This window comes from Mesorhizobium silamurunense, from assembly GCF_014843905.1.
Classification (GTDB): domain Bacteria; phylum Pseudomonadota; class Alphaproteobacteria; order Rhizobiales; family Rhizobiaceae; genus Mesorhizobium; species Mesorhizobium silamurunense.
On the sequence record NZ_LPVS01000010.1, the window covers coordinates 112706 to 170376 of the forward strand.

The following is a 57671-nucleotide window of genomic DNA, read 5'->3' on the forward strand; positions in this document are numbered from 1 at the left end:
GTTACTTTTATAGATTGCCATGACTAACTCCCATTGTTTGGCTTTCCGCCTTTTAACATTCCGCATCCAGACCGTGATGTCAAAAGACGGTGTGGAGTGGGAACATGCTAGGGAATGTGCAACTTTGGAATGAGGCCGGTTGGCGTGATAGCGACAGGCTTGACGCAAATTTGTTAGTGCACCGCACATTTCCCAAAAAATCGGCGGGGCGATTAAATCAAGACATTCTAGGCGGATAAGGGCTTCGCGCGCGCGGCAAAAGTCCTCTTGCGCCCGCTGAGGCGAGCACCGCACCGTCAATATTCGCGTTCGTAAAAGACACCGCCCTTGGCTTCGCCCGCGTCGTTGGCCTCGCCGCGCAGCTTCACGCCGCGCCCGACATTGAGGTCGATCGTCGCCTTGCCGGAGCCCGGTTTGTCGCCCTTCTGGATCGTCACATAGGTGCGGTCGTTGAGGTATTTGCCGGCCGAAACCGCGGTGCCGCCCTTCTCGTCCGTCGTCACATCGAGATCGTCGACGCCGATCGCGCTGCGCAGATTGTCGAGCAGCGAGGTCGTGCCGCCGGCGCCGGCCAATTGCGCGGCCGCATCGGCAAGCTGGGCGATTTGCAGCGGCGACAGATTCGACATCGAGCGGCCGAAGATCAGTTGCGCCAGCACCTCGTCTTCGGGCAGCGCCGGCACGGAGGAAAAGTTGAACTTGGGATTGGTCGCTTCTCCGGAGACGACAATGGTGACGGTGGCGCTGCTGGTCGTCGTCGTCGCCGTCAGGTTGAGATAGGGCACCAGCGAACCCTGGAACCCGACCGTGCCCTCGGTAAAGGTCAGCCGCTTGGCGAGGATCGTCAGCCGTCCGCGCTGCAAGGTGAAGGTGCCGACGGCCTGCGGCGCGGATGCCGGACCGGTCAGCTTCAGCGAGCCGCCGAGCTCGGCGTCGACGCCCCTGCCCTGGATGAAGATCTGGTTCGGCGCGTTTACCGTCACGTCGAGGACAAGGCCGCTGCCGCTGTTACCGCTGCCGCTGGATGTCGGCGGGTTCAGCGCCCTGTCCTGCGCGCGAACCGCGCGCGGCGCGTTCTTGTGCTTCACATCCAACGCCGAGAGCGACCCCGGCAGCTTTTCCGGCACGGTGATGACCGTCTTCGCCAGATTGATGGTGCCGGCGATCACCGGCGCCGACACGAGCGGCCCCTTGATGGTCAGGTCGCCGCCGAGGTTGGCGGTCACCACCCTGCCGTCGGTATAGCGACCATCGGTAAGCTTGATCGACAGGTCGGCCGGAAAACCCTGCGCCGGCGTGATGCCGACGGTGCCGCTGGCCGAAAGGCTGCCGCGCGTCGACAACGTGCCGGTCAGTCGGTTGATCCTGGCGACGCCGCCACCGATCGAGACGTCGGCCGCGATATCGTTGACCGCAAGCCCGGAACGCGCGTCGATGAGGCGTGCGCCGGACGTCGTGACTTTGCCGCTTATCACCGGCGCGGATGCAGGACCGCGCACCTGCACATCGACATTGGCGGTGCCGTTGAGCGCAAGGCCTTGCGCGGCGAGTTTCGAGGCAAGGAAGGAGAACGGCACCTTGCCGTTGAAGTCGAGCGCCAGGGTCGGCGTACCCGCTGTCGTCACCGTGCCGCCACCCTTGAGACCTAGGCCGGCGCCGTCGCTGATATTGGCGTCGAAGGCGAGCTTGTTGCCGGCAAAGGTTCCCGACGACGATACATTCATGCCGCCGAGGCCGGCGCCGCGCGTCTGCGAGGTCTGTACGCCGGAAGCGTCGACCTTGAAGGCGACCGCCGGCGTGGCCGACGCGCCGGATACCTTCACAGTGCCGGAGATCGAACCTGCCGCATCGAGGCCGGCCGAGAAACTGTTGGCGAGCGAGACCGGCACCCTGGCCAGATTGGCGTTGATGTCGAGCGTCTGTGCGACCTTGCCCGTCACCGTCGCCGTGCCGCCGCCAAGATTGAGCACCAGCCGGTCGAGCGTCGTCGCGCCGTTGGCAATGGTCACCGTCGAGGCCTGCGCGATCGCCACCTTGATCCCTTGCGCCGTCGCCTGGCCCGACGCGAGCTCGATGGTCGTCGTGCCGTTCGCCACTTTCACCCGGCCGGCCGCCTTCGCCGGAATGTTCTTGACCGTGGCGCCGCCGGAGAAGCCGGTCCAATCGCCGTCGCGCTTCAGGTCGACATCGATGCCGGTGACGGCAGTGCCGCCTGAAGTCACGCTTTCGGCGCGAACCTTGCCGGAGATGACAGGTGCGGCAAGATAATTGGCGATCTGCGCATCGATGGCGACGTTCTTGGCGGAAACGTCGCCGCGCCTGATCGCAGCCGTGCTTGCCTTGATGGCGACGTTCGACCCATTTCCCGCTTTCGAGAATGCGATCGTGCCACGCACGTCGCCTTCCGCTTTTTCCAGCGCAAGTGCGGCCAGTGGCCCGATATCGGGCAGGTCGAGCGACACTGTGCCCACCGGCACGAAGGCCTCGTCCAACGCGAGATCGCCGGAAATCTTGTTCGATCCCAGCGACAGCAAAAGCCCGTTGATCGCGCTCTTGCCGCCGGTGGTGGCGAGCACGGCATTGCCCTGCAGCGGCTGCCCGGCGACATTGCCCGTCAGTTGCACATTAGCCGCCGGATTGGCGGCATCCGCCTTGCCGGTCGCGGTCAGCTTCAGCCCGGTGATTTCGCGCGCCGCCACCGAAAGCCGGTCGCTGTCGACCGTCAGCGACAGATCGGGCCCCATGATCGGACCTTGCGCATTCAGGGCAAAAGCGATGGCGCCCTTGGCGTCTTTCGACAGCAGCGAAACGTCGCTCAATGCGCCTCTGACATCGGCGGCGACCTTGCCGTCGGCAAGGCTCGCCTGTCCGTCGGCGCTCAGCGCGCCCGAATTCAGCTTCAAGCCGTTGACATTGACATTGCCATTCGCATCGCGCTTCAGCCCGGCGCTCAACTGCGCCCTCTCGCCAAGCATGCCACGCACCGCCGCTGGCAGTGCGGACGAAGCAACTTCGGCTTTCAGATTGAGGTCGACGGCACCGTCACCCAGGGATATCCGGCCAGCGACCTGGCTATTGAGCGCATCGCTCTTGAACGAGCCGCTGTTGACGGCGACGGCGTCGGTCGTGAGCCGACCATTGACCTCGGCCGTGACCTTGCCTGCGATCAGCGGCGCGATCATGGGATTGTCGAGGCCTATTCTGTCCACCGAGACCGTGCCGGAAACCGGACCTGCCCGGCCCTTGAGGTCGAACGCATCCGAATGCAGCACCAGCGCCAGACCGTCCACCTTCGCCTGGCTGGCGGCAATGGAAGGTAGTATCGCGGACACATCCAGCCGCGCTTGGGTGCTTTCGCCTGCCATCCTTGCTGACAACGACTGGACCTTGACCTTGACCGGGCTCTCGGCACTGCCGAGTGTCAGCGGCAGACTGGGTCCGGATGAGGTGAGGTCAAGGGAAAAGTCGCTGGCGCCATTGGGATTGATGGTGCCGGCAGCCCTGCCCGAAATCCCGTCACCAGAAAGCGTGGCGTGGTCCAATGCTACACCGCTCCCCAGCGTATAGCTGCCGGCGGCATCGAGATTGAGCGGCCCGAGCCCCGCCTGACGCGTCTGGCTGGTCTCGGCGCCGGCGAGCTTGGCGTTGAACTGAACATCGGGGTTGGACGAAGGACCCGTGACATGCGCCGTGCCTTCCAGCGTTCCGGCTGCGTCGAGGCCGGGCACGAGATCATTGGCGAGCGCCGCCGGCAGGCTGGCGAAATTGGCCGTAAGGTCGAGTGTCTGGCCAGCGCTGCCGGAAACCGTCGCCGTGCCGCCACCGAGATTGAGCGCGAGCTTTTCGACGCTGGTGACGCCGTTCGCGATTGCGAGGCTCGAAGGCTCGGCGATCGCCGCCTTGATGCCGCGCACGGTCGCTTCGCCGGACGCGATCTCGACGCTGGTCTTGCCGTTGGCAATCTTCACGCGACCGGTTGCGGTGGCCGGAATGCCCGACGCCGTCGCGCCGCCGGAAAAATTGGTCCAGTCGCCGTCGCGCTTCAAATCGATGCCGATGCCGCTGATCACCGTGCTGCCGGAAGTCACGCTGTCGGCCTTGATTGTGCCCGAGATCGCCGGACCCTTGAGGTAGTTGGCGATCAGCGCGTCGACGGTGATCGTCTTTGCCGCCAGCTCGCCGCGCGCGATCGAGGTGCTTGCCGCATTGATGGTGACGTTCGGCGCCTCGCCATCCTTGGCGAAGGCGATCGTGCCGTTGATGTCGCCGGTCGCCGCCTGACCGCCGAGCGCCGCCAGCGGCGCGATATCGGGAACGGCCAGCGTCAGCGTACCGAGCGGCAGGAACCGGTCGTCGAGCGCGAGATCGCCCGAAACCTTGTTGTCGCCGAGCGCAAGGCTAAGCCCCCTGATCGAGCGCTTGCCATCGGCGGTCACCAGCGAGGCTCTGATGTCGAGCGGCTGCTCCTCGGCGCTGCCGGTCAGCGAAACGTCGGCCGACGGGTTGGCGATGTCGGCCTTGCCCTTTGCCGAGAGCTTGATGTCCTTCACCGTGCGGCCGGCGGCCGTCAGGCTGGCGCTGTCGGCCGAGACCGAGAAATCCGGCGCCCAGCGCGGGCCGCTTGCGCTCAGCGCGAAATTGATCCCACCGGCGAGCGGCGTGCCCGCCAGCGACGACAGCGCCGATACATCGCCCAGCGTTCCCTTGAGGTTGGCCTGGATGTCGGAGCCTTGCGCGCTGGCGGTGCCGCTGGCGCTGAGCGAGCCGGAGGTGAGTTCCAGCTCATTGGCCGCGAAGGCGCCTTCCGGATCGCGGGTCGCGGTGGCCGAGAATTTCACCCGTTCGCCAAGCAGCGAGCTGATCTGCGGCGGCAGCGCCTTCGATACGGCGTCGGCGTTCATCTTCAGCGTCATCGAGAGATCGGCGAGCGAGACGCCGGCGGTCAGCGCGGCATTCAGCGCGTCGCTGCGCAGCGTGCCATGGTCGACGGTCACGGTCTCGCGGCTGATCGAACCGGAGAGATCGGCGGCGAGCTTGCCCGTCACCAGCGGCGCCAGCGTCGCCACGTCGGTCTTCAGGCCGGTGGCGGCGAGCTTGACGCTGACCGGGCCGCTGCGGTTTTCGACATCGAAGCCGTCGGAGTGGATTTCCCCCGTCACATTGTTGAGCTGCGTGCCGCCGACAGCGATCGAGGCCAACGAGGTGCCGATGTCGACCATCGGCGCCTTGCCATCGCCAAAGGCGCGCGCGGTCGCCTTCCCGACCGCGACCAGGATCGGCACCGCGCTGGTGCCGACATCGATGGTGACGGGCTTGTCCTTGGCGGAAAGCTCGACGGCAAGGTCGCTGGCACCCTTCGGGTCGACATTGCCGGTGGCCGTGCCGTGAACCGTGCCGCTCTCGATAGTGGCGCGCTCGATATCGACGCCGCCGGTCGTGGTCGCCGTCGCGGCCACGTCGAAGTTCGTCTTGCCGGCAAACAGCGACTTGAACTTCTCCGGCAGGAAGCGCTCGAATTCGCCGTCGCCCTTGGCTTCTACGTAGTGCCCCTTGTCGTTCAACTGATGCCGGCCGGTGAGCTGGGTGACGATCTGGCGGTCGACGACGAAGGTGCCGATGCCGCTCCAATTGGCGAGCGGCCCGGTTCCCGAAACGACGATATCGACGGGCGGCGCATCGGGGAGCTTGAGCAGGTTGGCGATGATGCCGCCGGCCGGCTCCGAGGCCTTGAGATCGAGGTCGAGCTTGTTGTCGGCCGGCGCGAAATGGACCTTGGCGTCGACATTGCCTTGCTTGCCGTCATGCCGGGCGACGTTGAGCACCGTGTCGATCGCCAGCGGCGACGGGTCGGCCTTGAGCGAGCCCTTGGCGGCAAGTTCCGCAATGCCGCTGCCGGCGAGTTCCTGCCCGAGCGCGATCTCGGGCAGGTCGATCTCCCTGACGTCGATCGAAACCGGCAGGCCGGTCGAGCCGCCTTGTGACGGCTGCTGGCTGGCTTGCGGCAACCGCGCCAGCTCGATGCGTTCGGCCGCGATGCGGTCGGCGTTGAAATTGCGCGACAAGAGCGCAGTGGGCGACCAGTCGAGCGCCACCTTGCGCGCCACCAGCCAGGGTCCGGCGCGATCCTCCAGCACGACATGGTCCAGCCGCAACGCGCCGGACCATATGCCTTCGATGCCGCTGACGGTGACCTTGCGATCCTCGGTAGAGGCCATTTTCGAGATCAGGCCGGTGAGATTTTGCCGGCCCCCTTCGGTCCCGGTCAGAACAACGAGCGCGCCGATCGCCACCACGAGCAGCAGGAGCAGCGTGTAAAGGCAGATGCGAAGGATGCGCCAGAATATCTTCATCGTCAGAACGCCTGACCGATACCGGCATAGATGCCGAAATGCGGATCGCTCGGATCGCGGTTGAGCGGCACGGCGGCATCGATGCGCAGCGGCCCGAATGGCGTAAGATAGCGCAAACCGACGCCGGCGCCGACCTTGACGTCCGAGAAATCCGGGAAGGATTTCGTCGAGACAGTGCCGGCATCGACGAAAGGCACGATGCCGATCGTGTCGGTGACGGCGATGCGCATCTCGACCGAAGTCTCGAAGAAGGACAGTCCGCCGATCGGCTGGCCGTCGATGTCCTTCGGGCCGATACCCTGATAGGCATAGCCGCGCACCGAGCCGCCGCCACCGGAATAGAAGCGCCGGTCGGCGGGCACGTTCTGCAGCCCGGTGCCGACGATAGAGCCGAGCACGGCGCGCTCCGCGAGCACGAATTTGCTGGCTGTATCGAGCGACTGGTAGGCGGAGCCTTCGCCCTTCAGCTTGAGGAAGGTCGAGCCGTTCAGGATATCGTAGCTCGGCTCGGCATAGGCGAGCGCGCGAAAACCCCTGGTCGGATTGAGCTTGTTGTCGCGGCTGTCATAGACATATTGCAGCGGAACGCTGGCGATCAGATAGGTGTGCTTGCCGAAGGCGTCGGTGATCCGCGAATAGTCGAGGGCGAATTCCGCCGAAACCCTCTGCTTCTTGTCGAGGTCGTAGGAGACGCCGATATTGCCCTTGACCGAGAAATGGTCATAGGCGTCGGGATGCTCGAACACCGTCTTGATGCCGGTGAAGAACTTCGATGTCGGTCCGAGCACGCCCGGCTTTTCGAACATGATGCCGGCATTGTAGTTGAGCGCGGAAATGCTGTTGCTGCCGATGCCGCTGATCGAACCGTCGATCCGCAGCTTCTCCGCCTGGCCGAACAAGTTGCGGTGGCCCCAATAGCCTTCCAGCCCCAGGCCTTCGGTATTCGAAAACGTGCCGCCGATGCCGAAAAAGCGCGGCTTGCGCTCGCTGACCTCAACGTCGATCGGGATATTGCCTTGGGCGTCGAGGCTGTCGCCTTCCTTGAAGGTCACGCTATTGAAGACCTCGAGCCCGAGCAGGCGATCGCGGGCATCGTCAATCTCTTGCGGCGAATATTGCCGGCCCCGCTTCAAGCCGGTCATGTATTCGGTGAAGTCACGGTCGACCTTCTCGGTGCCCTCGACCGTGGTGTCGCCGTAGCCGGCGACCGGACCGGCCGCCACCGTCAGCGTGACATCGAGGGTGGAGGTCGCGTGATCGGCGACGATCTCGCGGTCCGTCACCTTGGCTAGCGGCCTGCCCTCTTCCTTCAGAGCGCGTACGATCGCCGCTTCGGCCTTGAGCACCGCGCCCGATCCTGCATCGCCGCCGGCGATCAGGCCGAAATCGGCGCTTGCCAGGCCCGCGGCATCGCCTTTCAGCCTGATGTCGCCCAGCGTGAATTTCGGCCCGGCGGCGATGCTGACGACCACCGGGATGGGCTGCGGCCCCTTGAACTCGGCATCCGGCGGCAGTTCGTCTAGAGACTTGCCCTGGATGGTGATGGTGACCACGCCTTCGTAGCGAGCGTCGGCGTAAAGCGCGGCAACAAGCTGTTCGCGGTCGCTGCGCGCCTTGGCCATCAGGCCGAGCGACCCCGACACCGGATGCTCCTCGTCATTTTTAAGCGCCGAGGCATTCTCCAGTCTCTTGACCAGATCCTTGTCGGCGTCCGGCGCGTCGATGGTTACGGAATAGCGCAGCGGATCGACGATGTCGGCATCCTCGTCCTTGGATGAACCCCAAAGCTTGATGCCGAAAATCTCGAAGGCAGCCGCCGGGCGCGCTTCGCCGGCGAGCACGGTAGCGCAGACAAGCGCGAAAAGCAGGGCGCGCGGAAGCCCGCGCCCTGGAGCGATCCCTCCTGACATCTGCGTTTCATACGCCGGCATTAACACAACCTAGTCGACAAAACTAAAATTGGAATGAAGTTCTGAAACGCTCGTAAAGGGGCCACAATCCAATTGTCTGAAATAGACCGGGCTTGGAATTCACACCTTTTGCATCTTCGCAAGAAAGTGTGATCCATCTCATAGAGGTTCTGTCGAAATACCGGCCTTTGGCCGGCATGGAAACCGTTGGCAGGTTGAAAACCTGCCGCGTTCCGGCGTTGACAAGCCCGCTTGACGCTTGATCATGCCCGGACGCTGGCAGTGTCTGGAGGGTGATGTGGCAATGCGCGCGGCTCGTGGTCTCTCTTTCCTTCTGCTTCTCTTTTTCGCCCCTATTTTCCTCGCATCGAGCGGCGCGGCACTTGCGGCCGAAGCCCGGCGAATCGTGACGACGGACAATTCCGACTATTTCGGTTTCGACCTCAGGTCCGACCAGAATGTCAGCCTCGACCAATGCACGACGACATGCCTCGGCGACCCCGCCTGCCGCGCCTTCACCTACAACACCAAGGCCAAATGGTGCTTTCTCAAATCCGACTATAATCAGCTGAAACCCTTCAGCGGCGCCATTGCCGGCAAAGTCGCAAACGTCGATGGCGACCCCGATATCGGCGCGCCGCCGGCGCTTGCCTTCTTCCCCAACTGGATGGCCGACCAGGCCCAGCAGTTCCGCAACAAGCTGACCGATCCGGCCTATGACAAGCCGACCGAAGGGCTGGCAGCACTTCAGGCCGCGGCCGAGCAGGCGGCGCTGACTGGCGATCATCGTCTCGCCATGCAGAAATACCAGGCCGCCCTTTCCATCCTGCCGGACGACGGCGCGCTCTGGCTGGCGCTGGCGCGCGAGACGCTCGGCGTGCAGCCGGCTTCCAACACCTCCGAGCCCTCGACCTTGCCGGCAAACGTCACCTCGGCCGCTTTCAACGCCTACAAGCTGGTGCGTACCGCAAAGACCCGCGCCGAGGCGCTGGCGCTGCTTGGCGCCGGCCTCGACAAGCGCGACCTCTTCCGGCCGGCCATTCAGGCCTATGAGGCGAGCCTCGCGCTGGTGAGCTCGCCGGCCGTGCAGGCTGAATATGCCGATCTCAAGGCGCGCAAGGGTTTCCGCGTCATCGATCACTCGGTCGAGGCCGATTCCTCTTCGCCGCGCATCTGCGCCCAGTTTTCCGAGGAACTGGTCAAGACCGGCGTCGATTATTCGCAGTTCGTCACCGTCGACAACGCCGCCCCCAAGGCCGTCGAGGCCAAGGGCAAGCAGATCTGCGTCGAGGGGTTGGAACACGGCCAGCACTATGACGTGACCTTCCGCGCCGGCCTGCCGGCGGCGGTCGGCGAGACTATCGCCGCCCCGGTCGTGCTGTCGATCTATGTCCAGGACCGCGCCCCGTCCGCCCGCTTCACCGGCGACAGCTTCGTGCTGCCGGCCGGCGTCCGCCGCGGCATCCCGGTCGTCACGGTCAACATGACCGCCGCCAAGATGAAGCTCTACCGCATCGGCGACCGTTCGCTGGCGCAGCTTCTGTCCGGCTACCAGTTCCTGCATCAGCTCGACGGCTATGATATTTCCACCATTTCCGACCAGATGGGCGAGCCTGTCTGGGAAGGCACGCTGGACATCGCCAACGACCTCAACAAGGAGGTCACCACCTCGTTCCCGGTCGACCAGGCGATCCCGCAGCGCAAACCCGGCGTCTATGTGCTGACCGCGCAGCCGGTCGACGACAAGGGCGACGACTATGGTTCGCGCGCCACGCAGTGGTTCGTCGTTTCCGATATCGGCTTGTCCACCTATACTGGTCAGGACGGGCTCAATGTCTTTGCCCGCTCGCTCGGCTCCGCCAAGCCGATCGCCGGCGCTGAACTGACGCTGCTTGCCAAGAACAATGATATCCTCGGCACGGCGACATCCGACGCCAAAGGCCACGCCGTGTTCAACCCCGGCCTCACCCGCGGCGAAGGCGGCATGGTGCCGGCCGTGCTGATGGCCAAGCAGGGCGACAACGACTTCGTCTTCCTCGACATGGGCCGCGCCGGCTTCGATCTGTCGGACCGCGGCGTTGCCGGGCGTGCCGCGCCCGGCGCGCTCGACGTCTATGCCTGGACCGAGCGCGGCATCTACCGCGCCGGCGAGGATGTCCATGTCGCGGCCCTTGCACGCGACGGCGCGGCCAAGGCGGTCGACAATCTGCCTCTGACCTTCATCTTCACCCGTCCCGACGGCGTCGAGAACCGCCGCATCGTCACTGACGGCGCCTCCGCTGGCGGCCATGCCGTCGACCTGCCGCTCGAGGCCAACGCCATGCGCGGCACCTGGACGGTGTCGATCTATACCGACCCCAAGCAGGCGTCGGTGGCGAGCCAGATGTTCCTGGTCGAAGACTTCGTGCCGGATCGCATCGAGTTCGACCTGACGGCCGACAAGAAGGAGATCGCCCAGGGCGAGACCGCCAATGTCAGCGTCGACGGCCGCTTCCTTTACGGCGCGCCGGCCGCCGGCCTCGCGCTTGAAGGCGAGATGACGCTGTCGACCACGAGCAGCTGGGACCGGTTCGAGGACTTCACCTTCGGTCTTGCCGACGAGCAGTCGGCCGAGCCTTCCGTGACGCCTTTAGCCAACCTTCCCGTCGTCGGCGATGACGGCAAGGCGACCTTCCCGGTCTCTATCGACCAGTTGCCTTCGACCACCAAGCTGATCAACGCCAAGATCACCGTTCGCATGCGCGAAGCCGGCGGCCGCGCCGTGGAGCGCTCGCTCGATATCGCCGCGCATCCGGAAAAGGAAATGATCGGCATCCGCTCGGATTTCGAAGGCGGCGAGGTTCCGCAAGGCGGGACGGCGAAGTTCAGCATCATCGCCGTCGATCCGAATGGCAAGCGCGGGGAGCTGAAAGGCGCCCAGTGGTCGCTGGTCAAGGTCGAGCGCAACTACCAATGGTACCGCTCGAACAATTCCTGGAACTATGAAGCGGTCAACCTCACCAAGGCCGTCGCCAACGGGCAGATCGACCTCAACGCCGACGGCGAGGCGACCGTGTCGCTGCCCGTCGACTGGGGCCGCTACCGTCTCGAGGTCGAGACGGCAGACCCCGATGGTCCGGCGACCAGCTACGAGTTCGACGCCGGCTGGTATGTCGCCTCGACCACCACCGAGACACCTGACGGCCTGGAGATCGCGCTCGACAAGGACACTTATGCCGCGGGCGAAGTCGCCAAGTTGAAGGTCTCGCCGCATTTTGCCGGCGAACTGCTGGTCACCATCGGTGCGGATAAACTCTTGAAGACCGTCACCGCCTCGGTGCCGGCCGGCGGCAGCACGGTCGATATCCCGGTCGGCGATGACTGGGGCGCCGGTGCCTATATCACGGCAACTTTGTTCAGGCCGGGCGATGCGCAGGTATCGCGCATGCCGGCCCGCGCCATCGGCGTCAAATGGCTGACCGTCGATCCGGGCTCAAAGCAGCTCGCCGTCGCGCTGACGCCGCCTGAAAAGACCGCGCCGCGCCAGCAGCTGTCGATACCGGTTGCCGTCAACGGTGCGCAACCCGGCAGCAATGCTTATGTGATGGTCGCGGCCGTCGACGTCGGCATCCTCAACCTCACCAACTACAAGGCGCCCGACCCGGAGAACTGGTTCTTCGGGCAGCGCATGCTGGGCCTCGATATCCGCGACCTATATGGCCGCCTGATCGACGGCTCGCTCGGCACCACCGGCAAATTGCGGACCGGCGGCGACGGCGCCAGCATGCAGTCGCAGGGCAGCCCGCCGACCGAGAAGCTGGTCGCCTTCTTCTCCGGCCCGGTTGAGCTCGATGCCAATGGCAAGGCGCGGATCGACTTCGACATCCCGCAGTTCAACGGCACCGTGCGCGTCATGGCCGTCGCCTGGACCAAGGAAGCGGTCGGCCATGCTCAAACCGACGTCATCGTGCGCGATCCGGTGGTGATCACCGCCGGCTTGCCGCGCTTCCTGGCGCCGGGCGATGCCGCTACGATGCGCCTCGACATCGCCGACACCGACGGTCCCGCCGGCGATTACAAACTGTCGGTCACCGCGACCGGGGATCTCTCGACCGGCGACAAGCCCCTGCCCGAGAAGCTGACGCTTAGCCAAGGCAAGCGGCAGACGCTCTCCTTCCCGCTAATCGCAGCGACGGCGGGCGATGCTTCGATCACCGTCAAGCTTGCGCATGACAGCGGCACCGAGGTCGAGCAGACGCTCTATCTGCCGGTGCGCCCGGCGCAGCTTCCGATCACCAACCGCATGGTGGTCGACCTGAAACCCAATGGCGGCGCGCTTCGCGTCGACAAGGAGCTGCTCGCCGCAAGCGTGCTCGACGGTGTCTCGGTCAGCGTCGGCGTCTCGCAGACGGCGGCCTTCGACGTGCCTTCGCTCTTGATGACGCTCGACCGCTATCCCTATGGCTGCGCCGAGCAGACGACCAGCCGCGCGATGCCGCTGCTCTATGTCAACGACATGGCCACCAGCATCGGCATGGAGAGCGATCCTGACCTGCACGGGCGCATCCAGGACGCCGTCTACAAGGTGCTGAGCTACCAGGCTTCCAGCGGCAGCTTCGGCCTTTGGGGTCCGGGCTCCGGCGATCTCTGGCTCGACGCCTATGTGACGGAGTTCCTGACCCGGGCGCGCGAGCAGAAATACGACGTGCCGGCGCAGGCGATGAACCAGGCGCTGAACAACCTGCAGAACTCGCTGGGCTACGACCAGGACGTCCAGGACCGCGGCAGCGAGATCGCCTACGCGCTCTATGTACTCGCTCGCAACAAGAAGGCCTCGATCGGCGATCTGCGCTATTATGCCGACACGCAGCTCGAAGCCTTCTCCAGCCCGATGGCCGTCGCGCAACTGGCGGCGAGCCTGGCGCTCTATGGCGACACGCAGCGTTCGGAAGCCACCTTCCAGACGGCGCTGCGGCTGGCCCAGGCGAGCACCGAATATGACTACTACCGCTCCGACTACGGCTCGCCGCTCCGCGATGGCGCTGCGATGCTGGCGCTGGCTGCGGAATCGAAGCCGGTGCCGGGCATCGTGCCGCAGCTGATCAGGTTGGTCGCCAGGGAACGCGCCGACGCCCGCTGGACGAGCACGCAGGACGAATCCTGGATGCTGCTGGCGGCGCGGGCGCTGAAGGAAGGCAACGATTCCATCACGCTTTCCGTCAACGGCGCGCCGCATTCCGGTGGCTATTCCGACCGTGTCTCCGGAAGCGACCTCGAGGGCAGCCCGCTCACCATAGCCAACACCGGCACGACGCCGCTGCAGGCGGTGGTCACCGCGGTGGCCGCGCCAGTCGAGCCGCTGCCGGCCGGCGGCGACGGCTTCACCATCGATCGCACCTACTACAGGCTCGACGGCACCGAGGCCAATATCACCGAGGCCAGGCAGAACGAACGCTACGTGGTCGTGCTCAAGGTCTATGAGCAGAACAACTGGCCATCGCGCCTCTTGGTCACCGACCTGTTGCCGGCTGGCTTCGAGATCGACAATCCGAGCCTGGTCTCCAGCGCGCAATTGTCGAACTTTTCCTGGCTGGCGCAGACCGATGCCGCGCATCTGGAGTTCCGCGATGACCGCTTCGTCGCCGCCTTCAATCCGAACGAAGGCGACGGCGACCGCAACATCACGCTGGCCTATGTCGTGCGCGCCGTGACGCCGGGCACCTATGCCCATCCGGCGGCGACGGTGGAGGACATGTACCGGCCGCAATATTCGGCCCGCACCGCCTCCGGCATGATGGAGGTCAAGGCGGAGTAAGTTGCTCTGACGCTGGCGATCACAAAAATGGCGATTGCGCTGCCCCTCGTCCGCCTGCCCGTCCTCCGCAGCAGCTGCGCTGCAGCTGCGGAGGGTGGACCGGCACCTTCTCCCCGTGAGGAACGGGGAGAAGGAAGAAGCTCCGACGCTGACGCCCCCCTCTCCCCGTTCTTCACGGGGAGAGGGTAAGGGTGTGGGGCAGCGCCATGCTCTCCGGAAAATTCCTCAGGCGAACCGCCCTCGCAGGCATTTCGCTTGCCTGTTTTGCGGCCGCATCCATCGCCGCGCTTTGGGAACTCGACCGCTCCTTCCCGCCGCCTTTGCCGGCAAAGCTGACGGTCTCGACCGAGGTGCAGGACCGCGACGGCCAGCTCTTGCGCGCCTTTGCGACACCGGACGGCTACTGGCGGCTCGGGACCCGGCTCGACCAGGTCGACAAACAATTCGTCGACATGCTCGTCGCCTATGAAGACAAGCGCTTCTGGGACCACCGTGGCGTCGACCTGCTGGCGCTGTGCCGCGCCGCCGGTCAATTCGCCACCAGCGGCCACATCGTCTCCGGCGGCTCGACGCTCTCGATGCAGCTTGCCCGGCTGATCGAGCCGCGCGACAGCCGCAGCCTGGGTTCCAAGTTCAAGCAGATCCTGCGCGCCATCCAGATCGAGCGGCGGTTGTCCAAGCGCGAAATCCTCGAACGCTACCTGACGCTGGCGCCCTATGGCGGCAATCTGGAAGGCGTGCGCGCCGCCTCGCTCGCCTATTTCGGCAAGGAGCCGAAGCGGCTGACCGTGTCGGAGGCGGCCCTGCTGGTCGCACTGCCGCAATTGCCCGAGAAACGCCGGCCCGACCGCAACGTCGACATCGCGCATGCCGCGCGCGACCGCGTGCTCAACCGCATGGTCTCCGCCGGCTTGCTCGGCGAAAAAGAGGCCACGCGCGCCGCCCTCGACGACGTCTCCGGCCTGCGCCGCAAGCTGCCGGCGCTGGCGGCGCATGCGTCCTACGCCATGCTGCCCAAGGCCGAGCCTGGCAAGCCGCTGCAGCTGACCATCCGCAAAAGCGTCCAGCAGGGGCTGGAGCAGGTGGCAAGGGAGGCCGCCAGGAAGCTCGGCCCGAAACTCTCCATTGCCATGGTGATGGCCGATGCCCGCACCGGCGACATTTTTGGCGAGGTCGGATCGGCTGATTTCTTCGACGCCAGCCGCTCGGGCTGGATCGACATGACCAAGGTCGTGCGCTCGCCCGGTTCGACGCTGAAGCCGTTCATCTATGGGCTGGCCTTCGAGCAAGGCCTGATCGCGCAGGAGACGATCATCGAGGACCGCCCCGCCGATTTCGGCGGCTACCGGCCGAAGAATTTCGACATGGGCTACCAGGGCGACGTCAGCATCAGGCAGGCGCTGCAGCTGTCGCTCAACGTGCCGGCGATCCGGGTGCTGGACGCCGTCGGACCGGCGCGGCTCACGGCGCGCTTCCGCCAGGCAGGCGTCAACCTGGTCCTGCCGCTCAACGAGGCGCCCGGCCTGGCGATCGGCCTCGGCGGCGCCGGCGTGACGCTGCGCGATCTCGTGCAGCTCTATACGGGCCTCGCCAATGGCGGCAAGATGCACACGCTGCATGACGGCACCGAGCCGGCCAATGCCGAGCGCACCACCGCCACCATCCTCGACGACCAGGCCGCCTGGCAGATCGACGACATCCTGTCCGGCGTGAAGCCGCCGGAAGGCGCTGCCCAGCGCGGCATCGCTTATAAAACCGGCACCTCCTACGGCTATCGCGATGCCTGGTCGGTCGGTTTCGACGGCCGCTACGTGCTTGGCGTCTGGGTCGGCCGTGCCGACGCCAGCCCCATCCCCGGCCTCTCCGGCTACGTCTCGGCCGCACCGATCCTGTTCGAAGGCTTCGTCCGCTCGGGCCTGGCCAGCGTGCCGCTGTCCGGCCGGCCGCCGGGCGTCTTCAACCCCAAACGCGAGGAATTGCCGGTGACGCTCGCCCGCTTCGGCGCCGGTTCGGACGGGCTGGTGCAGGCAAGGCCGACCGAGCCGGCGCCGACCATCGTCTTCCCGCCGGACGGCGCCCGCGTCGATCTCGGCACAAATTCGGCCGACGCCACGCCGCTGGTGCTGAAGCTGCAAGGCGGCCGCGCGCCGTTTCGCTGGCTCGCCAACGGCAAGCCGCTCGCCGGCATAGACCGCCGCCGCACCGCGACCTGGCAGCCCGACGGCACCGGCTATTCGACGCTGACCGTGATCGACGCCGCCGGACGCGCGGCAAGCGTGAAGGTTTTCGTTGAATAAGATACGGCAAGCGATTCAGCGCATTGCGTTTTGCGCTTTGCTTTCGGCCGCCGCGGCCTTCCCCGCCCATGCCGATCCCCTCCCCGCCGGCTTCGTCCGGCTGGCCGATATCGATCCCAGCATCCGCCAGGACATCCGCTACGCCGGATCCGAAAACTTCCTGCACCGCAAGGCCAATGGCTATGACGCGCCGGTCTGCATCCTGACCGAACAGGCGGCAAAGGCGCTTTCCAGTGTCCAGAAAGCAATGGCCGCCAGGCGCATGACATTGGTCGTCTTCGACTGCTACCGCCCGGCGCGCGCCGTTGCCGATATGGGCGAATGGACGAGGCAAAGCGGCCCACCCGACCCGCGATGGTACCCGACGGTCGAGCGCGGCGACCTCATCGCCAAGGGTTACGTCGGCGAGTTGTCCAGCCATTCGCGCGGCTCGACCGTTGATCTCGCCATCGCTGAGCTTGACAAGAAAAGCGCGGTTCATCCCGCCTGCGGCGCGCCCGACACCGGCACGCTCGACTTCGGCACCGGATTCGACTGTTTCGATCCTGCGAGCGAGACCGCCTACCATGGGCTGAGAATCAAAGCTGCCACCAGCCGCAAGACGCTGGTCGACGCCATGCGTGCCGCCGGCTTCCGCAATTATGTCCGCGAATGGTGGCACTTCACGCTGCAAAACGAACCGTTCGCCAAGCAGCGTTTCGACTTTCCCATCACCGCGCCATAGAAGGCGGATAGACCCCGACACAAATCTCGCCCGCTCCAACCTTGCCGCGACGCCAGCTGTCTCTAGATGGCGTCCGACAGGCGCAGAGTCCGCGCTGGCTAATATGAGGAAAATGTTTCCCGAGTACGGCGATCATCGGCGAAAAATTGCTTCAAGACAGCAAAAAAGGCAACATTGAATGCATCTAAATTCTATCAAATCGGTAGAGTTCGGCCGTCATCAACGGAGGCGGAAATGACCAACCCTCATTTCAGGAAACTGCTCGGCGCGCTGGTCGCCACATCTGTCCAGTTCGGTACGCTCGGTTTCGCGTTTGCCGATACGACCATTCTGAATGTGTCTTACGACCCGACACGTGAACTCTACAAGGCCTATGACGAGGCCTTCGCCGCGCACTGGAAGGCGGAGACCGGCGAAACCGTCACCATCCAGCAGTCGCATGGCGGATCGGGCGCGCAGGCCCGGGCGGTGATCGACGGCCTCGACGCCGATGTCGTCACGCTCGCGCTCGAAGGCGACATCAACGCCATCGCCACGAAGACGAAGAAGATCAATCCGGACTGGCGCACGAAGTTCGAGAACAACTCGGCACCCTACACCTCGACGATCATCTTCCTGGTGCGCAAGGGCAATCCCAAGGGCATCCACGACTGGAACGATCTGGTCAAGGACGGCGTCCAGGTGATCACGCCGAACCCGAAGACCTCCGGCGGCGCGCGCTGGAACTATCTCGCCGCCTGGGCCTATGCCAACGCCAATGACGGCAATGACGAAGCCAAGACCAAGGAATTCGTCGGCAAGCTCTATGCGAATGTCCCGGTGCTCGATACCGGCGCCCGCGGCTCGACGGTGACCTTCGCGCAGAAGGGGCTGGGCGACGTGCTGATCGCCTGGGAGAACGAAGCCTATCTCGCGCTCGACGAATTCGGCGCCGACAATTTCGACATCGTCTACCCGCCGACCTCGATCCTGGCCGAGCCGCCGGTCGCGATCGTCGACGCCAATGTCGACGCCAAGGGCACGCGCAAGGTCGCCGAGGCCTATCTGGGCTGGCTCTATTCCAAGGAAGCCCAGACCATCATCGCCAAGAACCACTATCGTCCGGCCAAGCCCGACCTGGTGCCTGCCGAGGACCTCGCCAAGCTACCGGCCATCAAGCTTGTCACCATCGACGATCCGCAATTCGGCGGTTGGAGGAAGGCGCAGCCTTATCATTTCGGCGACGGTGGTATATTCGACCAGATTTACAAGCCCGCCCAATGAAGCATGGTGGCCATAGGCCGGATGAAACCTGATTGGGTCTATTGTACGAATGCCCGAGCCGAGGCTAAGGGCAATCTGGACTGAGTAAGAAGGGACGATCCAGAACAGCATGAACACAGCACCCGCCAAGGCGGGGTGGCGGTTCAGACAGCCGAGTGTCATTCCGGGCTTCGGATTGACGCTCGGCTTCTCGCTTGCCTACCTCACGCTCATCATCCTCATCCCGCTTTCGGGGCTGGTCTGGCGTTCGGCCGCGCTCGGCTGGACCGATTTCTGGGCGATCGCCGTCGACCGGCGCACCCTCAACGCGCTGAAGATCAGCTTCGGCACCGCCTTCCTGGCCGCTGCCGTCAACGTCGTCTTCGGCACCATCGTCGCCTGGGTGCTGGTGCGCTATCGTTTCCCCGGCCGCCGCATCGCCGATGCCATGGTCGACCTGCCCTTCGCCTTGCCCACCGCAGTTGCCGGTATCGCGCTCACCACGCTCTATGCGCCGAATGGCTGGATCGGACAGCTTCTGATGCCGCTCGGCATCAAGGTCGCCTACACGCCGCTCGGCATCGTCGTCGCCTTGGTGTTCATCGGCCTGCCCTTCGTCGTGCGCACCGTCCAGCCGATCATGGAGGAGATCGACAAGGAGGTGGAAGAAGCAGCGGCCTCGCTTGGTGCCAGTCGCTTCCAGATCATCACCCGCGTCCTGTTTCCAGGGCTGGCGCCGGCGATCGTCACGGGCTTTTCGCTCGCCTTCGCGCGCGGCGTCGGCGAATACGGCTCCGTTATCTTCATCGCTGGCAACCTGCCGTTCAAATCCGAAATCGCGCCGCTTCTGATCGTGATCCGGCTCGAGGAATACAACTATGCAGCGGCCACGGCGATAGCCGCGATTATGCTGGCGCTATCCTTCCTGATGCTGCTTGTGATCAATCTGGTGCAGTCGTGGAGCCGCAAACGCTATGGCTGACCCCGAAATCAAATCCTATGAACCATATCGCGAAAGCCAGTCGGAGGCGGTAACCGAAAGCCGGCCGGTGCGAGTGGCGGCGATGGCCGTAGCTTTCGCCTTCCTCGCCATCTTCCTGCTCTTGCCGCTGATCGTCGTCTTTAACGAATCGTTCGCCAAGGGCACGAGCGCTTACACCGAGGCGCTGGCCAGCCCCGACACGCGGTCGGCGATCCGCCTGACGCTGTTGGTAGCGGCGATCTCGGTCCCGCTCAACGCAGTCTTCGGCATTTCGGCTGCCTGGGCGATCGCCAAGTTCGAGTTCAAGGGTAAGGCGTTTCTAACCACCCTCATCGACCTGCCTTTCTCGGTGTCGCCTGTCATTTCCGGCCTGGTCTATGTGCTCCTCTTCGGCGCGCAAGGCCTGCTCGGCGAATGGCTGAAGGCCCATGGCATCGTCATTCTGTTCGCCGTGCCGGGCATTGTGCTCGCCACCATCTTCGTCACCTTCCCCTTCGTCGCCCGCGAGCTGATCCCGCTGATGCAGGAACAGGGCAGTGGCGATGAGGAGGCGGCCCTTTCGCTCGGCGCCAATGGCTGGCAGGCCTTCTGGTATGTGACGCTGCCTAACGTCAAATGGGGACTGCTCTACGGTGTGCTCTTGTGCAACGCGCGCGCCATGGGCGAGTTCGGCGCGGTGTCGGTCGTGTCGGGCCACATACGCGGCCTCACCAACACCATGCCGCTGCATGTCGAAATCCTCTATAATGAGTACAATGCCGTCGGCGCCTTCGCCGTGGCTTCGCTGCTTGCCGGCCTGGCGCTGGTCACGCTGGTCTTGAAAACACTGCTCGAGATGCGCTACGGCGCCGAGATCGCCGCGACACGCGGACATTGAAAAGGGCGGGTTTATGGAAGTTCGCATTGCCAATGTGCGCAAGGAGTTTGAGCGGTTTCCGGCCCTCCACGACGTATCGCTCGACATCAAGTCCGGCGAACTGATCGCGTTGCTCGGGCCGTCCGGCTCCGGTAAGACGACCTTGCTCCGGCTAATCGCCGGGCTGGAACGGCCGACCAAGGGCGCAATCTTCTTCGGTGATGAGGACGCTTCGCAGAAGTCGATCCAGGAGCGCAATGTCGGCTTTGTCTTCCAGCATTATGCGCTGTTTCGGCATATGACGGTCGCCGACAATATCGGCTTCGGCCTCAAGGTCCGGCACGGAGCATCCCGCCCGTCGGCGCAGGAGATCCGCCGCCGCGCTTCCGAACTTCTCGACCTCGTCCAGTTGTCGGGCCTGGAAAAACGCTATCCGGCGCAACTTTCAGGCGGCCAGCGTCAGCGCGTGGCGCTCGCCCGCGCCATGGCGATCGAGCCTAAGGTGCTCCTGCTCGACGAGCCGTTCGGCGCGCTCGACGCGCAGGTACGCCGCGAGTTGCGCCGCTGGCTGCGCGAGATCCACGACGCCACCGGCCACACCACCGTCTTCGTCACCCATGACCAGGAGGAGGCGCTCGAGCTCGCCGACCGTGTCGTCGTCATGAGCCAGGGCCGCATCGAGCAGGTCGGCTCAGCCGACGAGATCTACGACATCCCAAACTCGCCCTTCGTCTATAGCTTCGTCGGCGAATCGAGCTCGCTGCCGGTCAAGGTCGAGGGCGGTGAGCTGTGGATCGCCGACCGGCCGATCGGGCTATCGGCGCCGCAAGGAGCGCCTTCGGGCGAAGCGTTGCTCTACTTCCGTCCGCACGATGTCGAGCTGCTCGACGGCTGCAGCGGCTGCATCGCCGGCACGGTCGCCGCCAGCCGCCGCGTCGCCGGCACCAGGCGGGTCGAGCTCGAGGTCGGCGGCGAGCGCCAGCGCGTCGAGATCGAGCTGCCGGTCGACCATCCTGCCGCGCAGAAAAGCCGGGTGGCCTTCAGGCCGCGGCGCTGGAAACTTTTCCCGGCTTCCTGACGCATCTTTCTGCTTGCCGATTTCCTGTGGCGCTCGCCCGGCGCCGCGATGAATGCCTGGAAGAAAATCCTGCCAAACAGCTGTCTGGGCGGCGCTTTTTCCTGGCGCTCTGCGATCCACTCGGAGCGCGTGCCTCGTCGGACCAGGCTTTCCTTTTTATGGTCGCATCATAGTTTCTGACTATTCCGAAGGAGACTGTTTCCATGAAGCGTTTACTGCTTGGCATCGCCACTTTCGCCGGCCTCGTCCTTGCCTCCCCCCAAGCCTGGTCGGCCGACAGGCTCTTGAACGCCTCCTACGACGTTGGCCGCGAATTGTTCGCCGACATCAACAAGGCCTTCATCGCCAAGCATCCCGACGTGACGCTCGATCAGTCCCACGCCGGCGCCTCGGCGCAGGCGCGCGCCGTCGCCGATGGCCTGGGTGCCGATGTCGTCACTTTCAACCAGGTCACCGACGTCGATTTCCTGGTCAAGAAGGGCCTGGTCTCCGCCGACTGGCAGAAGGATTTCCCTGACAACGCCTCGCCCTTCTATTCGCTGCCGTCCTTCCTGGTGCGCGCCGGCAATCCCAAGCACATCAAGGACTGGAACGATCTCGTACGCGATGACGTGCAGGTGATCTTCCCCAACCCTAGGACATCGGGCAACGCGCGCTACACCTACCTGGCGGCGACCGCCTATGCGAAGGAAGCCTTCAAGGGCGACGAAGCCAGGGTGAAGGAGTTCATCACCAAACTGTTCAATAACGTGCCGATCTTCGACACCGGCGGCCGCGCCGCCACCACCACCTTCGTGCAACACGAGATCGGCGACGTGCTGATCACTTTCGAATCGGAAACGCGCGGCATCCGCAAGGAATATGGCGACGACAAGTTCGAGCAGGTCACGCCCTCGGTCAGCCTGCTGGCCGAATTCCCGGTGGCGATCGTCGACAAGGTTGCCGACGAGCACGGCAGCCGCGATCTTGCCAAGACCTATCTCGACTTTCTCTATTCGCCCGAGGGCCAGGATATCGCCGCCCGCAATGGCCTGCGGGTGCGCGACACGTCGGTCGCCGCCAAGTATAAGGCCGACTTCCCCGACGTCCGCCTGTTGACGGTGGACAAGGTCTTCGGCGGCTGGGACAAGGTGCAGAAAGAGCATTTCGCGGCAGGCGGCTTGCTCGACCAGGCCTACGGCAGCCGATAACCCTCGACAGGAAAGAAACTGGAGGCCGGCTTTGCCGGCTTTCTTCATGTCTGGAGCCGGCATCGTTTTGTCGGGGAAATCACAGCGCCCAATGTGAAAAACGTTACGAAGAATCAACGCGTTTGCGCCTAAACCTGTGTTGACGAATTGTTGTGCCAATTCGCGCTGCGCGGTCAAACTGTCATGATTTGCACACAAACAACCGCCAGATGCAGGGCAATTGGGGTTTGATGAACTGAATCGGGCATGCTGACCAAAAAAGGCAAATACGGCCTCAAGGCCCTCGTGCATCTTGCCAGCCTGCCGGCTGGCCGGCTTGCATTCGTCAACGACATAGCGGTCGCCAACAACATCCCGAAGAAGTTCCTGGATGCGATCCTCGGCGAATTGCGCAATGCCGGTTTCGTGCAGAGCCGCAAGGGCAAGGAAGGCGGCTATCGCCTTGCCAGGCCCGCTTCCGAGATCAAGATCGGTCATGTCGTGCGCGTGCTCGACGGACCGTTGGCGCCGATCCCTTGCGCCAGCCGCACGCAATATCAGCGCTGCGAGGATTGTGACGAGGCGACCTGCCAGGTCCGCCACATGATGCTGGAAGTGCGGCAAGCGATCGCTGAGGTGCTCGACAATCGCAGCCTCGCCGCGATGCGCGACGCCGACAACGACGATTTCCCGGCCGAGCTGACCTCGCAGATTTAATGCATGTCGCCCAAAAGTGCGCAGCGGTTTGGGCGAACGACAGGCATCAAAACAAAGACTTAAAGCGCGTCGCCTGATTCCGTTTCGACGCGACGCGCTTTAACTGCCCAGCCGCACGCCACGCCGTTGGTTGTCTGTCCGCGCCAGACGCAGTAAATCGGCTGACGGATGGAAACAGGACCTGGGGGATCTAACGCATGAGGCTGCCTTGGCTTGGCAATTCGCGCAGGGCCAGCCGGCAACCGTCATCTCCCAATATCTATCACACCGAGATCATCGCCGACGTGGCGGTGCCGGAGCGCGGCGAGACCGTCCGCTTCTTCAGCCGCAAGCTCGTCCGCCCGGGCAAATTGCGCAGTGTCTCCAACAGGGATCTGCGCGAAAGCGTGCTTTCCTTGTTCTATCTCGGCGTGGCGGCGGTCCTGCCGATCGCCTGGTGGGCGCCCATCTGCGATTGGGTTTCGACGCTTCGGCGCAAGCGCTATTTTCGCAAAGAATTCGCGCGCTATGACGTCGCGATCAAAGCAGTGCTTGGCGATGACGCCGACACGCGAAGCCTTTTCAAGGGCCATCTCGCCGGCGCGCATCGCCGCCGCCTGATGCTTGCCGCTCATCTGGTGCCTGGCAGGCGCTGGTCGCCGGCAATCCGGCTGGAAGGCATCGATGGCTTGCGCCAGGCCTTGCAGCGCGGCCGCGGCGCTATCGTCTGGTGCGACCAGTTCATCGCCCAAACCATCATGGGCAAGCGCGCCCTCTTCGAAGCCGGCATCGAAGCGCACCAGGTGAGCGTCAACTTCCACGGCTTCTCGGAAAGCAAATTCGGCCTGCATGTGATCAACAGGCCGCTGGTCGAGGTCGAAAACCGCTTCCTGAAAAGCCGCATCGTCTTCGAGCGTGCCGACGCCTATCAGGTGACAGTGCGCATCCAGAAGACGCTGAAGGAGAACGGCGTCGTGCTGATGACCAACACCATCCACGCGGGCTCCACATTCACCGAGATCGCCATGGGCGAGCATGGCTGGACCCATCTCGCCTCGGCGCCGGCGAATTTCGCGGCGCGCGCAGGTGCTGCGCTGTTTGCCATGTCGACCTTGGAGACTGTGCCCTTTCGCGAATACCGGGCAATCGTCAGTCCCGAGCTGAAGCCCAACGCAGCCCAGCCCGCATCCCTGCCGGCAAAGGACGTGGCGGCAAAGAACCTCGTCCTGCAGGCGGGCTACATCCTGCTCAAGCGCGACCGTCTGCTGGACGCGATCAGATTATATCCGGACCAGATGATGGCCTGGTCCGGCGCCTCCCGGCTCGCTGGGCAGCAGGATCAGCCCGCGATCGGTGGCGACGCCGCCTAACCAAGTAAGTCCTTTACGATCCCGGCGACAGTCCGCGTTGCATCCACCGTCACCGCGAGCTCGTCCGGGCCCGGCTCTTCCAGGGTGGCGAACTGGCTGTCGACAAGGCTCGCCGGCATGAAGTGGCCTTTGCGGCCCGCGACCCGTCGCCAGGCGGTCTCGCGATCGATCTTCAGATAGAGAAAGACGGTGCCGGGGCAAAAGCCGCGCAACCGGTCGCGGTAGCCGCGCTTCAGCGCCGAGCAGGCCGCCACTGCCTTATGTCCGTCGGCGACGGCGGCGGCGATGCGCTCGCCGATGGCGTCGAGCCAGCCCTCGCGCAACGCGTCCGTCAGCGGCTCGCCGCGCGCCATGCGCGCCACGTTTTCCGGCGGATGCAGTCGATCTCCCTCGATGAAGACCGCGCTCAGCGCCTCGGCCAGCGCTTCGCCGACGACCGTCTTGCCGCAGCCGGCAACCCCCATGACCACAATCGCCGGCGCTGACCGGATGTGGTTTGCTCGTGCCTCTACCGGCTGTGGCATCGCCTTTTTGTCCATGGTCGGCAGTTTGCCAGCGCACGGCATAGAACAAAAGTATCGCCGTTGGGTGCTCCACAATGAAGGGTAGTTTAACAGCCTCACCTAAGCAGCCAATGATCGGTCAGACCGCCTTCGCTTGATCGGCCGTACGCGCCTGCTCCCGCGTGCCGGAGACGATGATCTCCAGGACCTCATGCTCGTCGGTGTTCTTGATATGACGGTCGCCGACATTCTCGCCGCGCTTGAGTACCATGACACGGTCGCCCACGGCGAAAATGTCGACCAGCCGATGCGAGATGATGATCTGGGCAACGCCCTGCCTTTTCAGTTCCAGCATGGTCTCGAGGAGCCGCTCGGTCGCCATCACCGAGAGATTGGCGGTCGGTTCGTCGAGGATCACGACGCGTGGCTCGAAGGAGATCGCGCGGGCAATTGCAACGGATTGCTGGCGGCCGCCCGACAGGCTTTCGACCTTCTGGAAAACGGAGTTCACATCGACCTTGAGCCGTTTCAGCACGCTGTCGGCTTCCGCGTACATTTTCCGGCGATTGACAAAAGGACCTTTGCGCGGCCAGCGGCCGAGAAAGATGTTCTGGCCGACATCCATGTTCCCGCAAAGCGCGAAATCCTGGTAGATCATCTCGATACCGGCATCGCGGCTCTCATGTGGACTCTTGAAGTGCACCGGTTGGCCGGCGACGAAGATTTCGCCGGCATCGCGCTGATAAGCGCCAGTCAGGATCTTCATCAGTGTGGACTTCCCGGCTGAGTTGTCGCCGACCAGGCCGAGAATCTCGCCCGGATAGAGCACCAGATCGACCTTGCGAAGCGCCTGCACGGCTCCGAAGACCTTTTCGATGCCTCGCATTTCCACGATCGGTTGAGGCAAAGCAGCGTCAGGCATCGGCGATTTCCGGAGTTCGTGCGCGTCGCGCGAGGCGGGCTCGCAGGCGACCGAAGAGGTTGGCCTGGCGCACCCAGATGTCGATCAGCACTGCCGCGATGAGGATGACGCCAATGAAGACGTTGATCCAATGCTGCGGCATGCTGAAGCCCTGGACATTGAGCTGCAGGAGCGCCCGGACAAGCGTGATCACGGCGGCACCAGCCAGCGAACCCAGCATGGTGCCGTAACCGCCGAAGATCGACCCGCCGCCGATGATCACGGAGGCGATGGCGTCGAGCTCGCGGAACTGGCCCGCAACGGGGTTGAAGCTTCGGAAATAGGCGACATTGATGATCCCGGCCATCGTCGCGCAGAACGCCGCCAGCATAAGCGAGATGAAACGCGCCCGGTTGGTGTTGATGCCGGCATAGGCGGCGGCGCGGATGTTGCCGCCGGTCGCATAGACCTTTTGTCCAAACGGCGTGTAGGCGAGCACGATGCCAGCAATCAGGGCGACAAAGACCATCCACACCGTCTGCACGCTGACTACTTCGGCGAGGCTTCTGAGGATGCCGTCCGGAAGCACGACGCTGAAGTGAAGGAGGATATCGTTCACCTTCCGGCCGAGCAAATTGTAGCCTTCCGGCCAGCCGGTAAGCTGCTGGCCGGCCACGAACCATGCTGCGAGGCCGCGGGCGATGTAGAACATGCCCAGCGTGGCGATGAAGGCAGGGAGCTTCAAGCCGACGGCGACGACGGCGTTGACGAGGCCGGCGAGCATTCCCGCAAGCAGGCCCATCGCGACAGCGGTGACGGGGTCGGCGCCCAGGACCTTCAGGAAATAGGCGGCCGCGCTGCCGGCGAGCGCCAGGACGGCTCCGACGGAGAGGTCGATATCGCCGGCCGCGATGACGTAGGTAAGCCCGACCGTGATCAGCGCCAGCTCGGTATAGTTGAGCAGAATCGCGAAAGTGTTGGACAGGTTCCACCAGTAGTCCGGCCTGAGGAAGAGACCGGTGAGCCACAGCACCACTGTCAGAATGACGGCGAGGGCATCGCGCCGGGCGAGGAACTTGCCGAACCCGGTCGCCGACAGCGCGATGTCGGTCGCCATTGCGCCCTTGGTCGCCATGCCCTCAAGCGCGACGCCGCCGATCTCGAAGGCCGCCGGCGGCGGCCTGCCGCGCAGCCATGCCCAGAAGCGCGCCGCGACCTGGCGGCGGATGAGGTAGGGCTCGATCAGCACAGCGATGACAAGCAGCAGCCCGAGGAAGACCGGCACCGCGCCCACCGGCAGGGAGTAGACAGCGTTGACCGTCACCTCCTCCTCGCCGATCTTGATGGTGCGCGTGATCGGCAAACCCTCGCGCAGCACCTTGTCGAGTAGGACGACCAGCGTGGCGCCGAGGCAGGATCCGGCGACGCGGCCGCGACCGCCGAGAATGGAAGCGCCGCCGATGATCACCGCGGCGATGACGGTCAGTTCCCCGCTGACGCCGTAAAGCGGGGTCACGCCCTTGTCCTGGGCGGCCGACAGGAGGCCCGCAACGGTGGCGCAGAGCGACGAGAGCAGGTAGGCACGGATGCGCACCCAGTTCGTCGGTATGCCGGCATAGACCGCTGCCTGCTCGTTGCCGCCCGTCGCAAAGGTCTCGTAGCCCCAGCGCGTCTTGGCGAGCACGTAGGCGCCGGTCACGGCTATGACCGCGGAGATCGCGATCTGGTTGTTGAAGCCGAAGACGTTCGTCTCGCCGAGATGAAAGAACAGCGGGGCCTCCTTCGCTTTACCGGGATAGTAGATCGCCTGACCCTGCGTGAGGGCTAGGACGAAGCCGCGGCCGATCAAAAGCGTGGTTAAGGTGGCGATGAACGCCGGCACTTTTAGGATGGTAACGAGCACGCCGTTGACGAGGCCGATCACTATGCCAAGAAGGACGCAGACGATCACCGACGTGACGATGTCGAGATCGGCGAAGCTTGGCGCGAACAGCCTGGCAAAAACGACGGCCACAAGGCCGTAGATGGAGCCGACCGAAAGGTCGAGGTCCTTGTTGATGATGACGAAGGTCATTCCGACGGCGATGATGGCGACCCGCGAGGTATCGCGAAGCAGTGCATGGAACGCCTCCGGCGAGCCGAAGAACGTCGGATTGACGGCAGCGCCGCCAAGATAGATCAGCGCCAGCAGGGCAAGCAATCCCATTTCCCAGCCGCCGACGAGCTGGGGTGGAAGGCGACGAGCGAGAGCTTCAGCGGACATTCTTTGATAGAAGGGTTCTGAAGGCCAAAATGCGCGGGAGATATCCTCCCGCGCCGGGTTCAGGATCGCTTCGACATTCAGTTCTCGAAACGCTTGCCGACCTTTCCAACAGTCTCCTGCGTCACGAGCTGGGCGCGCGTGTCGAGATTGGCGGCTGAGATGCCACGATCGATCTGCAGATAGAGCTGCATGACCGGATAGAAGCCCTGCAGGAAGGGCTGCTGCCCGAGCGCGCCGGTCAGGTCGCCGCTCTTCAACGCATCCTGCTGCGCCGGACCGAGGTCGAAACCATAGGCGCAGATCTTGCCGGCCTTTCCGGTCTGGGCGACGGCCTTGGCCAGCGCAGGCGTGAATACGTTGTTGCCGGCGAAGGCGCCAACAACGTCACCGCGCGATTCGAACAGCGTCACGATGCCGTTCACCGGATCGTTCGGATTGGTGTCGATGCCGGTGTTCTCAGGCCCCGCGTCGACCTTGAAGGCGTCGAGCTTGCCGGCGTCCTTCAGGCCTTTGACGATCGCGTTGAAGGCCGCGGTGACGCGATTGTTCACCTCGATGTTGCCCATCGCGGTCGATGACGGCAGAACGATCGAGCCCTTCTCGATACCCTTGTCCGCCAGGCATTTGACGAGTGCCTCGCCGGCGATCGCCGCGGCGGAGGCGTCCTGGCCGGTGTGGCTGATGCCGCTGCGGTCAAGGATCGTGCCGTCGAAGGAATTGGTCGTTGCGACCGGTATGCCCTTGGCCTCGGCGGCCTTGACGATGTCGTTATAGGCACCGACCTGGGGCGTTGTCATGATCAGCCCGTCGATCGTCGGATCCTGCACGATCTGATTCAGGATTTCGATCTCGCGGGCCGGGTCGTCGGTCGGAGATTCCGAGCCGAGCAGCAATATCGTGGCGCCGATCAGATTGCCGGCGGCCGTCGCGCCGACATAGACCGGATCGAAGAAGCCGTTGCCGGCCGTATGGGTCACGATAGCGAAAGTGAGATGGCCATCGGCCGAATGGAAATCCTTGGTTGTGGGGGCTTCCTTTGCGGCTTCCTCGAAGCTGTAGCCGCCGACTGCTTTCTGGACGCCGCCGGACTGAGCGAAGGCGGAGGGCACGCCGAGCAGCAACGCTGCGGCGCATGCCGCGAGCGGGAAAGTACGTCTCATGATTATCCTCCCTTGCATTCAACGGGCGGAAGCCGTTCGAGCGCATTTATCCAGGAGATTTTCCGACCGCTTCCTCCCAGTTCGCAATTTTCCGCCCAATGCGTTTGCAAGTAAATAGCCCGCCGCATCCACTGTTCGAGGAGGATGTCAGGTAAACGACGCCGGGAGAGTTCGTCGCCGCATGGCAGGGCTAGCCACCTCCCCCCTGTAGACCGGCCCGACCAGGGTAACGATCGTTGCGGATATCCTGGTCCTGCTGTATTTTAGCAATTACTTACATGAATGTATGCCGCTGTCGCGACGGCATTCTGTCTTCCCTGTCTCGACAGATCGCATGCTCTTCTCTCATCCGCGATCAGCGACTTGCCGGCGCGCGGCCATAGAGCAGAAGCATGGCGACAATCACGACGCCGTAGATGATCTGCCGCCCCGCCTCCGGCATCTGCATGACCGACAGGATCGATTGCAGCAGCGTGATCAGGATCACGCCGGCGACGGTGCCTAAGTAGGAGCCGCGGCCGCCAAGGATCGAAGTGCCGCCCAGCACCACCGCGGCAATCGACGGCAGGAGATAGGCGTCGCCCATCGACTGTGCGGCTTTCGAGGCGTAACCCGCAAGGAGGACGCCCCCGAAGGCCGACAGTCCGCCCGACACGGCAAAGGCGATCATCACCACGCGGCGTGTGTCGACGCCGGAAAGATAGGCGGCACGCTCGCGGTTGCCGATGCCGTAGACGGCGCGGCCGAAGCTGGTGCGGGTCAGCGCGAAAACCATTGCAGCCCCTATCAACGCCCAAATGATCACGGCATTCGGCACCCCCGGGATGGTAAAACCGGTCGCGAGGTAACGCATCGCCGCCGTCGCCGAATCCTGCGGCGAGAATCCGCCCGTATAGACCACCATCAGCCCTTGCGCGACGGCATTGGTGGCTAAAGTGATGATCATCGAGGGAATGCGCAGGTAGGCAACCCCGATGCCGTTGACGATACCGATCGCCACGCCGCAGAGGATGCCGAATGGGATGGCAACAGCAACACCCACCGAACCATAGGCCGCCGCGGCGCAGGCCATCATGGCGCCTGTCGCCACGGCCCACGGCACGGACAGGTCGATCTGCCCGAGCAGGACGACCAGCATCATGCCGGTGGCGATCACGCCGAGAAACGATGCGACCTTCAACTGCTGCAAGAGATATTCCGGCGAGAGAAAACTGCGCGAATAGAGGCTGCCCACCAGAAGCAGCAGCAGGATGCAGGCAAAAGCGGTGACCACCGCGGGGTCGGCGCGGCGGATGAATTTCGGCATGCGGCCGGCGATGCCGCCAAGCGTCGTTTCGCTCACAGGAACCACTCCAGCCGGTTGCGCACCCGAAATAGCGCGAAGGCGCCGAGGCTAACCGCGATCAACAGGATAACGCCCTGGAACAGCGGCTGCCAGAGCGGATCGAAGTCGAAGACGAACAAGAGGTCGCCGATAGTGCGGAAGGCGAGCGCGCCGAAGATCGCGCCGATGGCGCTGCCTTTGCCGCCGAACAGCGACACGCCGCCGAGCACGACGGCTGCGATGGAAAACAGTGTGTAGGCATTGCCGCTGGCATAGGCGGCTTCGCCCGTATAGGTGAAGAAGGTAAGGAACAGGCCACCGATCGCAGCGAGCAGGCCGGCAAGCGTGTATGCAAGGAATTTGCCCCTGCGGATCGGCACACCCGACATATAGGCCGCCGTCTCCGACGAGCCCGCCGCATAGGCCGCGCGGCCGAGTTCGGAGCGGCTGAAGGGCACCCAAACAACGAGTACGACGACGAGCAGCGCCACCAGGCTCGCCGGCACGACGCCGAAGAAGCGCCCGGTCAGGAAATCAGCGAGGCCCTCGTTGACCGAGCCGCCGGGAACCGGCCGCAGCAACAGCGCAAGACCGAAATAGACAGCACCTGTGGCAATCGTCGCCACTATCGGCTGCAGGCGGCCATAGATGACGATGGCGCCGTTGACCGCGCCGCAGAAGAGCCCTGTGCCCAGCACGGCCACCAGGCCAAGCGCGGTTTCGAGCCCGGTGCCGATCACCAGCCAGGAGGCCATGCAATTGGTCAGTGTGAAGATCATGCCGACCGACAGATCGATGCCGGCGGTGATCACTACAAGCGTTTGCGCCATGGCGATGAAGGCGAGCAGTACGCCCTTGTTCGCCGCTGTCTGCACGACATTGGCGGTGAAGCCTGCCGGATGGTTGGCGCTGTAGATGGCGAACATGACGATGAAGATGCCGAAGGCAAGCAGCGTTCCCCGTTGTTCGGCCAGCCAATAGCGCCAATCCCTCACGCGCCCTCTCCTCGTCTCGGCCCGGCGTGCTCGCCATGGATGTTCAGCGCGCTGGCAATCAGCGCGTGTTCGGTGATCTCGGCGCCGACCAGCTCGCGCTTGACGGCGCCGTCATAGAGCACCAGCACGCGGTCGCAGCAGCCGATCAGCTCGTCATAGTCCGTCGAATAGAACAGGATCGCGGCGCCAGCGTCGGCCAGCTTGCGCATCAGCTGGTAGAGCTCCTGCTTCGTGCCGACATCGATGCCGCGCGTCGGGTCGTTGAGCAGGATGATGCGCGGCTGCCGCATCAGCCATTTGGCGATCACCACTTTCTGCTGGTTGCCGCCGGAAAGCGCGCCGACGGGAATGTCGAGGCCCGCTGTCTTGATGGCGAGCAGCCCGACCATGTCGTCGATCAGCCGCTGCTCCGCGCCGCGGTCGATGAAGCCGGCTTTCGACAGCCTATCGAGCGCCGCGAAGGACAGGTTCTCGCGCACCGTCATCGGCAGCATCAGCCCCTCGGTCTTGCGGTCTTCGGGAATCAGCGCCATGCCGATGCGATCATCCCTCGCGGCGGCGGGACTGGCGATCGAAACCGGCTTGCCGTCGACCAGGATCCGACCGGAAAGACCGCGCAGCACGCCGAAGAACGCGAGCAGCAGCTCGCGCTGGCCCTGGCCGTCGAGACCGCCCAGCCCGACGACTTCGCCGGCCTCGATCGACAGAGAGACATTGTCCAGCCGATTGCTCCAGGAAAGGTTTCGCGCTTCCAGCACCGGAGCCGCGCCGGATTGAGGTCGGATCGGCTTCGGCGGGAAGATATGGCTGTATTCGCGGCCGATCATCAGTTCGACAACTTCGTTGTCGCTCTTCGAACCTGCCGCATAGCTGGCGACGTTGCGACCGTTGCGAAACACCGTGCACTGGTCGGCCAGTTCAGCGATCTCGTTCATGCGGTGCGAGATGTAAAGCAGCGCCAGCCCTTCCTCGCGCAGCCGCTTGAGCACGCCGAATATCTTGGCGACATCCGCCGCTGTCAGCGCCGAGGTCGCCTCGTCGAGGATCAGGATGCGCGGCTTCCTGGCGAGCGCCTTGGCGATCTCGACCATCTGCCGGCGCGACAGCGGCAGATCCTTGACCAGCGCCAGCGGATGGATGTCGGAAGCGCCGGCGCGGGCAAGCGCCTCTTCCGCGATGCGCCGCTGCGCCTTGCGGTCGATCATGCCGAAGCGTTTCGGCGGATTGGAGATTACGATGTTATCGGCGACGCGGAGCTCCGGGACGAGCGACAGCTCCTGGAAGATGCAGACAATGCCGGCCTGGTTTGCGGCGGCTGGCGATGCAAATGTCACCTCGCGACCGTCCAGTGTCATTGTACCTTCATCCGGCGCGACAACACCGGCCATGACCTTGATCAGGGTCGATTTGCCGGCGCCGTTTTCGCCGAGGATTGCGTGGATGCTGCCGGCCGTGACCGTAAGGTCGGCCTTTTCCAAGGCCCGAACGCCGCCATAGCGCTTGGATATGCCTTCCATGCGGAAGAGCGGAGCCGCGCCGTCCATCAGCCCTCCCCAGGCCAGTTCGCGATTGGCACCATGCAACCGGCGCCGCGGCTCTCCCGCGGCGCCCGCCTGGTCAGGCTACTTGTTTTCCTTGGTCTGGCCCATGATTTCCTGCGCGGTGAAATTGATGCCGCAGGTCGGGAAGGAATTGCCGACGAAGAAATTGTCGGACTGGTCGGGGAAGAAATCCTGGCCTGCCTTGAAGTTCGGATCCTCGACGATAGCCAGAGGCAGCTTGATCGACTGCGGCACGACATTGCCTTCGAGCGCGGCGATCGCCGTCTTGATCGCAACCGCGACCTGGGCAGGTCCGGTGCCGGCCGAAGAGCATTTCAGCCCATCCGCGGCGTGTGCGGCGCAGAATTTGCGGAAGCCGTTTTCCGTCTCGCCGCCGAACGGCACGAACGGATGCTTGGCGTCGATCATCGCTTGCACGATGCCGGTGTCGCCACCCTGCCCGGTGATGCCGTCGAACGGTCCGCTGGTGGCGATCGCGTCGGCCGTGGCCTTCTGGGCCACGCCGTCATCCCATTTGCCAACGACCTCGGTGACTTCCCATTTCTTGCCCGACCCGTCGAGGACCTCATGGATGCCATTGTGACGGTCGGTGTCGACGGAGGTACCGGCAACGCCGCGCACTTCGAGCACCTTGCCGCCATTCGGCACATGCGAGACCAACCACTTGCCCCACAACTCGCCGAGGCCCTTCTGGTCGACATTGACGTTGATGGCGTCCTTGGTGTCGAGGATGTTGTCGAAGGCGACGAGAATGACGCCGGCTTCCTTGGCGCGCTTGATGACCGGCCCGAAAGCGGTCGGATTCTGGGCGTTGACGACGATCGCATCAAAGCCGGAATCGATGAAGTTGTTGATCGCCGAAATCTGCGCCGGCACATCTTCGCCGGTCGACACCACCTTGAATTCCTTCAACTTCTTGGCAACGTCCGGCTGCGCGGCATAGGCCTTCGCTGTCTGGATCATCTGGATGCGCCATGTGTTGGCGATATAGCCGTTGGCGAGCGCGATGCGGTACGGCCCATCCTTCTTCGGATATTTGAAGAACTGTGTGTCGGCTGCCCAGGGCGCGAAGCAGTCCGGCTCGGCCGACGGCCCTTTGACGATTTCCGGCCCGGCGATCGCCGACGAACTCAGCATGACGAATGCAGTGGCGGCAATGACGCCGCCAACGAGTGACTTGATCATCGGTATTCCTCCCAGTTGCAGTTCTGCTTGTTGAATGTGTTGGCGGTCGGCCGGCACCCTCCTGCCGATCCGATACGCTTGCGAGGTGACTCGCGTCGTCCCTCTTTCCCCCTCCTCCAGGCAGCTCATAAAACTATCATATTATACATAATAAACAAGCATGAGCTGTTGCTTATGTATAATAAACAGACTTCTGTCACTATTTGGATCGCTCGATACAAAAGATGGTAGCGCTACCATGAAGAGCTGTAAACCGGCATTTGCACAGTCGCCTCTGAGTGTTTCAACGGGCGGTGCTCTCGCGGCGTATGAGCTCGAAACCGAGGTCGACGACCCGCTGCTGCGGCCTCCGGCCCGCAATCGCGGCAAGCGCCATCTCCACTGCCCGGCGGCCGATTTCGTAGCGATGCGTGCGAACGCTGGTGACCGACGGGAACGCCGCCTGCATCATGTCGAGGTCGTTGAAGCCGATAATGCCGATCGTGTTCGGCACCGCGATCGCCGCGCGGTGGCATTCGAACAGGACGCCAAGCGCGATATCGTCATTGTTGCAGAAGACGCCGTCGAGCGACGGCATCTTGGCCAGCGCATCGCGCAGGAGCTCGCGGCCGAGCGTCACGCTGGACAATAGCGGCGTGGTGGTCACCAAGCGGCGATCGAACAGGCCGGCCGCCTCCATGGCCGCGCGATATCCGGCAAGGCGTCGCTGCGAGCGCGGATCCATGCGCGCGCCGATGAAGCCGATGCGACGATAGCCCGCTTCGATGAGATGCTCGGTCGCCGTTCGGCCGCCGTCGAAATGCGAGAAGCCGACCAGCATGTCGACCGGATCGGATCCGGTTTCCATCACTTGCACCACCGGGCAGTCGGCCGTCTCCAACAGCTTTCGCGACAGCGGTGTCTGGTCGATGCCGGCAACGATCAGTGCCGCCGGGCGCTGCGGGGCAAACACCTGCAGCAGCCGCTCTTCCTCCAGGCCCGAGTAGTGCGTGTTGCCGAGCTGGATGCGGAAAGGGCTGTCCGACAGGCTGTCATAGATGCCGCGCACCACTTCGGCAAAGACGTTGTTGGTGAGCGACGGCACCAGCACGCCGAAGACCTCCGCGCGCGCCGAGGCCAAGGCCCGCGCATTCGGATCCGGCACATAGCCGAGCTCGTCGACGGCAGCCTGTATCTGCCGTCGCAGATCTTCAGAAACGCGCCCAGGCTCGCGCAGAGCGCGCGACACCGTGATCGCGCCGACGCCGGCCTTGCGCGCCACGTCGGCGATGGTTGGGCGGCCACCGCCGCGCCGCGAGCGCGGCCTTGTCACCGCCTTGCCCTCGCACGTTCGGCGCGCGGCCGTGGAAAGAGGATCGCTTGTCATTGCGCCACCCGGCCCGTTCTGCCTCGGCCTGGGGTCGCGCACGTGTCCGCCATTGTCAAGCTGTCAGGCCGCAGCCGTCGCGCTACGGGTGACCTTCCACCGAAGCAGCGCGATCGCCGCGAGATTGACCAGGTTCCAGGCGATGCCGTTGAGGAACGCGGCGGCGTAGGAGCCGGTGAGATCGTAGATCCAGCCCGACATCCAGCCGCCGACCGCCATGCCGAAGATCGTCGCCATCAAGACGATGCCGACCCGCTGGCCGGCTTCCTTGGCCGGCATGTAGTCGCGCACGATGATCGCATAGCAGGGCACGATGCCGCCTTGCGACAGGCCGAATACCAGCGAGACCACGTAGAGCGAGGCCAGCCCGTCGAAGGGAATGTAGAACAACAGCGACAGGCATTGCAGCGCCGAGCCGATGATCAAGGTTTTCACGGCGCCGATGCGATCGGCGAGGAAGCCTGAACCAATCCGGCTGACAACGCCCGCAGCCAGCATGATCGACAGCATATCGGCGCCGCGCGCGACGCCGTAGCCGAGATCCATGCAATAGGCGACGATATGCACCTGCGGCATCGACATCGCCATGCAGCAGCCGAAGCCGGCAATGACCAGCAGCATCTGCAGCGCCGCCGGCGACAGCGAGATCGGCTGTACCGGCCGGCTCCCCGGCGAGCCTTGGGCGGCTTCGCGCGGCGCACCGCGCCGCAGCATCAGCACCAGCGGCACCATGGTGGCGAGGCAGAAGATGCCGATCGCGGCATAGGTGAAGCGCCAGCCTTCGCCTTGCATGACATAAGGCATCGCCGTCGGCCAGACTGCCCCGGCAAGGTAGCTGCCGGATGCAGCCGCCGTCACCGCGACGCCGCGGCGGCGGTTGAACCAGTGCGAGATGTCGGCGATCAACGGGCCGAAGATCGCCGATGTGCCGAGACCGATCAGGAGCCCCTGGACAAGGGTGAATGCAAGGATCGAAGTGGTCAGCGAGGCAAGCAGGAAGCCTGCGCCGAGCGCCATCGCCGAGACGAGCGCCGGGATCCAGTAGCCCATGCGGTCGATGGCGCGTCCGATCAGCACATTGCCGGCGGCGAAGCCGACCATAGTCGCGGTATAGGGCATCGAAGCCGCGGCCCGGTCGACGCCGAACTCGGCCTGCACGGCGGGCAGAACAACGACCACCGCCCACATGCCGGCGCCGCCGATCGTCGACAAGAGCATCGAGATGCCGAGCCGCGTCCATGCGTAGGCGCTGTCGATGCCGGGGCCACCTGCCCGGCTGGAGACGGTTGTCGTCACGGCGTTTCCTGTTGCGCTTCTTTGTGATCGGGCGGTCTTGCCCAGTATCGGCGCATTTCCTGCGCCGAGCAGCGCCACAAGGGACAATTCGTGGCTCCAGCAATCGGGAACCGGTCATGTCGCCCAGAGTTGTGCCCCAGGGGGAGTTGTGCCCCAAAGGAGTTGTGCCCAAGGAAGGAGTTTCGCCATGACCGCCAGGAAAAAATGGTCTGCCGAAGTGACCGAGCACAGCGATGCGCTGGATCTCGAGGAGCACGTCTTCGAATCCGACGATGCCAAGAAGATCGCCGCCTCGTTGAAGCGCTCGGCCGAGCACAGCCATCGCCGTAAGGCGGAGCCGTTCCAATCCGCGATGTCGATGCTGAATTTCTACATCAACCGCGCCGGCAGGAACCTGCCGGAATCGCGAAAGCGAGTTCTGGAAAAGGCGAAAGACGAGTTGCGCGCCGCCTTCGGGCGCGAGAGAGAAGGCTAAGGCTCATTGAAGTCAGATCAGGCCGGTATCACCTGAATATCAGCAGGCCTCAGCGCGAGCGGATGACGTCGTCTGTATTGGCGAGCAGCTTGCGTACGGCGTTGCGCGCCGCATCCGGCCGCTGCAGCCGGATATTCCTCTCGATCGCTTCGTGCAGTTTCTGGGCGTGCTGCAAATCGTCCAGCTCGCGGGTCGTATAGGCGAAAAGATGGTCGAAGGCGGACTCGATCAGGACGCCCAGCGGCACCAGGAGGTCGTTGCCCGAGGCCCGGAGGATGGCGAGGTGGAAGCGCGTGTCGGCGCGGGTGCGCTCCTGCAGGTTGGTCGCCTCGCCCATCTCCCGGCAGGCCTGGCTGATCTCGGCCATCTGCTCGTCGGTGCGCCGCATTGCGGCAAAAGCCGTCGCCTCCGGCTCGATGATATGGCGGAACTCCTGCACCGTCCTCAGGAAGACCTCGCGATCCGGCGACGTCGCGTACCAGGCGAGCACGTCGCGGTCGAGGAGGTTCCAGCGCTCCTTCGGCTCCACCCAGCTGCCGATCTTGGGCCGCGATGCCAGAAGGCTCTTGGCCATCAGCATCTTGATCGCCTCGCGCACCGCCGAGCGGCTGACGTCGAAGGTCTCCGACCATTTCGCTTCGTTGGGCAGGATGGTGCCCGGCGGATAGTCGCCGCGCACGATCCGAAGGCCGATTTCGCTCGCCAGCGACGCGTGCACGCTGGAGCCAGGGATGCGCGGCGCATCGGGCCGCCGAACGCCCGCCGGACGTTCGGCGGATGCCGATTTCGTCGGCGGCCTTTTTTCGTTATTCGGCTTTGCGTCCCGCATATATCCAGAAAGTCCGGTTTTCAGAAGCTGTCAAGCACGGCAAGCTAGCTTTGCCGCAACGCGCCTGGATGTGCACAGCTCAACCTGTGTTTGGCGCCCCTCACGCAGTTTTGACGTATTTGCGCCAGCTATGTTCGGGGCGGAAGCCGAGCACCTCCCGAGCCTTGCGGTTCGACAGCAGCGTCTCGAATTCACCGAGCTCGGCTTTGACCGGCACGCCTTGATAGAAGCGCTTCAAGAGCTCGGCCGTCGGCAGATCGGACGAGGTGTCGTCATTGGCGGCGTTGAACACCTGATAGCCCAGCCCATCCTTCTCGATGGCGCGCAACGTGATCTGGCCGAGATCGCGGGCGTCGATATAGCTCCAGGCGATGCGCTTGCGGAAACCCGGATCGGCGAACCATTTCGGGAACAGCGCATATTCATGCGGCTCGATAACATTGCCGATGCGCAGCGCATAGATGTCGAAGCCGCTGCGCAGCGCAAAGGCGCGCGCCGTCTTTTCGTTGACGATTTTCGACAACGCATAGCTGTCCATCGGATCGACATCATAGTCCTCATCGAGCGGAAAATGCATCGGATTGCGCGGCTCGTTGGCGAAGACCAGGCCGTAGGTCGTCTCGCTGGAGGCGATGATCACCTTGCGGATGCCGAGCTTCACCGCCGCCTCGATGACATTGTAGGTGCCCATCGCATTGATGCGGAACACCTCGTTGTCGGGCGTGATCATGATGCGCGGGATGGCGGCGAAATGCACCACGGCATCGACCGGCTGCGCCCGCAGCGACGGGTCGAATTCATGCAGTCCCGCATAGCTCGATAGCGCGTTGAACACCTGGCCGCTGTCGGTGATGTCGGTGATCAGCGTGCGCACCTTCGGGTTGTCGAGCGGCTTGGTGTCGATGTTGAGCACCTGGCAGCCATGCTCGACCAGATACTGAACAACATGGCGGCCGGCCTTGCCGCTGCCGCCGGTGAACATGATCCGCTTCGTCATTTTGCTCTCCACATTGCTCGGGAACTATGTGTATTGTCAGACAATATGGCATTCCACAATCGCCTGCCAACCGCGATCCGCGAAAACCTTTTCCAGCATCGGCCACCGGCGGGCCGCGCCGGCGCCGATCATCAACAAAGACAGGGACGAAACGACATGACCACCACCGCTGCCCGCGAAAACATCGGTTTCATCGGTCTCGGCCTGATGGGCCACGGCATCGCCAAGAACATCGTCGACAAGGGCTACCCGCTCACCTTCCTTGGCCGCAAGAACCGCAAGCCGGCGGAAGACCTGATCGGCCGCGGCGCGGAGGAGGCATCGACGTCTCGTGAGGTGGCGGCCGCCTCCGACATCGTCTTCATCTGCGTCACCGGCTCACGCGAGGTGGAGGCGATCATCCGGGGACCTAGCGGGCTGAAGGAAGGTTTGAGGAAAGGCTCGGTCGTCGTCGACTGCTCGACATCCGATCCGGTCTCAACCATGGCGCTCGCCGCCGAGCTCGAGGCGCTCGGTGTCGATTATGTCGACGCGCCGCTCAGCCGCACGCCGAAGGAGGCCTGGGAAGGCACGCTCGACGCCATGGTCGGCGCGCCCGACGCGGTTTTCGCCAGGCTGAAGCCGGTGATCGAGACCTGGGCCGGCCGCATCGTCCATATCGGCGGCACCGGCGATGGCCACCGCATGAAATTGCTCAACAATTTCATCTCGCTGGGCTACGCGGCGATCTATTCGGAGGCGCTGGCGCTGGCTGAGAAGGTCGGAATCTCGCCGCCGCGCTTCGACAGCGTGATCCGCAATGGCCGCATGGATTGCGGCTTCTACCAGACCTTCATGCGCTGGACGCTTGATGGCGACCGCGACGCCCACAAATTCTCCGTCGCCAATGCGTTCAAGGATTTGACCTATCTGGAATCGATGGCGGGCGCTGCCGGCATTGCCAACCCGCTCGGCAACGCCACCAAGAACTCGTTCGCGACTGCCTTCGCCGCGGGGCCGGCCGAGCAGTATGTGCCGATGCTGGCCACCCATATCGGCAAGCTCAACGGCGTCGACCTGATGCCGTCGAAGGATGGCGTGAAGCAGAAGATCTGACAGCCGCGGCGCAAGCTTTCTCAGCGCCGCGAAAGCTTGATCACCTCGTCGGTGTTGGCGAGGAGCCTATGCACGGCGCTTCTGGCGGCGGCCGGGCGCTGGAGGCGAATGTTCTTCTCTATCGCCTCGTGCAGGGACTGGGCCCGGCGCTGATCGCTGTGCTCGCGCGTGACGAAGACGAAGAGATGGTCGAGCGCCGATTCGATCAGCACGCCGAGCGGCACCAGGAGATCGTTGCCCGAAGCTCTCAGGATGGCGAGATGGAAGCGTGTGTCGGCGCGGGTTCGCTCCTGCAGGTTGGTGGCTTGGCCCATCTCCCGGCAGGCCTGGCTGATCTCGGCCATCTGCTCCTCGCTCCGCCGCAAGGCGGCGAAGGCGCTGGCTTCCGGCTCGATGATGTGACGGAATTCCTGCACGGTCTTGAGGAAAACCTCGCGATCGGGCGCGGTGGCGTACCAGGCAAGCACGTCGCGGTCGAGCAGGTTCCAGCGTTCCTTCGGCTCGACCCAGCTGCCGATCTTCGGGCGTGAGGCCAACAGGCTTTTCGCCATCAGCATCTTGATCGCCTCGCGCACCGCCGAGCGGCTGACGTTGAAGGTTTCCGACCATTTGGCTTCGTTGGGCAGGATGGTTCCAGGCGGATAATCCCCGCGCACGATCCGCAGCCCGATTTCGCCGGCCAGCGAGGTATGGACGCTTGAACCTGGAACCCATGCCATGTCAGGCCGGCGAACGGTAGCGGCCGGGCTGGCGGCTGGCGCCCCTACCCTGGCGGATCGCTTCCTTGCTTTCTCGTCCGACATCGACGTTCCAATGTGGCGGCAAACTGCGCGAGGAACCGCCTGTTGCTTTCGTGCCCGTCGGTCGCTTCGCCGAAAATGCACGCCATGGGCGCGTCAAAGCCGGAGCCTCACGCCCCGACAATGCTTGCTTCGCCCATTGTCTTGAACCGATGAGGCGGGGCGCCCGTTGGCAGGCGCCCCGAGATCGAAGCTTACTTCTGGATGCAGGTGTCGACCGTGTCCTTGGTGCATTCGTCAAGGCCGGTGAAGACCGGATCGTCGACCTTCTTGCCTTCGATCAGGTCAATCATCACCGACGGTGCCTTGTAGCCCATCTCGAACGGCCGTTGACCGACCAGTGCAGTCACAAGGCCATCCTTGGCGATCGCCACCTCGTCGCCGATCGTATCGGCGGCGCCGATGACGAATTCATTCTTGGCGATCTTGTCGGCCATCGGCTTGAACAGGTCGCGGTAGGGCTGCGGCGCGCCGAACAGCGGCCAACCACCCTCGATTGCGAAGGCATCGAGTTTGGGATTGGCGGCAAGGATGTCGGTCATCGCCTGCACGCCCTTGGCGCCGTCGTCGTTGGTGAACACCGGGCACCCCGCCACCTCGGTCCAGCCACCTTCGCCGGCCAGCGCCGCAAGGCCTTCCTTGCCGCTGAGCGCATCGCGCGTGCCTTGGGCGCGGCGCAGGATGTTGTCGGCTGCGGGGTTGCCTTCGATCAGGCAGACCGTGCCGCCGTTCGGCTTGGCCTTCTTGATGTACTCACCGATCTTCTTGCCCATCAGATAGTTGTCGGTGCCGAGATAGGTCTTGCGCAGCGCTGCATCTTCCTTGGCTAGGTCGGCGTCGACGGTCATGATCGGGATCGACGGATTGGCGCTCTTGATCGTCTGCGCGATCAGCGGCGCGTTCGACGGTGAGATCGCCATTGCGGCCGTATCCGGCTTGCTCAGCATGTCCTGCACGATCTGGGCTTCGCCGGCCTCGTCTGAGGTCGATGCCGGACCGGTGTAGAAGCATTCATATTCGGAGCTGGCATTCTCCTTGTTCCACTTCTCGCAGCCCTGGTGGATGGCTTCGAAGAACGGGTTGTCGAGACCCTTCACGACAATGACGACCTGTTTCTTGGCCAAAGCCGGCCCGGCGCCCAACGCCATGGCGGCGACGGCGGCGAGCAAAAGTGATTTCCTCATATCAGTCCTCCCTTGAAAACAGACGGACACGACGTGCCCGCCACACCGATCGGCCCGAATGAAAGGGACACGGGAATTGCCTCGAACGTCCGTGTCTCAAGCCGGGGCCGATAAGCATTTGCCGATCCGTTCCAGGTCGAATGGACGCTGGCGTTACCGGATCAAATCCCCTGCCCGCCGCTTCCGCCGACCGGCGATTTGCGCGGGCAGGTTCTTCCTCCGACGCTAGCTAATATCGGCTCGCAGCCGACGTCAATTCCTATTTGTCCTACAAAACCGATTTTTCGACGAGTTCCGAAATTAATCGCCCGACAATTGATTGACGCCCATGTCCGCATTTGCCTAAATGAGTCTATCGCACCTGCTCTGGAGGAGCTGGAGGCGCGAGACCCATGCGGCGCCGGCAACCATGGCAGGGCCGTCGCGGGGCGAAAAAGGGGAGGCTTAAGGCTGGTGTCGGTTCTCGAACTCGCCAACATCTCGAAGCATTTCGGCGCCATCCAGGCGGTGAACGACGTCTCGTTCACGCTGGAGGCCGGCGAAGTCGTTGGCCTGATGGGCGACAACGGCGCCGGCAAGTCGACGCTGGTCAAGATGATTGCCGGCAATTTCCGCCCGAGTCACGGCACCATGCGCATGGACGACAAGGAGCTGATCCTTCACAAACCGGTGGAAGCCCGCCAGCACGGCATCGAGATCGTCCACCAGGACCTGGCGCTGTGCAACAACCTCACGGCGGCGGCAAACGTCTATCTCGGGCGCGAGCTGCGTCGCGGCGTCGGCCCTTTCCGCATTCTCGACTATGCCGCCATGTACAAGCGTGCCGGCCAGATCTTCGCCGAGCTGAAATCCGAGACCCGGCCGCGCGACCTCGTCAAGCAGATGTCGGGCGGCCAGCGCCAGGCGGTGGCCATTGCCCGCACCATGCTGTCGCAGGCCAAGATCGTGCTGATGGACGAGCCGACCGCGGCGATCTCGGTCAGGCAGGTCGCCGAAGTGCTGAATCTGATCCGCCATCTGCGCGACCAGGGCATCGCCGTCGTGCTGATCAGCCACCGCATGCCCGACGTCTTCGACGTCGCCGACCGCGTCATCGTCATGCGGCGCGGCAGGAAGGTCGCCGACAAGAAGATCGCCTCGAGCTCGCCCGAGGAAGTCACCGGGCTGATCACCGGCGCCATCGAGCAAGTGGCATGAAAGCACTGGAATTCTTGACGTTTGGCGCCTTCACCGCCGGCAGGAAAGGTCGATAATGGCAGTCACCCTTGACCAGACGATCGCGCAGAAGCAGCACACTTTCGTGTCGCGCGTGCTGTCCAGCCAGACCTTCTGGGTGGTGATCGCGGTCATCCTCGCCTGTCTGTTCCTGTCCTTCGCCACTGATGCCTTCGCCACGCAGAAGAACCTTTACAACATCACCCGCAACATCACCTTCGTCGCCATCGTCGCGCTTGGTATGACCTTCGTCATCATCACCGGCGGCATCGACCTGTCGGTCGGCTCGGTGTTGTGCCTGTGCTCGATGGTGCTGGCCGTCACCATGCACGCCGGCTATTCGATCGAGGTCGGCATCCTGGCGTCGATCGCCACCGCGCTTGCCATCGGCGCCTTCAACGGCGTGCTCATCGCCTATCTCGGCTTCCCGCCTTTCGTGGTGACGCTCGGCATGCTGTCGGTCGCCCGCAGCCTCGCCATGGTCGCCTCCAACAACACCGTCGTCTTCCAGTTCGGACCCGATCACGACAAGCTTCTGGCGCTGGGCGGCGGCGCCTGGGTGTTCGGCATCGCTAATCCGGTGCTGTACATGATCCTTCTGGCGCTGATCACCGGCTTCATCCTGCGCTGGACCAAGTTCGGCCGGCACATCTTCGCCATCGGCGGCAACGAGCATGCGGCGACGCTGACCGGTGTTCCGGTGCGCCAGATCAAGGTCGCGGTCTACATGATCTCGGCGCTCTCGGCCGGTGTCGCCGGCATCATCCAGACCGGCTGGCTGGGTGCCGTCACCACCAATCTCGGCACCGGCATGGAGCTGCAGGTGATCGCCGCCACCGTCATCGGCGGCGCCAATCTCGCCGGCGGTGTCGGCACGGCCTTCGGCGCCATCGTCGGCGCCGCCCTGATCGAGGTGATCCGCAACAGTCTTGGCCTGCTCGGCATCAACGCCTTCTGGCAAGGCACTTTCATCGGCGGCGCCATTCTGCTCGCCGTGCTGTTCGACCGCATCCGCAACTTCCGGCGCAGCGACTAGCTTTCACCTTCTCCCCCAGGGTCCCTGGGGGAGAAGGTGGCCTCGCGCAGCGAGGTCGGATGAGGGGTGTTCCAGAGACCACCAGCGCCTCGTTTCTTCCAGCCTATCGCTCAGTCTGAAAATCCGCCCAGGCGCTTTGAACGCAAGTTCCGCCGCGTCTGCCTGCCTTGACGCCGCCACACCCCGGTCGCACAATCCCCGGGCAGGCGAAGGGAGGCCAGTCGCCTGGGGGAGGAAATATACCCATGACGGACGCGATCAGGCTCTATTGGGGCCGGTTCGGACATGTCTCTGTCCTGAATGTCGCCAACGACTTCGTCACCCATGCCCATGGCGAGGCGCATCTCATCATCTGGCTGGAAGGCACGGCCGGCGAAATGACGATCGGCCGCGAGACGGTGCCGCTGGGACCGGAGACCGCCGCCGGCATCAACTCCTTTCAACCGCACAGCCACGCGCTTTCGCGCGACGGCAAGCCCGGCCTTTTCCTTGCCTTCTATATCGATCCCGACTGGGCGCGGCGGCGCCGTGATCTGCCGCCCTCCGCGCCGCTGTTTGCGCAGGCGGCAATAACGCTGGAGCCGTGGTTGCATCAGGCGGCGGCGAACCTGCTCGATCACCTGACCGACAACGAAAGCATCGACGACGTCGCCAACTATGAGATCGAGCGCTTCATCGACAGCGTGCTCGACGCCGCCGATGCCTCGGCGCCGCAGGCGGCGCGCGCTCGCATCAACACGATGCTGGATTTCCGCGTCCGCAAGGCGATCCAGCTGATGAAGGCCAACGTCTGCGAGCGGATCTCCTTCGACGACGTGGCGCGCAGCGTCGGCCTGTCCCGGCCGCATTTCTTCGCGCTGTTCAAGGAACAGACCAACCTGACCCCGAACGTCTACTGGAACACGCTGCGCATGGAGGAAGCCGTGCGCCAGCTGCAATGGTCGCAAGAGCCGCTGATCTCGGTCGCCTGCAATCTCGGCTTCACCACCCAGGGCAATTTCTCGCGCTTCTTCCGCGATCATGTCGGCGTGCCGCCGACGCTCTACCGCGAAGCGGCGCGGGCAATGTCCTGAGCCGCCGAGAATCAGACTGATTGATAGGCGCGCAAGACGCGTTGATAAGCGCCGCCCCGCCCGCCGCCCTAGCCTCCTTCCCATCTTTGGGAAGGGAACGAGCATATGGCGAAAGTCACTATCTCCAGCGTCATCGACGCGCCGGTCGAGCAGGTCTGGGCGCGCATCCGCGACTTCAACGGCCTGCCTGGCTGGCATCCGCGCATGGTGGAAAGCCACATCGAGGACGGCAAGGACGCCGCTACCATCGGCTGCGTGCGCAACTTCAAGCTAGTCAGCGGGGCCCGGCTGCGCGAAAAGCTGCTCGACTTCTCCGACGAGAATTTCCTGGTCAGCTATTCGATCCTCGAGACCCCGCAGCCGATCACCAACCACAAGGCGACGCTGCAATTGCGCCGCGTCACCGACGGCAACCGCACCTATGCCGAATGGAGCGCGAGCTTCGACGCAGCCCCCGAGGAAGCCGAGAAGCTCGCCGAGGGCATGGGCGCCAATGTCTTCCAGGGCGGCTTCAATGCCCTGAAGAGCCATTTCGCCGGCAACAGCTAGATCGGGGAGCGCGCCATGTCGCTTGCGCTGCAGACCTTCTCCTCCGTCAAAGACGCCAATGCGGCGCTCCAGGCGGCGGGCACGCGCTATCTCGGCGGCGGCACGCTGGTCGTTCGCGCCGCCAACGAGGGCGACGTTTCCGTTTCCAGCCTTATCCGCGTGACCGAGCCTACCCTGTCGGCAATCAGTGTTTCCGGCGGTAAGGTAAGGCTCGGCGCCTCGGTCACCATGGCCGCGATCGCCCGCCATCCCGAGCTTGCCACGCTCGCGCCGGCCGCGCGCGCCGTCGGCGGGCCGGCGATCCGCAACATGGCGACCGTCGGCGGCAACCTGTTCGCCCCCGCCCCTTACGGCGACTTCACGGTTGCGCTGCTGGCGCTGGATGCCAGCGTTGCCGCCGAGGCCGGCGAAATGCCGATCGAGACTTTCCTGGCGGGCCGCGACACCAGCCGCGCCGTCGTCACCGCTGTCAGCTTTTCGTTGCCCAAGGCGGAGAGCTTCCGCTTCCTCAAAGTATCGCGGGTCAAGCCGAAAGGCGTCTCGGTGCTGAGCATCGCGGCACACCTGCAGTTCGCCACCGACGGCACTGTGACGTCCGCCCGCATCGCGCTCGGATGCATGGCCGACCGGCCGATACGGGCCAAGGCGGCGGAGGAGGCGTTGCTCGGATGCAAGCTCACTTCCGAGGAGATTGCACCGGCGCTTGCCGCGGCGGCTGAAGGAATCTCGCCGATCACCGATCCGATTGCCAGCGCTTGGTATCGCGCGGAGGTCCTGCCGGTCCATCTCGGTCGGCTGCTGCTCGGTTAATGCTTGTCGCCCAAAGCGAGCAGCGGTTTTGGGGATAACGACAAGCACGAAAAAAAGTCCGTGGGGGACGCGCGTCGGTCCGGTTCATCGGGCAGGCGCGAAAGGAGGAAGAATGGCGAAGGTTCCTGTTCAATTCACGCTCAACGGCTCCGAAAAAGCCGAATTCATCGAGAGCGGCACGACGCTGCTGCACGTGCTCCGCGACAAGATCGGCGACACCTCGCCGAAGGGCGGCTGCCATCAGGGCACCTGCGGCGCCTGCTCAGTCATCATCGACGGTGAGTTGAGGCTCTCCTGCCTGACCCTCGCCGAAACCTGCAACGGGGCCGACATCAGGACGACGGCAGGTCTTGCCGAAGGCGGCGTGCTGCATCCGCTGCAGCGCGCCTTCCTCGATGCCTTCGCCACCCAATGCGGCTTCTGCACGCCGGGCATGATCATGGCCGCCAAGGCGCTGCTCGACCGCACGCCCAATCCCAGCCGCGACGACGCGGTCGAGGCATTGTCCGGCAATATCTGCCGCTGCACCGGCTACGAGCCGATCATCCAGGCGGTGCTCACCGCCGCGCGCGCCAATTCGCAGAACGCCGCCTGAGGGAACGAGCCATGGAACTGCGCAAGGACTATTTCGCCGATGTCCGCAAGGACGACCTCCACGAGATCGGCCAGCCGCGCCCGCGGCTCGATTCCCCCGGACATGTCACCGGCAAGACCGCCTATTTCGCCGACCGCAATTTTCCCGGCATGCTGCATCTGAAAATGGTGCGCAGCCCGCACCATCATGCCCGCATCCGCTCGATCGACACCTCGGAGGCGGAAAAGCATCCCGGCGTCGTCAGGGTGCTGACCGCCAAGGACGTGCCGCACAACGTCTACACCATCCTGATCCTGATCCAGATCGGCCCCGAGGACGAGACGGTGCTGGCCGACGGCAAGCTGCGCTGGAAGGGCGAAGCCGTGGTGGCGGTGCTGGCCGAGACCGAGCGCGCGGCGCAGGAAGCCGCCGCCAAGGTCAAGGTCGACTACGAGGTGCTGCGGGCCGTCTTCGACATGGAGGAGGCGCTGAAGCCAGGCGCGCCGATCGTCAACGAATATCACGGCCGGAACTACTACCTCTATGACAGCGGCGAGTGCCGCAAGGTGCGCTTCGGCGATGTCGAGGCAGGTTTTGCCGAGGCCGATCATATCCTCGAGCAGAGCTACCAGTCCTCGCCGATCGAGCATGCGCCGACCGAGACCACCGGCTGCGTGGTGGCGCCGGAGGGCAATGACCGCTTCACCTGCTACACCAACACGCAGGCGATGTTCTTCACTCTCGACAACACCTCGATCATCCTGCAGATGCCGGGCAGCAAGCTCCATTTCGTCGGCGGCACCGTCGGCGGCGGCTTCGGCGGCAAGGTCGACGTCATCGTCGAGCCGATCGCCATCCTCGCCGCCAAGCTGACCGGACGCCCGGTCTCTTTCATCTACAGCCGCGAGGAGGAAATGCAGATTTCCTCGCCGCGCGCCGCCGAGAGGGTCGTCATCAAGGACGGCGTCATGAAGGATGGCCGCATCGTAGCGCGTAAGGTGACGGGCTACACCGATGCCGGTGCCTATTCGCGCCATTCGCCTTACGGCGCGCAAAAGGGCGCCGCGCACTATCCCGGGCCCTACACGATCCCGAATGTCTGGATCGACACCTACTGCGTCTACACCAACCGCACTCCCTCCTCGGCCATGCGCGGCTTCGGCGTCACCATCGGCGATTTCGCGCTGGAGGTGCAGATGGACAAGCTGGCGCGGCTGATCGGCATGGATCCGCTCGAATTCCGCTTCATCAACGCCTATCGCGACGGCGACATGAAGGCGCATCGCCAGCCGACCGAGGGCGCGGCGCTGATCGAGTGCATGCAGGAAGCCTCGCGCGCCGCCAACTGGCCGGTAGCGGAAAAATACATGGCGATGTCCTCCTACAGGAAGGGAGCCTGAGATGGCGATCCGGCGTGGACGCGGCGTCGCCGCGATCAACTATCCGACCGGCATGAACCTCGGCGGCGACCCGACCCAGGCGCTGGTCCATTCGACGCCGACCGGCAATTTCATGGTCACGCTCTCCAGCGTCGATCTCGGCCAGGGCATGAAGCAGATCATGGCGCAGATCTGCGCCGAGACGATCGGCGTGCCGACCGACCGCGTCATCGTCGACACCGCCGACACCGACACCGGCCCGCACTGCATGGGCACCTTCGCTTCGCGCGGCACGCACCGCGCCGGCAATGCCGTCATTCAGGCGGCCAAGGAGGCCCGTCAGGTGATGCTGGAAGTGGCTGCCGAGGAGCTGGAAGTGAATGCTTCGGACCTCGAAACCGATGGCCAGGGCAACATATTGGTGAAAGGCGCGCCGCAGAAATCGATCTCGATCTTCGATGTCGCGCTGGCTGCCCACTTCAAGCGCGGCCGCTCGATCTCCGGCCGCGGCATGTTTCTCATCCCGCGCTCCTATCCGGAAAAGGAGACCGGCGCGATGAAGCCCTCGACCTGCTATGCTCATGCCTGCACGGTGGCCGAGGTCGAGGTCGACGACGAGACCGGCGAGGTGACGGTGCTGACCGTGAAGAACGTTTTCGAGATCGGCCGCGCGCTGAACCCGAAGATGGTCGAGCAGCAGCTCGTCGGCGGTTCCTGGATGGGCATCAGCCACGCGCTCTACGAAACGACCGAGCCCTATTATCCGAACCGAGACCATGGCGCCACCGACTTCAACCAGTATCTGATGCCGGGGCCGGGCGATCTCGCGGCGACTGAGATCATCGTGCTGGAGCGCCCTTCCGCCGATGGCCCGTTCGGCGCCAAGGGGCCGGGCGAGATGTGCGCCAACCCGCAGATCCCGGCCGTCGCCAACGCCGTCTTCGACGCGGTCGGCGTTCGCATCGACACTTTGCCGATCACGCCGGAGCGCATCCTGCGCGCGCTGAAGGCGCAGGCCGCGGGCTGAGCAGAAGATGACCCGCGCCGACGCCGAACAGATCGCCGCTTCGCCGGAAGCAGTGGCGGCGCGCCTTGCCGCCTCGCGCTATCTGGCGGACGACAGCTTGGCGACCGCGATCTTCCTCGCGATCCGGCTCGGCAAGCCGCTGCTGCTCGAAGGCGCGCCTGGCGTCGGCAAGACCGAAGCGGCGAAGGCGGTTGCCGAATTGCTCGGCCGCGAACTGGTGCGCCTGCAGGTGCTACGAAGGCATCGACGCCGGGCATGCGCTCTACGAGTGGAACTACCAGCGCCAGCTGCTCGCCATCCGCCATGCCGGCGAGCACGAGATCGACATCTATGACGACCGCTTCCTGATTGCGCGACCGCTGCTGCAGGTTTTGCGGGCGCCGGAACAGCGCGTGCTTCTGGTCGACGAGATCGATCGCTCGGACCATGAGTTCGAAGCGCTGCTGCTCGAATTCCTCTCCGATTTCCAGATCAGCATTCCCGAGCGCGGTACGATCCGCGCCGAAACGCAGCCGATCGTCATCCTGACCTCCAACCGCACCCGCGAGCTTGCTGAGGCGCTGCGCCGCCGCTGCGTCTATCACTGGATCGGCTATCCCGACGCCGCGCGCGAGGCCCAGATCATCATGCTGCGCTCAGGCCACGTCGCCGAGGCGACCGCGCGCGCGGTGGCCAATGCCGTGCAGCAGATCCGCGCCCGTCCGCTGGCCAAGCCGCCGGGCATCGCCGAAGCCGTCGAATGGGCGAATGCCGCGACCATCCTCGAGAAAGGCGGCAGCCCGTGGTCGGACGCCTTCCGCCGCGCCATCGGCGTGCTGATCAAGGACGAGGAGGACCTGTCCGCGATCGCGCCCGAACTCGGAAGGATTGTCGAGGAGGCGCTGGCGTGATGCGTGATCTCACCGAGCTGACGACGAGTTGGCATCGTCCGCCTATCTCTCAGATGCATGGGGAAAGCTTGCCCCACGCCGCGGCGCCCTTTCTCGGCTTTGCCCGACTGCTGCGCCACCACGCCTTCGCCATCGCACCCGAGCAGGTGACCAGCTTCATGCAGGCAGTGACGCTGCTTGGGCCGCGCTCGATGAACGATATCCACGAAGCGGCGCTTGCGACGCTTGCGCCCTCGCCCGACCGCCGCAGCGAATTCGAGGCGCATTTCCGCGGTTATTTCTATGGCAACGCCAAGCCTTCGATCGAAGGCGAAGAGGACGAAGAAACCCGCGTCAAGGACGATCGCGGCACGCGTGAAGAAGAAAGCCGGACCGTCCGCCAGGAGAAAGGCGGCGAGCTGTCCTCGGCGCTCGAACAATTGAGCAGCCGCGATTTCCAGCGCGACGCCGATGGCCTGGGTTCGTTCCGCCGCCGGCTCGCCTCCGCCCTTCCCGCCCGCCGTTCCTTCCGCACCACGCGCACGCGTTCGCGCGGCATCCTCGACCTCAGGCGCTCGCTGAGCGAGATCGTCAGCGCCGATGGCGACATCCCCGCGCCGCTGCTGCGCCGCCGGCAGACCGTGCCGCGCAAGTTCTTGCTGCTCATCGATGTCTCCGGCTCGATGAAGCTGCACACCGCCGACTACCTCAAGCTCGCGCATGCGGCGGTGCAAGGCGCCGACCGCGCGGAAGTATTCACCTTCGGCACGAGGCTTACCCGCATCACTTCGGCGCTGCGCATCCGAGACCGCGACCAGGCGCTGGCTCGCGCTTCAGCATTGGTAGACGACTGGGATGGCGGCACCCGCATGGGGCCGACCTTGCTTGCCTTCCTATCGGTGCCGCGCTTTTCCGCCTTCGCACGCGGCGCGGCGGTGGTGATCCTGTCGGACGCGCTGGAGCGCGGTGACCATGCCGATCTCGAAACAGCGATCCGCCGCCTGAGCGCCCGCGCCTTCCGGCTCTCGTTGGCGACACCCCTCGCCGGCGATCCGCGCTTCCGCCCGGCGACGGCGGCGCTGCGCGCCATCCTGCCGGTGCTCGACGACCTGGTCGATGGCTCGTCGGTCAGAAGCCTGACCCATTTCATCCTGTCGCTCGCCCGCCCCGCTCAGGCGGCCGAAGCCATCTGGAAAAGGGTATCGTGATGCAGAAAGCCATCGACGCGCACTTCCACATCTGGCGCCAGCAGGACCAGCCCTGGCTGGTCGGACCGATGGTACCGCGCATCTTCGGCCCTTACGAGCCGATCCGCCGCGACTATCCGATCACGGAATTCCTCGAAGACCAGGAAGGCTCCGGGGTCGAGAAGGCCGTCTATGTCCAAACCAACTGGGCCAAGGAGGATTTCGAGAAGGAGGTCGCCTTCCTGCAGAAAACCGCCGACGAGACCGGCTGGCCGCACGCCATCGTCGGCTATGCCGACATGACGGTCGACGATGTCCGGCCGCAGATCGACCGGCTGAAAAAGTATCCGTTGCTGCGCGGCGTGCGCATGCAGCTGCACTGGCACGAGACCCCCGCTTTCCGCTTCGCCGCTTCGGCCGACCAGGTTATCGATCCCAAGGTGCGGAAAAACGTAGCGCGGCTGAACGATTATGGCCTTTCCTTCGACCTGCAGCTCTTCCCGGCGCAGATGCAGGACGGGCTGACGCTGGTCGGCGAAAACCCTCAGACGAATTTCATCCTCACCCATGCCGGTATGCTGACCGGCATGGAGCCGCAAACGACCGAAGCGTGGAAGGCAGGCTTGCAGACGCTGTCAGCGGCGCCCAACTTTTACGCCAAGTTGTCGGGGCTCGGCACCTTCGCGCATCGCAACGATCCGGAACTGATTAGCTACATCGTCGACAACGCGATCGAAATCCTCGGCAGCGGCCGGCTGATGTTCGGCTCGAACTTCCCCATCGAGAAGCTGTGGACCAGCCACGCCGAGCTGATCAAGGCGCACCGCGCGGCGGTGGCAAGACATGGCCAGAAAGCCGAGGCGGACATCCTCTGGAACACGGCGGAGAAGGTCTATCGGCCTGCGTGAGCCGGCGTCTCACTTCACCTCGAACTGCGGATCAATCGGGATCTGCATCGCTGTCACGAGATGGTTGGTCTGGCCAACCGATCGCGTTCATGTCTTTTCGCCCCGATGGAAAGGCCCTGCCGGGCCGCCATCCCGGACGAAAGCTAATCGGCTCAACAGCGGCTCGTCAAATGAATCCGCGTTCAAGAACCCTGCCTCTCCGACTATTTGCCGAGTGGTCGCATCGATTGCCGAAACTGGCGCAATAGGCGGAAACTCTTGGGCTTTTGGCAATTCATTGCCTCGATCGTGCGGCTCGTGAAAGAGCGCATTCGAAGCCTGCGGGGCTGGCGGAATTTACATTCGCAAAAGACAGCGAGCGCGGTGTCAATCGTCCGCGGAGTGGCCCGAGACCTCCGCCCCGGCAGATGGCGACAGGACCATGAAACGGAACGATGCCGCGAGCCCGATCAGCCCGATCGCTATGAATGCGATTCTGAAGTCGGCGAGATCGGGCGTCGCTTCGCCTCCGGCGATCTGCGACAGGTTGAGGATCGCCGCCGCGACCGCCACGCCGAACAGCATCGATACCTGCTGCAGCATGCTGGAGAGCGTCGCCGCCGAGCTCCGCTGCGCCCCGCCGATATCGGCGAAGGCAAGCGTATTGAGCGCCGTGAACTGCATCGAGCGCGTGAGACCAGCGATGAGCATCAGCGCCACCACCAGCACCGGCGACGTCTGCGGCGAGATCGCTCCGCAGGCCATGATCGCCAGCGAGGCGATCAGTCCGTTGACGATCAGCACGCGGCGGAAGCCGAAGCGCCTCAGCGTCGGCGTCGTCACTGCCTTCATGCCGAGATTGCCGAGGAAATAGGCCAGGATCAGCAAGCCGGCATCGACCGGCCGCATCCCGAAGCCCACCTGGAAAAGCAGCGGCAAAAGGAAGGGCGTTGCATTGATCGCGACGCGGAAGATCGTGCCCGCCGACAATGTCGAGACGGCGAAGGTCAGGACTTTGAAGGCGGAGAGGTCGAGCAGCGGATGCGGCGTGCGCAACAGGTGGCGCACGGCGATCCAGCCGATCGCAATGCCGGCGGCAATCAGGGCGACTGTCGGCAGCATGCCGTTCTCGGGATGCGCAAGGCGCTCCAGTCCATAGAGCATCACCGCGAGACCGAGCGAGGTGAGGAAAAGCCCCGCCAGTCGAGCGGCCTCGCCTCGGAATCGCGATCGCCCGGCACGAAGCGGGCGACCAGCAGCAGTCCGGCCAGCCCCAGAGGGACGTTGATGAAGAAGTTCCAGTGCCAGGAGAGATAGGTGGTGATGAAGCCGCCGAGCACCGGCCCGACCACCGGCGCGAACAAGGCCGGCCAGGTGATCAGCGCCGTGGCATTGAGCAGTTCCGATTTGACGGCGTTGCGCAGCACCAGGATGCGCCCGACCGGCGTCATCAGCGCGCTGCCGAGCCCCTGCACGATGCGGGCGCCGACGAACTCGGTCAGGCTTTGCGAGAAGCCGCAGGTGATCGACGCGAGCGTGAACAGCGCGATGGCGACGAGAAAGACGTTGCGCGCGCCAAACCGGTCGGCGAGCCAGGCCGACAGCGGCACGAACACCGCCATGGTCAGCATATAGGCGGTGATGCCGATGCTCATCGCCACCGCCGGCACGCCGAAGGACTGCCCCATCTGCGGCAGCGACGTCGAGATGATGGTCGAGTCGAGCAACTGCATGAAGAAGGCGACGGCGACGATCAGCGCCACGCGCCGTGACCGCCGGGCGGAAGTCTTCGGCTGAAACACGGCCTCGTTGTCGGGAATGCTGGTCATGACGCGCTGGTTGAACAGCATAAGGCTGAACCAGTCCAGAGTTTAACCAACAAACTTTCGTGTCGCCGCGCCGCCTGTTATGGATGAGCGCGGGCCGGCCGAGGGAAATGCATGAAGCCGATCTATATCGACTACCTCAATGCTCTCGACATTGAAGCCCTTGCCATGACCGATGCCGAGATCATCGGCGCCGTCGAAGCCGGGCTCGTCGCCCAGGGCAACGGCCAGACGGTGATCGAGCCGCGCGTCCATCTCGAGCCGGATCCGTCCTTCCATGGCCACTTCAACGTGCTGCGCGGCTATGTGGCGCCGCTCGATGCGGCCGGCGTGAAGATCGTCGGCGATTACGTCGACAACTACCTGCGCGGGCTGCCGTCCGAATTCGGCATCCTCAACCTCTTCGACCCGCGCACCGGCACGCCGCGCGCCATCCTGGACGCCACCGTCATCACCGACATGCGCACCGGCGCCGTCACGGCGATCGGCGCCAAGCATCTGGCCAAAAAATCGTCGAAAGTGCTCGGTCATATCGGCGCGCGCGGCACCGCCTACTGGAATGTGCGCCTGCTCGATCACCTCTTCGACTTCGACGAGATCCGCGTCCATTCGCGCCGCCCGGAAAGCCGCGACGCTTTCGCCGCGAAGCTGGCTGCCGATCTCGGCAAACCCGTCATGGCCGTGGCTGACTGGAAGGGCTGCGTCGAAGGCGCCGACATCGTCGTCGAGGCCTCGCGGCTGCCGGAACCGCAGCCGCTGCTCAAGACTGAATGGATCAAGCGGGGCGCGCTGGTGGTGCCTTACGGCACGATGAGCGCGGTGGAGCTTTCGCTCACCGACATCATGCAAAAGATCGTCGTCGACGACTGGGGTCAGTGCAAGGGCGGCAAGTTCGGCTCGCTGCGCGCCCATGTCGAGACCGGACGGCTGAGCGAGGCGACGCTGCATGCCGAGCTCGGCCAGATCGCGGCCGGCCGCAAGCCGGGCCGGCAAAGCGACGGCGAAACGATCCTGTTCTGGCATCGCGGCCTGTCGCTCTCCGATATCGCGCTCGGCAAGGCGATGCTGGCCAAAGCCGCGGAACACGGCATCGGCCAGAGGCTGCGCTTCGCATGACCCCGCTCGTTCTCACCGGCGCCGGCGTCAGCATCGAGGATGTGGCCGCCGTCGCGCGCAATGCAGGCAAGATCGAAGTCACGCCTGCCGTCATCGAAAAACTGGCCAAGGCGCGCGAGGTCCTCGATGCCGCCGCTGCCGGTGATCAGCAGATCTATGGGCTGAACACCGGGCTTGGCGCCAATCTCGGCACGACAGTCGAAGGCGATGCCGGCGCCTTCCAGCGCCAGCTTCTCGACGGGCGCGGCGCCGCGGTGGGAAACCCATTGCCTACCCAGCTCGTGCGCGCGGTGATGTTCGCCCGCATCGCCATGCTCGCGGCAGGCGGCTCCGGTCTGTCGCCGCATGTCTTCACCGCGCTCGTCGATCTGCTCAACGCCGGCGTCCATCCGGTGATGCCCTCGCTTGGCTCGATCGGCGCCGGCGACCTGGTGCTGATGACGGCGATCGCCCACACGCTGATCGGCGAAGGCGATGCCGACTATCAGAGCAGGCGCATGCCTTCGGCAAAGGCGCTGATGATGGCGCGCCTTGCGCCGGTCGGCTTGGCTCCCAAGGACGGCCTGTCGCTGATCAACGCTTCCGCCGCCTCCACCGGCGCCGGCGCGCTGGCGCTAACCGATGCGCTCTCGGCGCTGGAACAGCAGCAGCAGGCCGGCGCGCTCACCATGGAGGCGCTGGGCGCCAACCGCACCATCCTTGACCCCCGACTGCATCTGGCGCGGCCCGCCGCCTGCCAGCAGGTGGCGGCAAAGGCGTTGCGCGAGCTGCTTGCCCAGGGCGAGGAATCGGCACCGACCACGCTTCAGGATCCGCTGTCGATCCGCTGCATGCCCTCGATCCACGGCGCGCTGATCCAGGCGATCGACCATGCCAGGCTCGCCGTCGAGATCGAGCTTAACGCGTCCGCCGACAACCCGCTGGTGCTCGCCGATGACTTGCTCGTGCTGTCGACAGGCAATTTCCACACCGCCTCGCTGTCGCTGGCCTTCGAGACGCTGGGCCTCGCGATCGCCCAATGCGCGGCGGCTTCCGCCGCCCGCTTCATCCAGCTCACCGGCTCCACCCGCCACGGCCTGCCGAAATACCTTTCGCCGGTCGGCGGCGCGTCCGCCGGCTTCGTGCCGCTGCAGAAGACGGTGGCGGCGATCCTGGCCGCCATCCGCCACAAGGCCAATCCGGTGATGCTCGACTTCCTGCCCGTGTCCGAGGGCGTGGAGGACCACGCCACGCAGACGCCGCTTGCCGTCGCCAAATGCGCCGAGATGATCGTGCTGTGGCGGCGGCTGATCGCCTTAGAATTGATGGCGGCGGCGCAGGCGATCGATCTGCGCGAAGGGCTAACGCTGGCGCCCGCCACCGGAGCGATCCACGCCGCCGTCCGCGCCCATGTGCCGACGCTCAAGGAAGACCAGCCGCTGGGATCCAGCGCCGACGCGCTCCACGCCGTGCTCGCCGATGGGTATTGGCACCCTGCGGTGCACCAAATACTGCTTGTTTAGACTTTTTCGTCCACCTTCTTCATGAAGAGGGTGAGCTCGTCCGGATCCATATGCACGATATGCCTGTCTTCCGGATAGGCGCCGCTGTTGACGTCCGCGACATATTCAGAAAACGCCGCGATGCGCTCCGCCTGCAAACGGTCGTATTCGGCGGCGAAGTTGCGATAGACTTTCGAGTGGCGCGGCATGTGACCGCGATTGGTGCCGAGAATATCTTC

At 64.4% G+C, this 57671-nt stretch carries 42 protein-coding genes and 2 pseudogenes (2 of these 44 running past the window's edge); 25 read left to right on the forward strand and 19 right to left on the reverse strand.

The window, feature by feature from the left end; all coding sequences use genetic code 11:
• From AU465_RS01475 to AU465_RS01485, 3 genes are all read right to left on the reverse strand, one after another.
• Nucleotides 1-21, reverse strand: the 5' portion of a protein-coding gene (locus AU465_RS01475) for an ABC transporter substrate-binding protein (protein WP_192243313.1). The gene continues 1632 nt to the left of window position 1, outside the view; only the first 21 of its 1653 coding nucleotides appear in the window; the start codon lies at nt 19-21; its stop codon lies beyond the left edge, outside the window.
• 275 nt (nt 22-296) lie between these two features.
• Nucleotides 297-6350 carry a translocation/assembly module TamB domain-containing protein gene (locus AU465_RS01480; protein ID WP_192243315.1) on the reverse strand — a complete coding sequence of 2018 codons (6054 nt, stop codon included), beginning with the start codon at nt 6348-6350 and terminating at the stop codon, nt 297-299.
• Nucleotides 6351-6352: 2 nt separating this feature from the next.
• Nucleotides 6353-8281 carry an autotransporter assembly complex protein TamA gene (locus tag AU465_RS01485; RefSeq protein WP_192243317.1) on the reverse strand — a complete coding sequence of 643 codons (1929 nt, stop codon included), beginning with the start codon at nt 8279-8281 and terminating at the stop codon, nt 6353-6355.
• A gap of 277 nt (nt 8282-8558) precedes the next feature.
• Here AU465_RS01485 and AU465_RS01490 point away from each other — a divergent pair, with 277 nt between their 5' ends.
• From AU465_RS01490 to AU465_RS01535, 10 genes are all read left to right on the forward strand, one after another.
• Complete coding sequence (locus AU465_RS01490) at nt 8559-14054, forward strand: alpha-2-macroglobulin family protein (protein ID WP_192243319.1); 5496 nt, start codon at nt 8559-8561, stop codon at nt 14052-14054.
• Nucleotides 14055-14260: 206 nt separating this feature from the next.
• On the forward strand, nt 14261-16351 hold the full coding sequence (gene pbpC / locus AU465_RS01495) for a penicillin-binding protein 1C (protein WP_192243559.1): 2091 nt from the start codon (nt 14261-14263) through the stop codon (nt 16349-16351).
• On the forward strand, nt 16344-17075 hold the full coding sequence (locus AU465_RS01500; RefSeq protein WP_192243321.1) for a M15 family metallopeptidase: 732 nt from the start codon (nt 16344-16346) through the stop codon (nt 17073-17075). The genes pbpC and AU465_RS01500 overlap by 8 nt, the downstream gene beginning before the upstream one ends.
• Before the next feature lie 234 nt (nt 17076-17309).
• Nucleotides 17310-18338: a sulfate ABC transporter substrate-binding protein gene (locus tag AU465_RS01505; RefSeq protein WP_192243323.1), complete on the forward strand. Its 1029-nt coding sequence runs from the start codon at nt 17310-17312 to the stop codon at nt 18336-18338.
• Nucleotides 18339-18447: 109 nt separating this feature from the next.
• The gene (cysT, locus tag AU465_RS01510) at nt 18448-19299 is read left to right on the forward strand and encodes a sulfate ABC transporter permease subunit CysT (protein WP_192243325.1); all 852 of its coding nucleotides are present in this window, start codon (nt 18448-18450) and stop codon (nt 19297-19299) included.
• Complete coding sequence (gene cysW, locus AU465_RS01515; protein WP_192243327.1) at nt 19292-20176, forward strand: sulfate ABC transporter permease subunit CysW; 885 nt, start codon at nt 19292-19294, stop codon at nt 20174-20176. The genes cysT and cysW overlap by 8 nt, the downstream gene beginning before the upstream one ends.
• A gap of 13 nt (nt 20177-20189) precedes the next feature.
• Nucleotides 20190-21233, forward strand: a complete 1044-nt coding sequence (locus tag AU465_RS01520; RefSeq protein WP_192243329.1) for a sulfate/molybdate ABC transporter ATP-binding protein — start codon at nt 20190-20192, stop codon at nt 21231-21233.
• 203 nt (nt 21234-21436) lie between these two features.
• Nucleotides 21437-22423, forward strand: a complete 987-nt coding sequence (locus tag AU465_RS01525; RefSeq protein ID WP_192243331.1) for a sulfate ABC transporter substrate-binding protein — start codon at nt 21437-21439, stop codon at nt 22421-22423.
• Between the two features lie 246 nt (nt 22424-22669).
• Nucleotides 22670-23119, forward strand: coding sequence for an RrF2 family transcriptional regulator (locus AU465_RS01530; protein ID WP_192243333.1), 450 nt, complete (start codon nt 22670-22672; stop codon nt 23117-23119).
• 197 nt (nt 23120-23316) lie between these two features.
• Nucleotides 23317-24468: a hypothetical protein gene (locus AU465_RS01535; protein ID WP_192243335.1), complete on the forward strand. Its 1152-nt coding sequence runs from the start codon at nt 23317-23319 to the stop codon at nt 24466-24468.
• Here the strand turns inward: AU465_RS01535 and AU465_RS01540 are convergent.
• The 10 genes from AU465_RS01540 to AU465_RS01585 all read right to left on the reverse strand — a co-directional run bounded on the left by AU465_RS01540 (nt 24465) and on the right by AU465_RS01585 (nt 37023).
• Entirely contained in the window at nt 24465-24992 is a 528-nt protein-coding gene (locus AU465_RS01540; protein WP_246505807.1) for a gluconokinase, read from the reverse strand. The genes AU465_RS01535 and AU465_RS01540 overlap by 4 nt on opposite strands.
• 118 nt (nt 24993-25110) lie before the next feature.
• Entirely contained in the window at nt 25111-25893 is a 783-nt protein-coding gene (locus AU465_RS01545; RefSeq protein ID WP_192243339.1) for an ATP-binding cassette domain-containing protein, read from the reverse strand.
• On the reverse strand, nt 25886-28135 hold the full coding sequence (locus AU465_RS01550; protein WP_192243342.1) for an ABC transporter permease: 2250 nt from the start codon (nt 28133-28135) through the stop codon (nt 25886-25888). Before AU465_RS01550 ends, AU465_RS01545 begins: the two co-directional genes overlap by 8 nt.
• Nucleotides 28136-28212: 77 nt before the next feature.
• On the reverse strand, nt 28213-29295 hold the full coding sequence (locus AU465_RS01555) for a substrate-binding domain-containing protein (protein ID WP_192243344.1): 1083 nt from the start codon (nt 29293-29295) through the stop codon (nt 28213-28215).
• 355 nt (nt 29296-29650) lie between these two features.
• Nucleotides 29651-30637 carry an ABC transporter permease gene (locus AU465_RS01560; protein ID WP_192243346.1) on the reverse strand — a complete coding sequence of 329 codons (987 nt, stop codon included), beginning with the start codon at nt 30635-30637 and terminating at the stop codon, nt 29651-29653.
• Complete coding sequence (locus tag AU465_RS01565; RefSeq protein WP_192243348.1) at nt 30634-31614, reverse strand: ABC transporter permease; 981 nt, start codon at nt 31612-31614, stop codon at nt 30634-30636. The genes AU465_RS01560 and AU465_RS01565 overlap by 4 nt, the downstream gene beginning before the upstream one ends.
• Nucleotides 31611-33158 (reverse strand): sugar ABC transporter ATP-binding protein, encoded by a 1548-nt coding sequence (locus tag AU465_RS01570; protein WP_192243350.1) that lies wholly within the window; start codon nt 33156-33158, stop codon nt 31611-31613. The genes AU465_RS01565 and AU465_RS01570 overlap by 4 nt, the downstream gene beginning before the upstream one ends.
• Before the next feature lie 78 nt (nt 33159-33236).
• Nucleotides 33237-34361 (reverse strand): sugar ABC transporter substrate-binding protein, encoded by a 1125-nt coding sequence (locus tag AU465_RS01575; protein ID WP_192243352.1) that lies wholly within the window; start codon nt 34359-34361, stop codon nt 33237-33239.
• 283 nt (nt 34362-34644) lie between these two features.
• Complete coding sequence (gntR, locus tag AU465_RS01580; RefSeq protein ID WP_210324946.1) at nt 34645-35727, reverse strand: HTH-type transcriptional regulator GntR; 1083 nt, start codon at nt 35725-35727, stop codon at nt 34645-34647.
• Nucleotides 35728-35790: 63 nt separating this feature from the next.
• The gene (locus tag AU465_RS01585; protein WP_192243354.1) at nt 35791-37023 is read right to left on the reverse strand and encodes an MFS transporter; all 1233 of its coding nucleotides are present in this window, start codon (nt 37021-37023) and stop codon (nt 35791-35793) included.
• A gap of 187 nt (nt 37024-37210) precedes the next feature.
• On the opposite strand from AU465_RS01585, the gene AU465_RS01590 reads away from it, so the two are divergent.
• Nucleotides 37211-37498, forward strand: a complete 288-nt coding sequence (locus tag AU465_RS01590; protein ID WP_192243356.1) for a DUF3175 domain-containing protein — start codon at nt 37211-37213, stop codon at nt 37496-37498.
• 49 nt (nt 37499-37547) lie between these two features.
• Here AU465_RS01590 and AU465_RS01595 read toward each other — a convergent pair whose 3' ends face one another.
• Nucleotides 37548-38327 carry a FadR/GntR family transcriptional regulator gene (locus AU465_RS01595; protein ID WP_192243358.1) on the reverse strand — a complete coding sequence of 260 codons (780 nt, stop codon included), beginning with the start codon at nt 38325-38327 and terminating at the stop codon, nt 37548-37550.
• A 100-nt stretch (nt 38328-38427) separates the two neighbouring features.
• Entirely contained in the window at nt 38428-39324 is an 897-nt protein-coding gene (locus AU465_RS01600) for an NAD-dependent epimerase/dehydratase family protein (protein ID WP_192243360.1), read from the reverse strand.
• Nucleotides 39325-39369: 45 nt separating this feature from the next.
• Between AU465_RS01600 and AU465_RS01605 the strand changes: the two genes are divergently transcribed.
• Nucleotides 39370-40419: an NAD(P)-dependent oxidoreductase gene (locus AU465_RS01605; protein WP_376774802.1), complete on the forward strand. Its 1050-nt coding sequence runs from the start codon at nt 39370-39372 to the stop codon at nt 40417-40419.
• A 20-nt stretch (nt 40420-40439) separates the two neighbouring features.
• Here the strand turns inward: AU465_RS01605 and AU465_RS01610 are convergent, their stop codons facing one another.
• Both AU465_RS01610 and AU465_RS01615 read right to left on the reverse strand, forming a co-directional pair.
• The gene (locus tag AU465_RS01610; protein ID WP_192243364.1) at nt 40440-41222 is read right to left on the reverse strand and encodes a FadR/GntR family transcriptional regulator; all 783 of its coding nucleotides are present in this window, start codon (nt 41220-41222) and stop codon (nt 40440-40442) included.
• 191 nt (nt 41223-41413) lie between these two features.
• Nucleotides 41414-42403 (reverse strand): sugar-binding protein, encoded by a 990-nt coding sequence (locus AU465_RS01615; RefSeq protein WP_192243366.1) that lies wholly within the window; start codon nt 42401-42403, stop codon nt 41414-41416.
• A 453-nt stretch (nt 42404-42856) separates the two neighbouring features.
• On the opposite strand from AU465_RS01615, the gene AU465_RS01620 reads away from it, so the two are divergent.
• From AU465_RS01620 to AU465_RS01670, 11 genes and pseudogenes are all read left to right on the forward strand, one after another.
• Complete coding sequence (locus AU465_RS01620; protein WP_192243368.1) at nt 42857-43600, forward strand: ATP-binding cassette domain-containing protein; 744 nt, start codon at nt 42857-42859, stop codon at nt 43598-43600.
• A gap of 55 nt (nt 43601-43655) precedes the next feature.
• Nucleotides 43656-44654 carry an ABC transporter permease gene (locus tag AU465_RS01625; RefSeq protein ID WP_192243370.1) on the forward strand — a complete coding sequence of 333 codons (999 nt, stop codon included), beginning with the start codon at nt 43656-43658 and terminating at the stop codon, nt 44652-44654.
• A gap of 245 nt (nt 44655-44899) precedes the next feature.
• The gene (locus tag AU465_RS01630) at nt 44900-45727 is read left to right on the forward strand and encodes an AraC family transcriptional regulator (protein WP_192243372.1); all 828 of its coding nucleotides are present in this window, start codon (nt 44900-44902) and stop codon (nt 45725-45727) included.
• A 105-nt stretch (nt 45728-45832) separates the two neighbouring features.
• On the forward strand, nt 45833-46276 hold the full coding sequence (locus tag AU465_RS01635; RefSeq protein WP_192243374.1) for an SRPBCC family protein: 444 nt from the start codon (nt 45833-45835) through the stop codon (nt 46274-46276).
• Nucleotides 46277-46291: 15 nt separating this feature from the next.
• The gene (locus AU465_RS01640) at nt 46292-47086 is read left to right on the forward strand and encodes an FAD binding domain-containing protein (protein WP_192243377.1); all 795 of its coding nucleotides are present in this window, start codon (nt 46292-46294) and stop codon (nt 47084-47086) included.
• Nucleotides 47087-47198: 112 nt separating this feature from the next.
• Nucleotides 47199-47681 carry a (2Fe-2S)-binding protein gene (locus AU465_RS01645; RefSeq protein WP_192243379.1) on the forward strand — a complete coding sequence of 161 codons (483 nt, stop codon included), beginning with the start codon at nt 47199-47201 and terminating at the stop codon, nt 47679-47681.
• Nucleotides 47682-47692: 11 nt separating this feature from the next.
• Nucleotides 47693-49060, forward strand: a complete 1368-nt coding sequence (locus AU465_RS37030; RefSeq protein ID WP_192243381.1) for a xanthine dehydrogenase family protein molybdopterin-binding subunit — start codon at nt 47693-47695, stop codon at nt 49058-49060.
• Between the two features lies 1 nt (nt 49061).
• A complete protein-coding gene (locus AU465_RS37035) occupies nt 49062-50066 on the forward strand; it encodes a xanthine dehydrogenase family protein molybdopterin-binding subunit (protein ID WP_192243383.1) in 1005 nt (334 codons plus the stop codon).
• Between the two features lie 7 nt (nt 50067-50073).
• A pseudogene (locus AU465_RS01660) lies at nt 50074-50956 on the forward strand (AAA family ATPase).
• A gap of 53 nt (nt 50957-51009) precedes the next feature.
• Complete coding sequence (locus AU465_RS01665; RefSeq protein ID WP_192243565.1) at nt 51010-52143, forward strand: vWA domain-containing protein; 1134 nt, start codon at nt 51010-51012, stop codon at nt 52141-52143.
• Nucleotides 52143-53030 carry an amidohydrolase family protein gene (locus AU465_RS01670; RefSeq protein WP_192243563.1) on the forward strand — a complete coding sequence of 296 codons (888 nt, stop codon included), beginning with the start codon at nt 52143-52145 and terminating at the stop codon, nt 53028-53030. Before AU465_RS01665 ends, AU465_RS01670 begins: the two co-directional genes overlap by 1 nt.
• 366 nt (nt 53031-53396) lie before the next feature.
• Here the strand turns inward: AU465_RS01670 and AU465_RS01675 are convergent.
• Nucleotides 53397-54838: pseudogene (locus tag AU465_RS01675) on the reverse strand (DHA2 family efflux MFS transporter permease subunit).
• A 111-nt stretch (nt 54839-54949) separates the two neighbouring features.
• On the opposite strand from AU465_RS01675, the gene AU465_RS01680 reads away from it, so the two are divergent.
• Nucleotides 54950-55951, forward strand: coding sequence for an ornithine cyclodeaminase family protein (locus tag AU465_RS01680; protein ID WP_192243385.1), 1002 nt, complete (start codon nt 54950-54952; stop codon nt 55949-55951).
• Complete coding sequence (locus AU465_RS01685) at nt 55948-57453, forward strand: HAL/PAL/TAL family ammonia-lyase (RefSeq protein ID WP_192243387.1); 1506 nt, start codon at nt 55948-55950, stop codon at nt 57451-57453. The genes AU465_RS01680 and AU465_RS01685 overlap by 4 nt, the downstream gene beginning before the upstream one ends.
• On the opposite strand, the gene AU465_RS01690 is transcribed toward AU465_RS01685, so the two are convergent.
• Nucleotides 57450-57671, reverse strand: the final stretch of a protein-coding gene (locus AU465_RS01690) for a 3-methyl-2-oxobutanoate hydroxymethyltransferase (protein ID WP_192243389.1). It continues 582 nt past the right edge of the window; the window shows 222 of its 804 coding nt (coding positions 583-804); its start codon lies beyond the right edge, outside the window; it ends in the stop codon at nt 57450-57452. The two genes, AU465_RS01685 and AU465_RS01690, sit on opposite strands and share 4 nt — an antisense overlap.

Excerpts from the sequence above, each read along its gene's own strand:
- AU465_RS01480 (WP_192243315.1), bottom strand. The coding sequence starts at position 6,350 with ATGAAGATATTCTGGCGCATCCTTCGCATCTGCCTTTACACGCTGCTC.
- AU465_RS01485 (WP_192243317.1), bottom strand. The coding sequence starts at position 8,281 with ATGCCGGCGTATGAAACGCAGATGTCAGGAGGGATCGCTCCAGGGCGC.
- pbpC (WP_192243559.1), top strand. The coding sequence starts at position 14,261 with ATGCTCTCCGGAAAATTCCTCAGGCGAACCGCCCTCGCAGGCATTTCG.
- AU465_RS01505 (WP_192243323.1), top strand. The coding sequence starts at position 17,310 with ATGACCAACCCTCATTTCAGGAAACTGCTCGGCGCGCTGGTCGCCACA.
- cysT (WP_192243325.1), top strand. The coding sequence starts at position 18,448 with ATGAACACAGCACCCGCCAAGGCGGGGTGGCGGTTCAGACAGCCGAGT.
- cysW (WP_192243327.1), top strand. The coding sequence starts at position 19,292 with ATGGCTGACCCCGAAATCAAATCCTATGAACCATATCGCGAAAGCCAG.
- AU465_RS01520 (WP_192243329.1), top strand. The coding sequence starts at position 20,190 with ATGGAAGTTCGCATTGCCAATGTGCGCAAGGAGTTTGAGCGGTTTCCG.
- AU465_RS01525 (WP_192243331.1), top strand. The coding sequence starts at position 21,437 with ATGAAGCGTTTACTGCTTGGCATCGCCACTTTCGCCGGCCTCGTCCTT.
- AU465_RS01530 (WP_192243333.1), top strand. The coding sequence starts at position 22,670 with ATGCTGACCAAAAAAGGCAAATACGGCCTCAAGGCCCTCGTGCATCTT.
- AU465_RS01535 (WP_192243335.1), top strand. The coding sequence starts at position 23,317 with ATGAGGCTGCCTTGGCTTGGCAATTCGCGCAGGGCCAGCCGGCAACCG.
- AU465_RS01540 (WP_246505807.1), bottom strand. The coding sequence starts at position 24,992 with ATGCCACAGCCGGTAGAGGCACGAGCAAACCACATCCGGTCAGCGCCG.
- AU465_RS01545 (WP_192243339.1), bottom strand. The coding sequence starts at position 25,893 with ATGCCTGACGCTGCTTTGCCTCAACCGATCGTGGAAATGCGAGGCATC.
- AU465_RS01550 (WP_192243342.1), bottom strand. The coding sequence starts at position 28,135 with ATGTCCGCTGAAGCTCTCGCTCGTCGCCTTCCACCCCAGCTCGTCGGC.
- AU465_RS01555 (WP_192243344.1), bottom strand. The coding sequence starts at position 29,295 with ATGAGACGTACTTTCCCGCTCGCGGCATGCGCCGCAGCGTTGCTGCTC.
- AU465_RS01570 (WP_192243350.1), bottom strand. The coding sequence starts at position 33,158 with ATGGACGGCGCGGCTCCGCTCTTCCGCATGGAAGGCATATCCAAGCGC.
- AU465_RS01575 (WP_192243352.1), bottom strand. The coding sequence starts at position 34,361 with ATGATCAAGTCACTCGTTGGCGGCGTCATTGCCGCCACTGCATTCGTC.
- gntR (WP_210324946.1), bottom strand. The coding sequence starts at position 35,727 with ATGACAAGCGATCCTCTTTCCACGGCCGCGCGCCGAACGTGCGAGGGC.
- AU465_RS01590 (WP_192243356.1), top strand. The coding sequence starts at position 37,211 with ATGACCGCCAGGAAAAAATGGTCTGCCGAAGTGACCGAGCACAGCGAT.
- AU465_RS01595 (WP_192243358.1), bottom strand. The coding sequence starts at position 38,327 with ATGCGGGACGCAAAGCCGAATAACGAAAAAAGGCCGCCGACGAAATCG.
- AU465_RS01600 (WP_192243360.1), bottom strand. The coding sequence starts at position 39,324 with ATGACGAAGCGGATCATGTTCACCGGCGGCAGCGGCAAGGCCGGCCGC.
- AU465_RS01605 (WP_376774802.1), top strand. The coding sequence starts at position 39,370 with ATGGCATTCCACAATCGCCTGCCAACCGCGATCCGCGAAAACCTTTTC.
- AU465_RS01610 (WP_192243364.1), bottom strand. The coding sequence starts at position 41,222 with ATGTCGGACGAGAAAGCAAGGAAGCGATCCGCCAGGGTAGGGGCGCCA.
- AU465_RS01615 (WP_192243366.1), bottom strand. The coding sequence starts at position 42,403 with ATGAGGAAATCACTTTTGCTCGCCGCCGTCGCCGCCATGGCGTTGGGC.
- AU465_RS01625 (WP_192243370.1), top strand. The coding sequence starts at position 43,656 with ATGGCAGTCACCCTTGACCAGACGATCGCGCAGAAGCAGCACACTTTC.
- AU465_RS01630 (WP_192243372.1), top strand. The coding sequence starts at position 44,900 with ATGACGGACGCGATCAGGCTCTATTGGGGCCGGTTCGGACATGTCTCT.
- AU465_RS01635 (WP_192243374.1), top strand. The coding sequence starts at position 45,833 with ATGGCGAAAGTCACTATCTCCAGCGTCATCGACGCGCCGGTCGAGCAG.
- AU465_RS01640 (WP_192243377.1), top strand. The coding sequence starts at position 46,292 with ATGTCGCTTGCGCTGCAGACCTTCTCCTCCGTCAAAGACGCCAATGCG.
- AU465_RS01645 (WP_192243379.1), top strand. The coding sequence starts at position 47,199 with ATGGCGAAGGTTCCTGTTCAATTCACGCTCAACGGCTCCGAAAAAGCC.
- AU465_RS37030 (WP_192243381.1), top strand. The coding sequence starts at position 47,693 with ATGGAACTGCGCAAGGACTATTTCGCCGATGTCCGCAAGGACGACCTC.
- AU465_RS37035 (WP_192243383.1), top strand. The coding sequence starts at position 49,062 with ATGGCGATCCGGCGTGGACGCGGCGTCGCCGCGATCAACTATCCGACC.
- AU465_RS01665 (WP_192243565.1), top strand. The coding sequence starts at position 51,010 with ATGCATGGGGAAAGCTTGCCCCACGCCGCGGCGCCCTTTCTCGGCTTT.
- AU465_RS01670 (WP_192243563.1), top strand. The coding sequence starts at position 52,143 with ATGCAGAAAGCCATCGACGCGCACTTCCACATCTGGCGCCAGCAGGAC.
- AU465_RS01680 (WP_192243385.1), top strand. The coding sequence starts at position 54,950 with ATGAAGCCGATCTATATCGACTACCTCAATGCTCTCGACATTGAAGCC.
- AU465_RS01685 (WP_192243387.1), top strand. The coding sequence starts at position 55,948 with ATGACCCCGCTCGTTCTCACCGGCGCCGGCGTCAGCATCGAGGATGTG.